Below are 57,671 nucleotides of genomic sequence, written 5' to 3'. Positions count from 1 at the left end.
TCTATTAAATTTCTTCCCTCTATAATATCATCTTTTAAAAGCTCTGCAGCTTCCTTCCATTTCAATAAGTTATCTTCTCTTATTAAAATCTCAACTTCTTCTATTATTTCCTCACTTATACTTTCCATAATATATTCTATTGATTTTTCAAATTCTAAAATATTTATATCCTTTCTTATTTTATATGGGTTTAATAAAAAGGTCTTTATACTATTTTTTATTGAAGTTTCTAATAGTCTCTCTGGACATAGGCTTTTATACTCTCTTCCTCCAAAGTTATAAGCCATTCTTAAAGAAAATTCTTTAAGATTTTTATCATAGCTTCCTCTTACTCTTCTTATAAATTCTCTCTTAACTTTCCTGTTAATTCCTAAAGATAAGATTGCTAATCTTCCATATTTATAAGATGGGTTATACTCATTTATTAAGGAACTTTTTTCTTTTATTTTATTTATTAAAACTTCTTCACTTTGATTTATTATTTTTTCTATCTCCCACTTATTACTTAATACCTTTTTCTCTTCATCACAAGGAAATATTACTCTCTCCATTATTAAATTTAAATAATACTCTTCTCTTCCCCTAATTATTATTGAAGGCTCTTCCTCTCCTAATTCCTCCAATAAATTTTGAAAGTTATCTTTCAAAAAAGAATTAAAAATATTAGGCATATGATATGCCTCTTTTTCATTTAATCCATTCATAAAATTACTTTCACTATTATCAAATTCTGAAGAAAAATAATCCTTATAAATAGGTTTTTCATAAATATATATATTAGTTTTACTTAAATATCCATTTATAATTAAGTATTTTAAAACTTCTAAATTTCTTTCAAAAGCCTCTTCTTCACTATTAAAAAGCCATATTATCTCATCACTACTAGCTAAATTTCTTCTAGTCTCATAACTTAATAATTGATTCCTAAATTCATTAATGTTTCCACTATAATCAGCTAAAATAAAATCCTTCTCTTTATTATGTAAAATTTCTTCTCCCATAAAATTTCCTTCTAATCTTATATCACTAAATATTAAATTGCTGTTATTAGGATTATACTTCTCATTAAAAAGACTCTCTAATATATAGAAAAACTTTGATTTTAATTCTTCTTGAGATTTTTCTTTATAACCTATATGAAAATAAATATAAGCTAGCTCTCCAATATTATCTAAAGAATGCTTATCTAAATCCTTATTACAAATCAAATTCCCCTTAACTAAAAACTCATTATTAAAAACATAACTTTTTCCACTTTTTCTTTCCCTAAACTCAAGCTTATATTGAAAAATATTATCCAAACTATTTATCCTAAATAAAAACTCTTCCAAAATCCTCTTAAGATCTATTTTTTTATTAATAATGCATTGTGAGTATGGAGTTCCGATAAATTTAAACTTATTAGAATCCTGTTTAAAAATCACTTCAAAATTTGGCGCTCCTATATTATAAAAAAACTTATTTACCAATTTATCTTCTTTTGCTTCATTAGTATTTTTATATCCTTCACTAAACTCCCCAATTGATCCTATAAGATTAGAAATTAATTTCTTTCTATATCCATAATCCCCACCTAATAACTGAATTTTCTTTTTAAATTCAAAGTTAAATCTAGACCTAATCTCCTCTTCCGCAAAAACTTCAAAGGATTTATCACCTTTATGGATTAATTCAAATTGTTCTAATTCAAGCAATTTAAAAACATCTTTTAATTCCTCTTCTAACTTCTTATTAATATTATTATGAGAAATTCCAATAAATTTTTCTAAAATACTTTTTTTAGAATCATAATAAAACTCTTCTATAAAATGAGTATTATCAAAAACAATTTTCATAGATTTCTCACTATATTTTTCTAAGCTTTTTAAAAAGCCATAATAATTTTCATAACAATCACTATTATTTATAATACTCTTAATTTCATTAAGAAACTTGTTAGCTGCTTCATAATCCTTTCCTACATCAGCACCTAAACTTTTAGTTATAACTCTTCCATTTCCCTTATAATCCTTTAAAATAGGGTGCTTAAAGTTTACTGTAAGAACCCCCTTATTCTTTGGTTCTAGTAATGAAACTCCCTTTTCTCTTAACTTATTCATAAATTCACCTTCCATAATCCAAATAAAAATAGCTAATATCTTAATCCTTAACTAGAATATAAACAAAATTTAAACTAAAATATAAACTAATTTATATTTAAATTATAATGAATTTATATAGGCATATTGCACTCACAGCTTAATATTAATAATAAATTTAAAGCTTATAGATTTAATTCTCCCATATTTTAAAGCAACATAAATTGTAGATTAAACTATAAAAAACTATTAATAAAAATTATTTCTTTACTCTATTTATAAAAATACTACTTAAAAAGCACTACTTATTTAAAATAAAAAATAGACAATTCTCTTCTAAAAAAAGATATTGCCTATTTTAATAATTCATAAAAATCTTATCCATATTAAGTTTCTCCTATAATTTTTTCCTTTGATCTTTATAGTTAAATCATATTATTCAAAGTTTTTCATTTCTTCTCTAAGCTTTTTTAGTATTCTTTCCTTTCTCCATCTTGCTTTTGAATAGGTTGTAATATGCTTATGCTCTTGGCAATATTTCTGAAAGTTTCCTCTATCTTTGTATACATAAAGTATAAATTCCCTATCGCTTTTTGAAATATTAGCTAAAGCTTTTACGAAAGCTCTCATTTTTTCTCTCTCAACATATTCATCCTCTATGGAAATATCATCCTTAATGGTCTCACCAATAGTAATACCTTCCCCTATAGGACTATCTAAACTTGAAAAATCAAGTCTATTCTCCTTCTTCTTACACATAGTTCCAAGTTTATTTTTAACATTTGTACTAATAAAAAATATAAACTCAGAACCATGATCCCCATCAAATTTACTTATGGATTCAATAATAACACTTCTAGCTATTTGCTTTAAATCATCAACATCATAACCATTAATAAAAAACCTAGTAGAGTATTTATTAATTAACCCTTCATAAATAGAAACAATCTCAGCCATAGCACACTTATCACCCTTTTTACCCATAATAATTAACTCATTTAAAGCTTCCTTATTTCCCTTTTCCCCTAAAAGTCTAATTTCCCTAGCAGTCTTATTAATAAATCTTTGCTTCTTTTCTGCCATACCTAATTATCCCCCTTAAAATGCAGAATTTTAAAATACCTATTAATATACCTAGTTATGTTTTTAATTTCAAATTAAATAGTTTTATTTTTCATAATATATAAAGTTATGTTATTTATTGTAAATTCATCTTATCATTTAAACATTTACATTTCAACAGAATAACAAATGATTTTCTATTTTTTAACAATAAATACATATTAAAACCTCTTCACTATTTAAATATGCTTTAGTAGGAGAAAAAGCTGTATTATTATGTTAAGTTTCTTTAAATATATCTATAATATTCCAAATTCTACTCTTATTAAATAAAAATCCAGTAGAGAATTTAAATTAACTCTCTACTGGACTCTATTAATTGAAATTATACAGTAACAATATCTTTTTCAACTTCTTTTTTGAATAAAGATTCTTTTTCTGATAAATTATTTAGATATTCAATAAATCCTTCTCTAATCTCTGGTCTTCTTAAAGCATATTCAACTGTTGCTTCTAAGAATCCAAGTTTATCTCCAACGTCATATCTTCTTCCCTCAAAGTCATAAGCATACATTGCTTCTTGTCCCATAAGTTCTAGAAGAGCATCTGTTAGTTGGATTTCTCCACCTTTTCCAGGCTTAGTATTTTCTAAAATGTCAAATATTCTTGGAGTTACTATGTATCTTCCTAATATAGCAACATTTGAAGGTGCTTCTTCAACAGATGGTTTTTCAACCAATCCCTTAACCTTATAAACTTTTCCTTCAATATATTTTCCATCTACTATTCCATATTTAGAAACATGACTTTGTGGAACAGTTTGAACTCCTAATACACTAGTTTTATACTCATTATAACAATCAATTAACTGTTTTAAACATGGTTTTTCCTCATTATAAACTACATCATCCCCAAGTAGTATAGCAAAAGGTTCATCCCCTACAAAAGTCTTTGCACAATGTATAGCATGTCCAAGTCCTCTTGGTTCCTTTTGTCTTATATAATGAATATCAACCATATCTGATATATCCCTAACCAAATCTAAAAGTTCATTTTTACCTGATTTCTCAAGCTCCATTTCAAGCTCAACAGACTTATCAAAGTGATCCTCAATACACTTTTTACTTCTTCCTGTAATAATAAGAATCTCTTCAATCCCTGAAGCTATAGCTTCCTCTATTATATATTGAATAGTTGGCTTATCAACTATTGGAAGCATCTCCTTAGGTTGAGCCTTTGTTGCAGGTAAAAATCTAGTACCAAGACCTGCTGCTGGTATTATTGCTTTTCTTATTTTCTTATTCACTTTTTATATCCCCTTTTAATTAATTTATTTTAATATATTCTTATCTGTATTATTATATATAAAAAGCAGTCTATAATTTATATATAGTATTTTTCAAAAAACAACCTAACAAGTTCATAGAAATTCTAATCTAATATATTTTTTCATACTATTTGATAAAAAACTTAACCTAATACTATTTATACATCTTCTCATAATATTTTTGATAATCTCCTGATGTTACATTTTCCATCCATTCTTTATTATCTAAGTACCATTTTATTGTTTTCTTTATTCCAACTTCAAAAGTTGTTTCTGGATACCATCCTAACTCTTCTTTTATCTTTGTTGGATCTATTCCGTATCTTCTATCATGACCTTTTCTATCTTCAACATACTTTATTAAGTTTTCAGTTATTTCTTCATCTACATTATCATGTAAGTATTCTATAACTGTTTTTACTATTTGTATGTTAGTTCTTTCATTATGTCCACCAACATTGTAAACTTCTCCAAGTCTTCCCCCGTTTATTACCATATCGATTGCTTTTGCATGGTCTTCAACGAATAACCAGTCTCTTATATTCATTCCATCTCCGTAAACTGGTAAATCCTTATGATTTAAACAGTTATTTATTAGAAGTGGTATAAGTTTTTCTGGGAATTGGAATGGTCCATAGTTATTTGAACATCTTGTTATGTTTACTGGCATTTTATATGTATCTGCATAAGCCTTAACCATTAAATCTGAACTTGCTTTGCTTGATGAATATGGACTATGTGGATCTAATGGTGTTGTTTCCATGAAATATCCTGTTTCTCCTAATGAACCATAAACTTCATCTGTTGAAACATGCAGGAATTTAACTCCTTCTTTCCATCCTTCTTCTGTTTCCCATGCATTTTTAGCACAGTTAAGTAAATTTACTGTTCCTAATACATTAGTTTTAGCAAATACTTCTGGCTCTCTTATACTTCTATCAACATGTGATTCTGCTGCAAAGTGAGCTACATAGTCTATCTCATATTTTTCAAATAAACTTGAAACTAATTCTTTATCACATATATCTCCTTGAACGAATATATGTCTTTCATCATTTTCTATTGATTTTAAGTTTTCTAAATTTCCTGCATAAGTTAATTTATCTAAGTTTATTATTTTTATATCTTTGTATTTCTTTAACATATATAATACAAAGTTAGATCCTATAAATCCTGCTCCACCTGTAACTAAGTAAGTTTTCATTTAATTCTCTCCTAACTTTAATAACTTTTATTGATTTTGTTGATTTTCAAAAAAGCTTTTTAAAGCTTCCTTCCAATCTCTCATTTCATCACCAATTGTACATCTAAGCATCATATTATCTAATGATGAATATTCTGGTCTTTTAGCTGGTGTTTTATATTCTTCTGAAGTACATGGGTTAACAATGCACTTATTGCCAGCTAACTCCATTATTTCTTTAGCAAAATCATACCAAGTACATTCCCCTTTTCCTGTACAATGGTATATTCCGTATTCTTCTGTTTCTATAAGCTTTAATATATGATATGCTAAATCATTTGCGTGAGTTGGATTTCCTTTTTGATCATTAACTACATTTAATGATTCTTTTTCTTTTCCAAGTCTCATCATTGTGTAAACAAAGTTATGTCCCACATATCCATATAACCAAGCGGTTCTAACTATATAATATTTTGAACAAAACTCTTTAACATAATTTTCACCTAAAAGTTTTGTTTTTCCATAAACACTATAAGGTGCAGTTAAATCAAACTCAGTTAATGGTTTTTCACCAAAACCACTAAATACATAATCTGTTGAAACTTGAACTAATTTAGCTCCAATTTCTTCACAAACCATAGCTAAATTTCTTGCTCCTAAAGAATTAACTTTAAATGCAAAATCTTCATTACTTTCACATCCGTCAACATTTGTTGCCGCTGCACAGTTTATTACTACATCTGGTTTTTCTTCATTAAGTACATTTTTAACATTTTCTAAGCTAGTTATATCTAATTTATCAACATCTAAAGCAATAACTTCTGAGTTTTTTATATTTTCACTAACTGAACCTATTTCTGCTTTTCCACTTTTTATTATTGATTGAAGTTCATTTCCTAATTGTCCATTTGAACCTGTTATTAATATTTTCATAGACTTCCTCCTATTAACCTTCATATATAAAAGGAATATCTAATTCTTTTAAAGTTTTTTGTTTCTTATCTTTTTCTGATAAGATTATTTCTTCTATTCCTTCTAAAGGCCATTCTACATTAACATATTTATCATTCCAAAGAAGTCCACTGTCATATTCTGGAGCATAAAAATCTGTACATTTATAGTTAAATACAGCTTCATCAGATAAAACTACAAATCCATGAGCAAATCCTTCTGGAACGTAGAATTGTCTTTTATTTTCTGCACTTAAATGAACACCTTCCCATTGTCCAAATGTAGGTGATCCTTTTCTTAAATCTACAGCTACATCCCAAACCTCTCCTTGAGTTACTCTAACAAGCTTTCCTTGAGTATGTTTAGTTTGGAAATGTAATCCTCTTAAAACACCTTTTTTAGATTTTGATTCATTATCTTGAACAAATTTCATAGTAAGTCCAGCTTCTTCAAAAGCTTTTTGACTATATGTTTCCATGAAATATCCTCTTTCATCTCCAAAAACTTTTGGTTCTATAATATATAAATCTTTTATTTTTGTTTCTATAAATTTAAAGTTACTCATCTTTTCACCACTTTCAATAAATTGTATATAAAGTTCAAAAAAATTTACATAATATAAGAATTTGTTATATTATGTAAATTTATATAATCGTCTAATATCTCTCTATTATTTTTTTTGTTCTAACTCTTCAATTATATCAACTAAATACTTTCCATAACCAGTTTTCATTAATGGTTTAGCTAAGTTTAATACCTTCTCTGAAGAAATCCATCCTTTTCTATAAGCAATCTCTTCTAAACAAGCTATATATGTACCTTGAGTATTTTGAACAGCCTCAACAAAGTTAGATGCTTGTAACATTGAAGCATGAGTTCCTGTATCTAACCAAGCCATTCCTCTACCAAATAAATTAACTTTTAAAGTTCCTTCTTCCATGTATAATCTATTTAAATCTGTTATTTCTAGTTCTCCTCTTGCAGATGGCTTTAATCCTTTTGCTTTTTCTATTACTGTATTGTCATAGAAATAAAGTCCTGGAACTGCATACTTTGATTTTGGATGTTCTGGCTTTTCTTCTAAAGAAATTACCTTTCCATTCTCATCAAATTCTACTACTCCAAAGGCCTTAGGATCTTGAACATAATATCCAAATACCATAGCACCATTTTCTAAAGCAGCGGCTTCCTTTAAATTACTTGAGAAGTTTTGTCCATAGAATATATTGTCTCCTAGAATCATAGCTACATTGTCATCTCCTATGAATTCTTCTCCAATTATAAATGCTTCTGCAAGTCCATTTGGTGCTTCTTGAACTTTGTATTCTATATTTAAACCTAATTCACTTCCATCTTTAAATAACTCTTTAAAATTAGGTAAATCTCTTTCTGTTGATATTATTAATACCTCTCTTATTCCAGCTAACATTAATACTGACATTGGGTAATATATCATTGGCTTATCATATATTGGTACCATTTGCTTTGACATTGCCTTTGTTACTGGATAAAGTCTTGTACCACTTCCACCGGCTAATATAATTCCTTTCATACCATCCTCTCCTATTCCTTTATAATGTTTTTATAATATTCCTCTATGATTTTTTCATGATTTTTCATTTCAAAAACATATTTATCTTTTATTATATTTTTATTTATCTCTTCAAGAATCTCTCTATTATAAATTAAATTCTTTATAGTTTCTTTCATTAAATCTTTTTTAATTATAATTCCAGTTTTATTATTTTTAATTAAATCTTTAGAACCAACAGTATCAGTTGCAATTATAGGAATTGCATTACTGAGGCCTTCGAGTAAAGTAAATCCAAAAGTTTCTTTCCATAAACTTGGTACAATTAATATATCATTATTTTTCATGATACTAGATAGTTCTTTTTGCATATACCTTCCATTTAAATGAATATTTTCATTTCCAAAATCAATTTGGTAATCATTTCCATATATATTTAATTCCCATAAAGAACTATTTATCTCTTTTAAAACATTTATAAGATATAAACAACCTTTATATTCATCTAATGACCCTAAAAAAAGTATTCTTAATTTTTTATTCTTAAAATCTTTTATTAATCTATTATCTTTAATACTTGAATGTGTTATGGAAATAATATCACCATTTGTTTTACAAAACTTATTATAAACATCTTTTGTTATACTACTATTAAAATGTAATTTATCAAATAGATTTAAAATTTCTATATAATACCCTCTTAATTTTTCATATTCCGAATTTTTTTCTAACACAGAATCTCCATTTAATACTTTATTGCTTTCTTTTTTTAAATCATTTTTCTTTACATTTTTTCTAATATACTTAATTATTGATGATTCTTTAAATGTTCTATAAACACCTGATTGCATTATCTTAATTTTTGTTATACTATATGAATTTTTATTACATTCATAGCACATATTTAAGCAACCATTACATTTTAAAAAATTAACTTTAGGACATAATCCATAATAATCATGAGTAGTAAATATAATTTTTATTTTTAATTCTTTCGCTGCTCTTATAAATTCAATTGGTAAACCCATAAGTGTATGAATATGTATAATATCTGGATTTATAGTATTTAAAAATTTTAAAGATTCTTTCCTACAATTTTCTATAGGTTTTATAAATTCATCAATATTCTCTACACCACCCATTAATGGAACTGGTTTAGGATTTAAAATCTCAAAAACTTTAATATTTCTAAATTTTTTAAATTTTTTTATTTTAAATTTATTATTTATAGTATATCTTCCAGGAAACAACAAATAAATTTCCTTATTTTTTGATTGCTCAATCATTAAATCAGTACTATATTTTGTTAATCCTCCGCTCCTATATGGCGGTAACCCTAAATTATAATGTAATATTTTCATAAAATTCCTTCTTAAACTAAATATATTTTTCAAGTATTTTCAATATTTTCTCAGCTTGTTTCTTTCTTGTAAATTTAATTTTATCTTCAAAATCAAAATTCATTTTCAGTAATTTTTTCATTGAAAGAACTATACTATTTATATTATGTTTTGAACACACCCCATATTTACTATTTATTAAATTTATTAGTGGCAAGTCTTCAGTAACAGCCAATATTGGTTTTTCAGCTCCAATATATTCAAAAACTTTCCCTGGTATAGCATACCCACTCCCTTTTATATGTGTCAAAATAACCGCTATATCAGAATTTATTAAATATTCAACAGCTTTTTCATGAGTAACTGTACCAATTATATTAATTTCTATATTTAAATTATCTATATCTAGTTCCTCTAAATCTTTTTGAGCTATATCATCTAGATAACCTACTATATTAAATACTATATTTTTTGATTCTTCTATTGAAAATTTATTTAACGCTAATATAAAATTCTTTATGTTTCTTCCTTTATAAATAGATCCAATATGGGCCAATGTTAATTTATCTTTTTTTAAATTTATTTTATTTAAATTTTCAAAAAGTTTTTCATTATAACCATTTTTAATTATACTTATTTTAGTTTCATTAAAGTTGTCTTTATAATAATCATATATACCTTCTGATAATACTATTAACTCATCTGATATATTTAACATTATTTTTTCAGCTTTTTTTAAAACAAACTTAGGATTTCCACCTCCTATATTATGATTTAAAATGTCCCTTACTTCTGTAATAATTTTAACATTTGATAGCTCTTTCTTTATGCACTTTGCAATATATATTGGATATAAATCTGGTACCGTTATATAAACTAATGTTATTCTTTCTTCTCTTATATAATTAATAATTTCATTAATTGTATCTGAGTTATCTTTTAAAAATTTTAATTCACTCAATTTATACCCTCTAGCTAACTTAATTAAAAAACTTTTTTTTAAAAGACTTTTTAATTTAAAATACTTTTCTTTATAATTATTTGATTTAAAAATACTTTCTCCAGTATAATATTTAAAGTTTTTTATACAAAGATTACTAGTATTTTCACCAAACTTTTTATCATTAATAACTATTACTTTATATCTTTCTTTATAATATTCCATTAACTCTTTATATCTTACAGAAGCAACAACTGGTGCTCCCTCAATGTAATCTGATATGTAAATAAAATTTTTCTTCATATTAATCCTTTCTTCCAAATAATTCCTCATCTTTTATATTAGATAAAATTATTCCATATATAATCCAATTAGTTGGATTAGAAAAATATCCACCAGCTATCTGATAAGAAAAAATATATATTATTAAAGATAATTTCAAAATTGAATTATTAATTTTAGCAGAAATTAAACACTTTATTAACAAATAAACTAAAAAAACAACTGCTAAAACCCCAAGTTCTGTTATTACATACATAAATGAGTTAGCTATAACTTCTACCAACCCAAAATTACTGTATTCTATAATAAAATTATCGGTGTTTGCATTACTTAAACCAACACCTAGTAAATTTGTATTTTTCAAAGCATTTATCATAATATTCAAACCTATATCAAACCTATAATTAACTGAACCATCTTCTCCTGAAATTATACTCAATCCTCTTTGAACTATATAACTATCACTAATTTTATAAAAATTAAGATATATAATAACTATAGAAATTAATATTATAGAATATGCAATTAAAAGTTTTTTATAACTATTTAACTTAAAACTTTTAAATAGAATAGGAATAAGCGCCAACATTAAACTTATAATAGCTCCATAAGCAGATGTTAATGATAAAATTATACTTAAAAATATAATTATACAAAAATCTTTCTTGTTAATTATTTTTTTTGTATATATTTTAAAAACAAATATAATAATAATAATAGCAACTTGAAATCCTAATTCACTTGGCTCATAATAAAAAAATCTTAATCTAACTTCTTCAAAAGTATTTACATAATCATTAAGTCTCCATAAAATATTATTATTTCTTAATATTAAAGCAAATACTAATATTATAAAAAATATATATGATATATTTTTTATAATTTTATTTATATTTATAAACTTTATTTTTTTAATAATATAAAATAATAAATTAAAATTTAATATCAATTTAAAACTTGATACAAAATATCTAATTAAATCTATTGAAGTATTAAGAAATATAATCTGTATTCCAGTGTAAAATAATATAATATAAATTACATATAATAATTTAATTAGATATTTTTCCTTTTTAATTAAAGATTTTATTAAAAGAATTAAACTTAAAATATAAAATAAGTCTAAATTTGCTGATAACACTTGTTTAAATACATATATTAAAGATACTAGCACTAAAGTTCTCCTTTTTTTAATTTATATTTTCCATATTCAATAGGAATGTTTAAAACTCCATTTTCTTCTTTAATTACTTTTCCTTTAGGTGTTATTATTTTATTATATTTATCTGATTTTATCGATATATTTTTAAATTTATAGTCTTTTAATTCTTTTATATTAAATTCAAATGTATCATTTTCTATAGTTAGTTTCAAGTTATCTCTATAATATACATAACTAGCCAATTCTGAACATGTACAAAACCATACATTTTTATCATGCAAATAACTAAATATTTTAATTAAACTTAGCTTATCATCATATATATTTGGTGTTTGTCTTCTTCCATCATCTCTAGCTGGTGAAATATGTTCTTGTATTGAAATAACTAAATTATTTTGTAATAATTTATCTATTAATTTCAACTTTCTTTTTATAAGTAAATTTGGAAAGATTTTTTTAATACTTTTCTTAAGAAAATTTCCATTTAAATTATATATTCCAGTTAATAATCCACCATTAACTGTTGTCGGTATATCAATCACTTTATTTTTCCCAAAATATTTAACATCATTATTTGTAATAAAATTTTTATCACCTCCATTAAAATTAATTTTCATACTATTCTTTTTAATATCATCATATACATCTAAGTTACAAAACCTACACCACCAAATAAATCCAGATTCATCTATACTTTCATCTGAAAACTCATTGCTTATATATCCACAATATTTACCCCCTAAAGGTAATTGCCCAACTGCGTCATTAAATATACTTACTCCTAATGATATTTTATCTAGTGCTTCATTTAAATCTTTAAATAGTGCCCACTCTTGTATAAAATCAGTATTTTTAATTCCAACTCTCCCATGATTTGTGCCATGATAAGCTAATTCATATTTTTTACAGTTATGCAATTCTCTAAAGAATTCTTTAGATTTTTCATCAAAATTTATTGCTCTAGATATAGACTTTATTTTAGAATTCTTTATCATTCCTACTCGTTCTCCAACTGGTACAAAAAAAGTTGTTTTTACATTCTCAAACTTTTCTAAAATATCATTTTCTAAATATGTAATTGATGATTTTTCATGTCTTTTAAAAAATCCCCAATCTTCACCAATATCTAAACTATCATTGTTATTTGAATCAACCCATACATTAGCCAAATCATCTATCATAAATATAACAGGAGATATTGCATTTTTATACCATTTACATATTTTCATTCTTTAGCACCTTCTTCTTTATTAAATAAATTATTTTATAATAAACTTTTTTATCTATTATTTTTAAATAATTAGTTATAATTGCCCAAATTAAAATTATAAAAATACATAATAATAATTCCATTAATAAATTAGTATTGTTATATGTTAATATAAAATAACTTAAATATAATATAATGCTTATTACATAAAACTTTACTATATTTTTATTAAGATTATATCTAAATTCACAACATCTTTTAGAGACTATTTTAAATAAAATATTAGATAAATAATATGATATTATTGTTGCTATAGTTGCCCCATACATTCCTGCAAATGGTATTAAAATAAAATTTAAAATTATATTAATAATTCCTGATAAAATCATTATATAACAATCAAATCTAGTTTTATTGCTTATGTAAATTCCTAAACTATAAAATTCACTTTTTCCATAAATAAAATATGAAATAAGTATTAACGGTATTATTTTATAAGCATTTATAAATTCTACTGGTGAAGTTATAATTATTATTAATTTTCCTAATATAGAAATCATGAACACAACTGCTATTCCAATAATATTATATTTATAATACCATTCATTTAATTTTTCATTAGCATCATTATCTCTATATATTTCAAATTTAAAAGGAGTAAATACCTTTTTAAATGGTAATATAAATAAAGGATCTATAAGTGTCCCAAATTTATACCCTAACGAATATATTCCTGTTATAGATAAACCTGAAAAAAATTCTAAAATATATCTATCAGCTAAATTTAATACAATTGCGGAAATTCCTGAAGGTATTAATTGTATACTATACTTCAACATATTCTTTAACATTTTAAAATCAATTTCTAATTTAAATTTATTAATATTCTTAAATATTAAAAATGCTAATATAATACAATTACTTATTACATATCCTTTATACATTCCTAAAATACCTTGATTAACTATTGCTACAAAGTATACTATTAATGTTAAGTTCAGTATTAGCTTAAAACATTCTAACTTAACAACAATTTTAGCTTCATAATTCATTGAGTATTCTAATATCATTAAATATATAATTTGTTCTGTAGCACATCTTATCAAAAGCAAGAAAAAAATTAAGTTTAAATTTTCCAAAGAAAGTATTTTATTTATATAAAATTGTGATATAATCATGTTTACTATTATAAAAACAATTGAAAATATAATTGAAAAAGTTAATGTAGTATTCATCAATCTTTTTTTTTCTAATTCATTATATGTTTTATAGAATCTTATATATCCAGAATTTATTCCTAAAATAATAAATACACTTATTAAACTAAAAAGCATATCTATTAAAGCTAATTGACCATATCCATAAGTTCCTAATTTGTTTGTATAGAGTGGTATAAATATAAAATTTATAGATTTTGATAAAATTTGTCCGAAAGCATATATAAATGCTGCATTTTTAACCTTTTTCCCCATACTACACCTTCTTAAGTAAATTATTGTATAATTCTAAAATATCTTTAGAACTATCTTGTATTTTTATATTATCTAAACTATTTTTATAATAATCATAATTATTCTTTACATTATATATAATATTAGCTAATTCTTCATTATCATGATATAAAATAGTTCCATTTGGTCTAATACAAACATCAGTGGCAATAGCAGGTGTTTTCATATATATTGATTCTGCTAAAGAAATACCAAATCCATCTACAATAGTTGGTCTGACAAATAAATTAACTTTTCCAAATAAATCAAATATTTCTTCATTTATTGGTTCATAAAAAAATATATAATTTTGTAGTTCATTATCTAAAACTTGTTTTTTTATAAATTTATAATATTCTTTTTCCTCAATAGATTGATTATTTGATTCCATAATAATCATTAGCACTTTTATATTTTCACCTTTTTCTTTAAGCTTTTTAGTTGCATTAATCATAGATTTAAATCCATATAATTCCTTACCTTCAAAAAACCTTATATTCCCACTCATTAGTATTTTAAAATCATTGTTATTAAAAAAACTTTTTAAATTTGGTCTTTCAATATTATTCTCAGAAATACATGGAAAAATAAATGGATTTATATATTTAAGTTTATCTCTATTTTTTACAATTTTATCAAAGAAATTCAAATTATTTTTATCAACAAATATTGTTGCATCTATATCATTTAATGTTTTTATTAACATTTTTCTTATGAAAATATTTGAATTTTTGTATTGATTAACCATACTTTGTCCATGAATAGTTAAAACAATTTTTTTCTTAAAAATTATCTTAATTAACCATAATAAGGATCTTATATACTTATTTATTGTATGAAAATGAATTAATTCACTATTATCTTTTCTTAATAATTTAAATAAATTTTTATATCCATTTAAAGGAATTATATTTTCAGATATATTAATATATGTTTCCTCATTTAAAACTTTAACTTTTAATCCATTATTGTATAAGAATCTTTTTAATCTTTTAATATGTATAGATATACCCCCTATTGGTGGTGGATATGGTCCTATAATAGTAATTTTCATATTAACTCTCTCCAATTTAAAATATAATTAAATACACTGAATAAAGAAATTAATCTTTCCTCTACTGGTTTTTCTTAGCTCTTTTACTATCCTTACATCAACATCAAATCTATCTTTATATTTAGATTTAAATGCTAAAATTATAGAATTTTTATCATTATCCTCAAATTTTTCATTAACAATAACATCAACATACAAATGTCCTATGTTTTCTTGAATTATTTGTCCAGCTAAAATCTTATTTATTACACAATCTAGTATTTTATATGATCCTGTAAAAACTATTTTATTACCTAGTTTATCAATAATATACTCTTTTTTTCTACCTTCTATCTTATTAACCTCTAATTTTCCATCTATAAAATTAAAATCTTTAACTAAATCTCCGGTTTTATATCTAATGAAAGGCATAACATAATTGTTATAGCCAGAGCAAACTATCTCAAAACTCCCATCATCATTTTCTTCTAATTCAACGTATCCATAATTCGGTATAAAAGTGTATTTATTTTTATTGTTTAACTCTGCTAAGCAACAATGTTCCGTATGACCATAAAAATCAAATATTTTAGCATTACAAAAAACTTTTTTAAAGATATCTATTTGCATACAACTTAAATTTTCTGATGCACAAATTATCAATTCTACATCCTTATTTTTTAAATTCATGCTAATCATCTTATTAGCTAATAATTCTAAAGCACTTGGATAGGCCTTTATGCACTTCGCCTTGTATTTAATTAATTTTTTTATGTAGAAAATACAACTTACATCATTAAGCATATAAGTAGACATAATAAGATCATTTGTTCCTCTTTTTTTTCTCCAATATATATTTTTAGCTTTTTTTTTATCTATATTTCTTACTTTATCTCCTCTTAAAATTATTGTTCTCATATCTTTTTTATATCCATTCTTGCTAAATATATAATCTATAAATGCATTTTCTCTAGCTTCATTATAATATTTAAGACTTAAAAATTCTAAAGGCTTGCCTGTACTTCCACCAGTGGATAATTTAATTAATTTTGATTTATTATTCTTAAATTCATTTGATATAAGATTATTATAATTTTCGTTTATTATTCTTTTATCTAATAAAGGTATTTTTTTTATTTCAGATATATTTTTCATATAATTAGGATTAAAGTTTATTGAATTAAATAAATTATTGTAATATGGTACATTTTCAAAAGCATATATTAATAATTTTTTTAATTTTTTAAATGAAAATTCTTCTATTTCACTTGAATTCATTATCTCAAATCTTTTTATTTCATTAATAGTATTCTTATATATTTTTTTATATTTTCTACTTTTTATTAATTTCTTAAAAATTTTATTATTAAGAAATTCTAATGGAGCAAAAAATATTTCTGGTATTTTATCTACAAAACTTTTATACATAATACTCCTTTCAATCAATCAATTTTAATTTTAAGCTACAAAAATTTTCTTTTGTCGTAAAAGTAATTCTCTTTGTATCTTCTAAAACACCATATCTCGCAGAAAATTTACCAACATCAACACAATATTCCATATCAGTTACTATTTTCACTTTAGAGTCAATTATAATTTCATTATTTATAATTTCAACACAACAATTTTTAGCTAAATTAAAATTGATAGTTTTCTTATACTTTTTATTATCATAAAATATATCATTTAATAGTAATATATTATTTTGTATTTCTATATTCCTCTTGTGAACAATTCCTTTAGATTTAAAATATCCATAATGCTCTCCACTAAAAAAAGTTTCATTGAAAACTAATTTTTTAGAAAAAGTTCTTTCCTTTAAAGCAAATAAATTATCAAAATCAATTAAATTCTGCTCCTCATTTTCTATCTGAACTGTATTATGCATACATGTACTTCTAAACTTATTTCTCATTTCATAGTTAGAATTATACACATAAGTACCAGGATCTATAAATATTTCCTTTCCATCAATACTCAATATAAAACTTAATTGATCATTATGACTATGAGCACCTTGCCCTCTAAATGATAGTTCCCCACATCTTATTAATAATTTAAATCTATTATTCTTTAAAATATAATATCCACCATAATAATATTGAGTTATATTATTAAAAAATTTCTTTTCTAATTTATCATTTTCCTCAAATACAAATTTACTATCATAATATTTAATTTTTTCATTTCTTATAAAATTATAATTTTTACTACTATAACCATTAAATAAGTCTATAATATAATCTATACAATACTTTTCTTTTGAGTAATAATTACTAAGTATTATAAATCTACCATCATCATTATCACCTAATAATGGAATTGTATTATCTTGATTTGATATATTATATAAAAACTCTACCATTAATTTTAATTTATTATCAAACTCTTTACTAAATCTATATCCATTTTTTTTTGCAAATATAGCTGTAAATAAAAATAGTTCGGTTACTAACTTATGATAAGAAGTTGACCCCTCATAGCTACTTCCATCATTATTCACTTCATTCTTCATTTCATTCTCTATTTCTTTAAAAGAAAATTCTAACCATTTTTTCGTTTCATTGTTAAACCCTTTAAAATATATTGCTATCCAAAATAGCCCACATATGTCTGAAAGATAATGGTTAGACTTAATTCCATCAACAATTTCTAAATTTTCAAATATAAACTCTCCATGCTTATATAGTATACCATTTATATTAGGAATTTCTTTTTTTAAACTTTTACTTTCTTCAAAAAATTCTAAAGAAGTAATTATATTTACTGCCCTTATTGCTACCTCCATAGCACATGTCCAATTTACTGACATTTTATATGGGTTATTTTTTTTCCAATCATTTATTATTGAAACAAATTTATTAACAAATTTTTCATTATTAGATAATATATATGCTTCTCCAATAAAAACCAAATGATGTAATCTAGATATTTCCCAAGGTATCTTTACATCTGCCTTAAAATTTTTATCAGTTAATTGTATATTTTTATAATATTTATTTTTCCAATAAAAATTGTTTAAATAATCTTTATTCCACTCTATTTTATTATCTGTTTCACATATTTTTATCCCTAAAAACTCTAATTTATTATCTAATACTTTATTAGCTATATTAATTATCTCAGTTTTATAGCAAATATTTTTTCTTAAAATATTATTATCTAATAGTAATCTTTTTTTACTGCTAACAAACTCTAATTTATTATATAACTTTTCCTTAGTAATAAGGTATTTTAAATATTTAAATTTTTCATATAGTTTTTTCTTTATTTTTATATATAATATATTAAAACCATCTTGTTTCAGTATTTTTATAATTTTAAAAAACATATTTTCACCCAAAATTTATTTACTCCAATTATATCCTTCTTTAAATACTCCATTTATAAACAAACCATTTTTTTTAATTTTACTATTCACCAAAGAATTTGCTGATATTACTGTGTTTTCTCCAATAAAACTTCCTTTTAAAATAGTAGAATTACATCCTATCCATACATGATTATCTATATATATATTTTTTTCTTTAACATTTTTAATACCTTTTTTTATCAAATAATGATAATCTGTATCTAATATATTTACTCCCCATGAAATAGCACATTTTTTTCCTATGTGAATATTTTTTAAACATACAATTTTAGAACACTCATTTATATAAGAGTCATTATTTATTTCCAATTTAGCTCTATTTGCAATGACAACTTTACATCCTTTACCTATAGAAACATTTCCATCAATATTAAGAATACCACTCTCATTTATCTCCAAAATTGTATGTACTAAAGTATTATGTTCTATTCCTATCCTTAGAACTCCATTTTTAACAATTATTTTTGACCCTTTTTTTAAATATATTTTGCATCTCTTTCCAACTAATATTTTAGATTTAAATTTTATTGAATACCAAATAGTTTTTAAAATAGACAATTTAAAAATTTTCATAATACCTTCCTATTTTAATAATTAAATAAACTTTCATATAAATTAATTATACTATTCCACTGATAACTTGATATAATTCTTGCTTTTGCTTTTGAAGATAAACTCTTAATATCTTCTTCACTTAAATAATCAACAGAATCTATAAGCTCAGCTAAATTTTTATTTTCCTTCGAAAAATATAAAGCTCCATCTTCTCCAACCTCTTTATTAAAACCAACTTCTAATAATAAATTCAAATCAGTGCTTGCTAAAGCCTCTAATAAAGATGGGTTAGTTCCTCCCACTTCATGTCCATGAATATAACCATATGCGTCTTCTCTTATCTTTTTTAATATCTCTTGATCATAAACCGTTCCTACAAACTTTATTCTTTTATCTAAATTAAATTTAGTTTTTTCTAAAAGCTCATTATAAAATTTATTTTTTTCTACATTTGTAACTATAACTAAGTCTTTATTAGTATTTGATTTCATAAATTCTGTTATTACAACCTCATAGTTATTTTCAGGAACAAATCTTCCTACTATCAAATAATATTTTTTCGGTAATACATTTTGTTTTTTATACCAATCTAAAAGTTTATTATCATTATCTTTAATAATAGATTTTTTACATTCAGCACCATATGCTATAAATGTTGTATTAGGATTATATTTTTTATAATCTTCTTTTATATACTTTTCTATATTTTTTGAATCACATATTAATAAATCAGCATTTTTCACCATTAGTTTTTCAGAAATTTTCCAATACTTTCTTATTAGATAATTCCATTTAGCTCTCTTCCATTCATGGCCATCTGGATTAACATAAATCTTTACACCTAATTTACTAGCTCTTTTTTTATACTTAGATAAAAACGGTCCTATTCTGCAAGCTAATATATATATTAAAGCATTTTTTATTTTTGTCTATGTAATCTAAACACATCTTTAATGCTCTTATATCATAAAGTACTGCTTTTCCAGCACCTAAGTTAGGAACTTTTACATTAAAACATCTTGCCTCATTATATGTAAATTCATCAAAATTATTACTTAGACATGAAACATGATATTTTATATTAGTACTTTTTTTATTACTTGTTAATTTGTCTACAAAAGTTTCAAACCCTCCATAATTAGCAGGTATACCTTTAGATCCAATTATAAAAATATTTTTCATTTATTTTTCCTTTCTATAACTTATATATTCCATTTAAATTTCTCAATATATTTTTAGTATCAAAAATTAACTTTCCCTCAAGCATGTCTTTAAATTCTTTTATATGATCATGTGCTACAAGAACTACTACCAATTCAATATTATCTAAAAACTCATTAAAATTATTATATTGATTTTCAAATATTTTTTCTTCTATCCAAGGATCATATAGTTTTATTCCTTTTACAAAATATCGTTCTAATTTTTCTAATATTTGAAGTGTTGGACTTTCTCTTAAGTCATCAACATTTTCTTTATATGTAAGCCCATATAAACCAACTTTTGATATATCAGTTATTCCATTTTCATTCATGATATCCCTTATTCTATCTATAACAAAATCCGGTTGTGAATCATTAACCTCTCTAGCAGCCTTAATTATATTTACTATTTCAGGATAATCCCCCACTAAAAACCACGGATCTACTGATATACAATGTCCTCCAACTCCTGGACCTGGAGTAAGTATATTAACTCTAGGATGTTTATTAGCTATATTTATTAATTCATAAACATCCATATTCTCTTTTCTACATATTCTTGAAAGCTCATTTGCAAAAGCTATATTTATATCTCTAAATGTATTTTCAACAACTTTTGAAAGTTCAGCTGTTTTAATATCTGTAACAACTATCTCACCCTTACAGAAAGTTTCATACCATCTTTTAACTTCATAACCTATTTCAATATTATCAGAACCTATAGTTCTTGAGTTATTTTTCAACTCATTAACCATATTTCCTGGTATTATCCTTTCTGGAGCATGTACTAAATGTATATCCTCTCCAATTACAAACCCTCTATTTTCAACTATTGGCCTTACAAACTTATCCATAGTACCTGGAGAAACTGTTGATTCTATTACAAGAATTGTCCCTTTATCACAAACTTCTAATACACTTTCTACTGCAGAAATAACATACCTAGCATCTAATTTTTTGCTTTCTTTTATATATGGTGTAGGTACAGTTATTATGTATTTGTTAGTTTTAGCATACTCAGTTGAAAACTCTATTCCTTTATTTAAAGCCTTCTTGTATAAGTTATACAGCCCATCTTCTTTAAAAGTAACTCGTCCATTATTTAATGTATTAACTATTTCTTTGTTATAATCTGTTCCTATGACTTCAATTCCTGCACTTGCAAATGATAATGCTGTTGGCAAACCTATATATCCTAATCCAATAATATTTAATTTTTTCATTTTTCTTATCCCCCTAGTTTAAATTTTCTAATATTATATCTATAATTCTTGAACAAGCTTTTCCACCTCCGTAAGGATTATCAGCCTGTGCCATTTTTTTATATAAATTTTCATTATTTATTAATTCATTTGTTATATTAAATATCTTATCTTTATCTATTCCTTCTAATTTAACAGTTCCATCTTTTACCGCTTCTGGTCTTTCTGTATCTGTTCTTAAAACTATAACTGGTTTACCTAAAGCTGATACTTCTTCTTGAATTACACCTGAATCAGTCATTATTAAATAAACTTTATTCATTAAATTTGTAAAATCTACAATCCTAATTGCTCTATCAAATGAATTCTTTCTTTATAGCTATCAAAATACATATGTGCTAATTCTTTTATGCTAGAATTATTATGCATTGGAAATATAACTTAAACACTGTTATTTCCCTTTGTTAATTTAGTTATAGCCTCAAAAATATTCTCCATTAGTTTTCCCTAATTTTCTCTTCTATGAGTAGTTAATAAAACAATCTTTTTATTTTTAAAATCTATTTTATTTAACACATCTTGTTAAAATTTACATCTATCATCAATAATACTTAAAAGCACATCTATAACAGTATTCCATGTAACATAAATTTTTTCTTCACTAACACCTTCTCTTAATAAATTCTCTTTATTAGTATCTATATGTGAAAAATGCAAATTAGTTATAACTCCCGTTAATTTTCTGTTAGCTTCTTCAGGAAAAGCTGATTATAATTCATAACTTCTAAGCCCTGCTTCCACATTCCCAATAGTCACTTTATTATAAAATTCAGCTAAAGCTCCATTATATCTAAATCATACCGGGGCTTTATACTAGAAATTTCCAACACAGAATCTAACATTTCTCTATGTTATGCTGTTACACAAACTATAGATTCAAATCTATTATCTTTTTCTAAAAATTTAACAAGTGGAGCCATTTTTATAGCTTCTTGTCTAGAAGAGAATACACTAATTACTCTTATTTTATTCATAATCATCATTCCCTTTAACTCGCACTTTCATCTCCAAAAAGCACAAAAAACGTTTTAAAAATTAACTTTATATCTAGCCAAAAATTTCTATCATGGACATACTTTATATCCAGCTTCATCCAATCTTCAAAATCTATATCATTTCTCCCCATAACTTGCCAATAACATGTTAATCCCGGCTTCACTTCTAGCCTTTCTAACATCCAGGGTTCAAATTTAGCTACTTCCTTTGGAAGGCTTGGTCTAGGACCAACTAAGCTCATTTCACCCTTAAGAATATTTATAAGCTGAGGAAGTTCATCTATACTAGTCTTTCTTATAAACTTTCCAACCTTAGTTATTCTAGGATCATGTTTCATTTTAAACATAGGTCCTGACATTTCGTTTTTTTCCATAAGCTTAGCTTTAAGCTCTTCTGCATTACTAACCATGGATCTAAATTTGTACATATTAAATTCTTTACCATACTGTCCAACTCTTTTTTGTGAAAATAGTACGCTACCCTTGCTATCTTCAATTTTTATAGCTATTGCTACAATTAAAAATACTGGACTTAATATGATTAATCCAAAGCTAGCTCCAAGGATATCTATTAATCTCTTAAAAAACAAGTATATTCTATTTCCTTGGTCTGCTTTTATATATTCTTTTTCTTCTTGAACCTTCTCCATAGATTCATACATCAAGCTTTCCTCCTAACCAATAATTTTGATATTAATCTCTATATAACTTATCTAATAAATTTTGCATCTAATATTAATAAAATAACAATTAACATAAACACTATAACTCTTAAATATTATTACTTTTTTTCAGTTTTTTTACATCAAAATTGACAACTTACACTTCTAAATTAGAGGTGTTAAGTTGTTTTATTTAAATATTAATCTTTTTTATAATAATGATAGTATTTTCCCCTTTGATTTTCCTCTCCATTAAATACTGTTCCTATTATATTAGCATTAACTGCCCTTAAGCCCTTTACAGCTTCAATTACAGCATCCTTTTTTGTATATCCATACTTTACAACTAGTATTGTTCCATCTACCTTTGTTGAAAGTATTTTTGAATCTGTTACTGCATTAACTGGAGGAGTATCTAATATTATGTAATCATATTTTTCCTCTAATTGAGTTAAAAGATGTTCCATAGCTCTTGAAGCTAACATCTCAGCAGGGTTTGGAGGAACTAATCCTGAAGGTAGTACATGAAGTCCTGATTCATGTTTGTAAACCACCTTAGAAAATTCAACATTTCCAATTAAAAATTCTGATAATCCTCTAGAATTACTAATTTGAAATTCTTTATGTACAACTGGTTTTCTTAAATCACAATCTATAAGAATTACCTTTTTTCCATCTTGCGCAAAGGAAAGAGCTAAGTTAGCACTTGTTGTTGACTTTCCTTCTCCTGGCTCAGAACTAGTAATAACAATAGATTTTACTGGATTATCAAAGGAAGAGTATTGTATGTTTGTTCTTAAGGTTCTATAACTTTCAGCTGCCACTGATTTTGGATTATTTTCTAATATTAACATCTACTTTCCCCCTTATTTTTCTATACTATCGTAATCTGGAATAGCTCCTATTATAGGTAAATCTAAAGTTTTTTCCAGTTCTTCTCTTGATTTAAAAGTATTATCTAAGTATTCTATTAAAAGTACTACTCCTACTCCTAACATAAGTCCTAAAACAAAAGCAATAAGTATATTAAGCTTCTTATTTGGACTTACTGGATGTTCTGGAAGTTGTGGTTTTTGTATAACTTGTACATTTCCATTTGGAATAAGTTCCTTAGATTCCGAAATAAATTCATTTGTTATGGCCTCTGATACCTTTAAAACTTCCTTAGGATTGCCTCCCTTAAAGCTTAAATCTAATATTTGAGTATCCGCACTTGGAGTAACATTAAGATTATTTAAAATCCCTCTTATTTGATTTTGATTATAATCTAAGTTAGCACTTTTAACTGCCTTAGTAACTAAGTCTGAAGTCTTTACAAGTTCTGCATAAGTCTTCATAAGTTTTTGATACATCATAACATCATTATTATTATAAGATGCATTTTCTTGAGTAGTCTCTTGCTTACCAATGAAAAGCTTAGTTTTTGCCTCATATTGTGGTTTTATAACAAAAAAACTTAATATTGCTGAAACTAAGGTAGCAGCTATAGTTATTAGTGCAATTAGTTTCCATCTCTTCTTTAAAGCATAAGCAATTTCTTGTAAGCTTATAGTATTTTCTTCCATGAATCCTCCTATTACTTTATTTAGTTTTTTATTTTAACAAATTAATCTCACTTAACTATAATATACTAAAATCCTTCTTTCATAAAGCCCCCTGTAATTTCTATTTTTTCTTTTTTTCTTATTTTAATGAATTATTTTTTAATAAATACCCTTTGTATTTTTAAAAATAATTAAAATATCCCTCAAAAAAATGTTTAAATTTGTATATACTTTATTTGTAAATTAGTTATATTGAAAAATATAGCTTATTCCCTCTTAAAAATAACATTTTTTTCAAAATAAAAAGTTTTCATTCCCAAATAATTCTACTTATTTCTTATAAAATCACATTTTGACAAATAATACATTTGACTTTTTTCAACAAATACTCATAATTATGAATTTTTTGTTAACTTTATTTTCTTATAATTTTTAAAGTATTTTATTATATTCATTTATTTATATATTATTAGTTTCAATTCATATAAATAAAATCATTAATTATATACAACTTTTATTGTTATACATCCTAAATCCTCTTTTACTGTCTTTGAAAGCTTAACATTTAAGTTTCCCCAATTAAACTTTTTGTTTTTCCACTTGCTATTTTCTAAAGAAATTCCTAAATTGTTAGAAATCCAATGTTCATATCTCTCAAATTGATATTTTTCTAAGTTATCAATGCTTCTAAGATCTATTTCCTTTGGTCTAATTCCCTTAAACTCCACATCAACAAAAAAATCTAACCCCTCTACATTAACAGGCTCTAAAAGTTCAAATTTATTTCTGTCCTTAAACTCTGAAACTGTAAACTCATAGTTCTTTTTTAAATATCTCTTAAAAAAATACTTATTAGTTCCCCTTTTAAGATTTTTTTTCCCAATTTTAACTGTTCCTTTACATAAACTCATAATTCCACCTACTATCAATATTATTTTATTGAAAACATCTTGCTTTCTAATAAATCTTTCCTTTAAATACACTTAATTTTATTTTTATTTCATATATTTTATTCCCTATTGAAATATATTTTCATATTATCAAATCATAATATTTAGGTAAATTTAATTCGTTTTACAATTTACAACATGTTTATTCTTAAATTTAATTTTTTCATTTTATTTTTTAAATTACACTAGACTTTTTAAATAAAGTTTATATTTAGTTTAAATCTTTAATACTGTAGAAATTTTTTATTTATAAATTATATAAAAAATATTATAACTTCCTTTAAATTCAACCTTTTCATTTAAGTATATCTCTAAAACTTTTTTAAAGTTCTATTATTATTATTTAAAGCCTTATTTAAATCTTATATATATTATTAAAAATCTAATAAAAAATGGCTTGTACCAAAACTCACTATAAAACTTATAAACCTCTTCCTTAAACTAATTAATATAAAATCTTCTATATTATTTTTAAATATAAAAAGTGATATATTATCGCTCTTTAGGAATCTATAAATTTTATTAAGGAGTAACTTTGGTACAAGCCTCTTAATAATTTAATATATATTTTTAATTATTATGGATATTTAGCTTAAGCATATTTAATATACTTTTCTTAAAAGCTAATTTTATATACTTTAATCAATACAATATACTTCTTCTAAAGTTAAGCTTTATACTCTTTAATTATATCTATAAAGCTCTAATTCTAACATAGTATATTTACTCTAAAATTCATCATTTACTTTATCTATATCTTTAATAGTTTCATCTAATTCTTCATTGCTTTCCTCTAATTTTAGTCTTCCATAGATAACTTTATTTACTACTAAAGCTATACCTATTCCCATTACTATAAAAGCTATTCTCATAGGTACTGAAACTCCTGGTTGGAATAAAATCATTGCAGCCCCTAAAGAACTCATGGTTATGAATATCATCTTTATCTTATATTCCTTGATGAATGTGTAAATATAACTTAGGATAAGTAAAACTATACTACTAAACTGTTGTGGTACAATATAAACAAATATTAATACAAATATTGCTGATCCTATTAAAGTACCAAAAAATCTTTCCTTAACCCTAGTCTTAGTATCATCAAAATGTGGTTGAGTTATTGACATTGCAGTAATGCTTATCCACATTGATTTTTGAAAACCAAGTATGCTTCCAAGTAACATAGCTATGGATACAGCCAGTGCCATTCTTAGTGAAAAGTTAAATTGAAGGGTGTTTTTATTCATAGTTTTTATCATTTCACTTATATTCATATGATCAGAGTCATCTTTTTTTCTATGACTGAAGTAATAAACTAAAGCTATTAATGCTCCTCCAACAAATAATGCTATAAGTCTTCTTGGCAATTCACTCCATGTAATAGGAGTTCCTTCTATAAATACATAACAAAGTATAAAAGGTAAATATGCCTTTGTTTCCATAGCGTTAGTAACTAAATATGAAACTACAAATATGCTTATGAAATTTACTACAAAGCCTAAAAATGGATTTATTGAAGCTATTTGACTTGAAACTCCCATAAGAACGAAAGATAACACTGTAGTTATAATAGCCTCATTTAATTTTAAACTTAAATGAACATCTACAAACATAAGCATTGCAGTTATGGCGCATACCCCTACAAGACTATTAGCACTTCCAAAGACAGCTCCATATAAAGTAACAAAGATAACTATACCAATTATCAAGATTAAATTACTTATAAGAATCTTAGGTTTTAAATTCTTTTTTATACTTTTTATCATTCTCTCTATTCCTCTTTTCCATCTAGTCATTTCTTCTGTCGAGCATTATACCACATTTATAAATTTTAGTGAAATAAGTTTTTTAGGTAAAAAATTATAGTTCAAAGCATTTTTTTATTACTTTGAACCCTTATTCATTACTTTATTAATATCTCTAGTGTCTTTAAAAAACTTTTTTTACAACTTACACCAAACTATTATATAAAAATAGATTACTTTAGAGGGTTAGAAGCAACTCATAATTTAGATAAAAATTCAAATTTTAATTAATAAAAATAAGACCAAAAATATTTTTAGTCTTATTTTTTCACCCATTTATGTTTAAAATTTGACCAGTTTTGCATCTGATATTTAACTTTTTTTATTTAATTTTTATACTTTACTTGTATATATAATGGAATTTTGGAGGGAATAAAAGAAAAACTATGAAAAACATATTTATATTTATTTTATTTATAGCAATAGATTATTTTCTTTCTATTGGATTATTTATATCTTTAAACTTTATATTTTTTAAAATTAATAGTATTAAATTCAATCAAGATTATAAAAAATATAATTTTTACTTTTATTTTTTATCAAAGCTTATTCCTGTTTTTTTAATTTCTATATTTATTATTAAAAGTGCTAAATTTATTGGATTAGTTTATTTATTATTTTCAGTTATTTATAAAATTATAGATTTTATAAAATTTTTGAATTATTTTGATAAAAAAGATTTCAAATAAAATCAATTTGAAGAGTAACAAAAGGTGTAACAAAATGAAATTAAAAAGTTATTTTGTTACACCTAAAATTTTATATTTTACATGAAATTTTAGATTAAACAAAACAGGGAACAATGAAAAATTAAAATTAATCAAAGCCCCCTGTAAAAATCCCCTATGAAATTAATTAAATATGTGTAACTCTTTAAATTACTTTTTCTTAAAGCTTATTATGGCTTTGAATAAATCACCATCTACTTCTATATGAAATTTTCCACCTTGAAGTTCAACAAAGCTCTTAACTATTGCAAGCCCTAATCCTGAACCCTCTGTGTTACGAGATTTATCTCCTCTTACAAATCTATCTGAAATTTCATTAATATTAAAGGTTATTTCATCTGCTGAAATATTTTTTATGATAACATCAACATTTTCTCTTCCCTCTTTAATATCTATATACACCCTTGAATTAGGAAGAGCATATTTAACTACGTTGATTATTAAATTTTCAAATACCCTGTAAGTTCTTTGTCCATCTAGTGGTAAGATTACTTTTTCCTCTGGCAATGAAAGTCTCATATCTAAACCTGCTTCATTTATTTTATCATCTAATTCTAAAACTACTTGTTTCATAAGATATGAAATGTCCACATCCATTATATTTAAATTTATATTTCCAGTAGTAGCTTTACTTACTTCAAATAAATCTTCTATTAAGTGTTTTAACCTTTGTGATTTTCTCTCTAAAGTTTCTAAGTAAGCTTTCCTTTTTTCCTCATCTTCTTCTCCTTTTAATAGATCAACATAAGCAATTATTGATGTTAATGGAGTTTTTAAATCATGAGAAACATTTGATATAAGCTCTGTTTTCATTCTTTGACTCTTAACTTCTTCATCAACTGCTGCCTTGAATCCTTTTTGGATATTATTTAATTCATCTCTCATTGGATTAAAGAAGCCACAATCCTCATCATCCTTAGAGTCTAAGTTTCCATTTGATATTTCCTTGGTCTTTTCTAAAATTTTGTTATAGTCCTTTTTCCACTTATCTATATATTTTCTACCAAAGTAGAATAAAATTCCTGAATATATTACTACTCCAAATATTCCAAAGAACCAAACTGAACAAAGGATTGATACAATGACAAAGTTTATTCCTAAAATTATTAAAAGAACCTTATCACTATTCTTATTTAAATCTATTCCTTTAATATAGTTTATGAATTTTCTTAAGATAAAAAATATAAAGTCTTTTACTTTATAAACTAATAAATGCTTTCTTATATAATTTTTAAATCCAATATTAAATATATATTTTACATAGATTACTTCAAAGAATACAAAGCCATATATGACCATCCAATAAAGCACATTAATTATATTAGTAACTATATCTAAATGTGGTAAGCTAGTCATTTTTAGAGCTTCACTTAATCCTCCTTGAAGTGTTGGAATTATTATAAGTCTTCCACTTTCAATTGTGAATGCTAGCATAATTGAAGCTATTATAAAGTTAATCTCAAAAGGAATCTTTAAAAACTTATTAAAACCTAAAACCTCTCTTGTATATTTAAATGGAATAAGTAAGGCAAGTAAACAAGTGACTATTATTCCAATCATGATAAAAGGAGCACTAGCACTCCCAAGTGCCATAATCTTATGATTCATTTCACTATAATATAAGTTATCTTGATATTCTAAAGTTTTTGGTACTGCATACACATAAGTCATATTTTCTATGGGTTTTGCTTCATACTCATTGTGATATGCAAAATACTGTGAATCCATATCTAATAATAGATTGCTTACCCTTGGGCTATCCTCCCCATAAATTTTTTCTAAAGAAACCTTGCCTCTATTGTTATACTTAAGTACCATATAAAATCTATAATAATTTTCTAAATCACCATTTTCAATATATGAACCCTTTGCTAAGGCTTCAAGCAACCAATTTTGATCTCCTTTGGTTTCATATACTGTATTCCCCTCTTCATCCATAGCATATACTCTTAAGTTTCCTAAAGAATGTACTTTATTTATAAGTTCTTTAATATAGGAATTTAACTCTCTCTTATCTTCATTTAAGTTATATTCTGGACTCTCTTCACTATTAGATATATTTTCCCTTTTTAAAGTGAATAAATCCTCTATAGGATTTAGTTCTTTATCATTTTCCTCAGCTTTTTTCTCTAAATAATCATAGTAAATTCCATAGTTTGTATTTATTATTTTTTCTCTAAAATTATAATTATCAAGTAAACTATAACTTGTAATATAGTTTGGAGCATTTTTCTTTATTATAGGATATGATAATAATAAACATATAGATATAATTCCTATTAATATTAAGGTTATTATTGTAAAAAACCACTTTGTTTTATTAGTTCTATTTTCCTTATTAACTTGTAAGTTTTCCTTATTGCTTTTCGATTTTATAGCCAACTCCCCACACCACCTTTAAATATTTTGGATTTTTTGGATCTATCTCTATTTTTTCTCTTATATTTCTTACATGGACCATTACAGTGTCTGTGTTTACTGCATTTTCATTCCATACTCTTTCATATATTTCCTCTGCTGAAAAAACTCTTCCTGGACTCTTAATAAGTAATTGAAGTATTTTAAATTCTATAGGAGTTACTTTTACTACATCTCCATCTAATATTACTTCTTTTCTATCACTATTAACTTCTAATCCACCTATGGCATAAGAATTTGTTTTCTTCTCATCCTTTTTTACCATGTTTAAGTATTTAGAATATCTTCTTAATTGAGAATTAACTCTTGCAAGAAGCTCTAGTGGATTAAATGGTTTTGTTACATAATCATCTGCTCCAATATTAAGTCCTAAAATTTTATCCATATCTTCTGATTTTGCTGATAACATTATTATAGGAAAGTCATAACTTTCTCTAATTTTCATTACCATTGTTGCTCCATCCATTTTAGGCATCATTATGTCAACAACAGCTAGATGAATCTCTTCTTTTTCAACTATTTCTAATCCTTCTAAGCCATTACTTCCTTTAAATACATTGTATCCTTGATTTTTTAGATATATTTCAATAGCCTCTGCTATTTCCTTTTCGTCTTCAACAACTAAAACATTATACTTTTCCATCTCTTTATTACTCCCTTTTTTATTACTATATTTTTATTAGATACCATATAAAACTTAGCTTAATTTTATTTTTAAATTTAGCTATAATTTAATTAGTGTTGATTTTAAATCTCTCTTAAAGACTATCTAATCTTATAAGCTTAAACTAAAATATTTCTCTAATTCTTTAAATTTTATCCAATAATTTCAATATAATAATATCATAGAAAGCTTTTTCACTGTTAGAAACATAGCCTTTCCTTAACTATTTCCTTATATTCTTTAAAGTTTGTTAATACCTCATTGTCTATATTTCCAAAAACATCTGCTGAAAACTGTATTTTTGTAAAAGGAAGTGGTATGCCATAGTTGTCACTTTTATTTTTTAATTTTAACCTCTTTGAATGCCGAACCTTTATTCCAACAAAAGGTTTATTTGAATCTTTTGCTAAGGAAAAGGCTATTTTCTTTGGCTCATGTAATGGACCTATGGGACCATCTAAAGCTAAAGCAACTAAGGAGTCCTCCTTGCTTTTTTCCCTTAATTCCTTAATAAATTCTTTCTTATGAACATCATCTGGCATTTTAAGAGCATTAGCTCCATAAGAATTAAGAATATATTCTATATACTCCCCTCTAGAGTCATCTGTAACAACTACATTTACATCTAACTCTTGATTTTTTTTAACTTTATAATATCTATTTAATTTTTTTAATAGAAGATTCATAGAATAACTATTTTCCTTCCAAAAGCCTAAAATACAATTATCCATAATCTCATCATCTATCTCATAAAAATTTTCAAAACTTACTGTACTTGTCTTTAGTACAAAGTTTAAATATCCATTGTAAACACGCTTAACTACCGCCTTCAATTTAATTATCCCCCTAGCCTTTATTCTATTTATAGATTTTCAAAAACACCTCCAATTTCTATCCTAAAAATTTTAATAATTCCTCTCCCAAGAAATATCCTGATGATATTAAAACTGTATTCCATATAAAAATGCCTAAAGTTGCATAAACACTATACTTAAGAAAATTTAATTTCAAAACTCCTGCTGGTATTGATATTACTGTCCTAGCCATTGGAATTAGTTTGCTTATTAAAATTCCTGTATAACCCTTTTCTCTTAAATAATCAATTTTGCTATTTACAAAGCTTTCGTGACTTGGAAATTTATTTAGATATTTTTTAAGAATTAATTCTCCTCCAAATCTTCCTATGCAATAAAGTATCCAACTTCCTATTAGACCTGCTATTACAGATACCAAAAGTGCTGTTATAAGACTCATTTCACTTTTAGAAACTAAAACTCCAACTGCGGGCATTATTATTCCTGCAGGAAGCCCCGGTAAATTCATATATTCTAAAAGAATAATCACAAATAAAAATAAAAGCCCGTACTCTGAAAAATAGTTTGTTATAGTTCCAAAATCCATACCCCTTACCTTTCAATTTTAAAATTTTATTTAATCTATATTTTTATTAATTTTTGATTTTAACTTCCCCTCCTAATCTAACTTAATTTTCAAGGGAATTTCTATTATCTAAATTGTTAATTGCTTTCTTCTCATTTGCTACACTCTTATAATAAACTTTAAAAATAAAGAAACTCCTCAGATAAATCTAAAGATTTTCTAAAGAGTTTCTTAATATTTTTTGATTTTAGTTAGTAATCTTAAAAGGACTTATTTTTAACTTCTAAAATTTTAGGTAAACTGATTTTTATATACTTTTTTATTCTTAATAAATCTCCCTTAGTTCTTCCTCTATTTTATTGAAAATTACATTTAATAAATTTTTATCTACATTAATGTGTTTTGATGAAATTCCCCAATTTGAGTAATTTATAAATAATATAAGACATCTTATCTTGCTTAAAATTATGCTCTGTTTATACACTAAATCTTTAAGCTCTAAATTTTCAGCAATTAATTTATTTTCCATTAACTTACACTCAATAAGGTTACAATCTAATAGAAGTTTAATTGTATTTTCATTATATTTCTCTTCATATAATATGCTTTTTAACTCATAAAGAAGTTTACTTGTTAATTCTAAATACCTTTCCTTTAAATCATATATAGAATTTTTTATGCTCTGTGGGAAAATAATCTTGTTAATTCCTAAAGCTATTACTATTCCTATTATTACAAATAAAAATCTATAAAAGGCTAAGTATCCAACTGTACTTCTAGATAATCCAAAGCTTAGAGTCATAAGTGCTGTGCATACAACCTTTTTCTCATAATCCTTTTGGACAAAGTAAAGAAACATTAATATTAATAGAAGTAATTCTAAAGGAATAATATGCGGGAAAAATGTAAATATAGAAATGTAAATTATCACTCCTATTATTGTCCCTTTGAATCTTTTTATTGCTTTTGTTAAGGTTTCTTCTTCATAGGGCTGTATAACCACATAAACGCTGGTAACAATCCATCTTCCCTGAGGTATTTTAAATAAATCTACTATAAACATTATTAGAGAAACTGCTATTGCTAGTTTTAAAGAATAAGCTACCCTTAAATGTTTCATTTTTAAAGAACTATTTCCTATTAGTAGCTCCTTAAGATTAAATTTTACTTTAATTCTCTTCCTTGATTTCTTCCTATTATATTCATATAAATTATTTATATTTTTCTCTAAAAGTCTTATAAGTTCAGTGCATTCCCCTAAAAAAGCATATTCTTTCTCAGTCCAATTATTTATGGTAGAATCCTTATTTAAATCATCCTTCTCCTCATTAATACAATCCACTTTTCTTTCTAAAAATAAAGTTATGTTTTCTAAATCATGATTTAAACTATTTAAATAGTCTATTACGTCTTTAGATTTATTATTAATTTTGCCAACTTTATTGATTATTGAATTTATTCTTTCTAATATAAGTACAATATTAAAATAAATATCATCCTTATGATTTTCTATAAATTTATTATTATTTCTTCCTTCAATCAAAATTAATAATTTTCTTAATTCGCTATCTATATAGATATTTTCCTTTTCCCTATAGCTTTCATTTATTATATGACAGATTTCCTTCTGAATATTTCTTATAGATCTTATGATTATATTATTTGAATTCTTTTTGAAATTTCTTCTATTAAATAATATGTGAATTCCAATAATAATGAAAACACCTACCCCCATAGCCACTAACCTTCTTGGCAATTCATCCAAACTAATAGAATATTCCCACATATACACATATAATAATAGAAAGATATAGGAAATAACATTTTTAAATTCCGTTGTATATATAAATGATACTGTAAAAAGTATTAAAAAGTTTATTATTAATCCAACAAATGGATTTATGGCGGATATATAGGCACTTATGGCCAAAAATAAATTTAATATGAGAAATATCATAGACTTATAAATTGGATATGAAGTTAAATCTAATCTTAGAAAAGCATAGGACGCCATTGCTATTATTAATCCTATAATAGTGTTTTCCACTCCAAATATTGTTTTGTATAATCCCATTAATACTACAGATAAAACTGCAAATATTAAAGGTAGTTTAAATATTTTTATATTCATTTGTTTAATTGTCATTGTAATTTTCACTCTTCTTATCTTTAATTAATAAAATTTATAATAATAAGTATTATAAAGTCTAGTATAATACTAGAGTAAAGTCTTTTTTAGAAAGTGAGCGATTATTTTAATGAATAAATATTTTTCAATTGGTGAAGTTTCAAAAATTACTGGTTTGTCCATAGATAGACTAAGAAACTATGACAAAATAGGATTATTAAAACCTTCTTATATTGATCCTAATAGTGGATATAGATATTATTCAGAAAATAAATTTAGAAAATTAAGGATTATAAAATATCTTAGAAAAATTGGTACTCCCTTAAAAGAAATTGATTTAATACTAAATAAAAATATAGATTCTCAGGAATTTGTGAAATTTCTTGAACTTAAAATAAGGGATATTGAAAAGGAAATTGAAAGTTTAAATATGATAAAAGAAGATATAAGTGAAATTAAGCATACCTTTGAATGTAACTTTAAACTAAGCAACATAAATTATATTCATAAAAAGTATATTAATGAAAGATATGTAGTAAAGAAAAGCCTAAATAGAAATATAAATTTTGTTGTTTCCCATAGAGAGCAAGTATTTTCAAAGTTTAAATCAGAGATAAATACTTTAGAACCTCCTCGTTCTCTAGAAAAAGGGCTATATTTACATAGCTTAGAAGACCTAGAAAATAATAATACAGAGGTTTATATGCTTCTAAAAGATTATGAAAATATACATAATTTCATTATACCTAGTGGTAACTATTTATGCCTTTCATATAAAGAAAATGAACGTGATAAAGCTATTTTTAAATTAAAATCCTATATTGAAGAAAATAATATTAAAGTTAAAGGTCCAATTTTAAATTTAGTCCTAACAACACTTCCAAAAGAAGAATTCCAATTTCAAATTTTAATTTAAAAGAGAATTTAAAATGTAGAAGATATACTAAGCTCGTAAAATACTTTCTTTTCATACAAACTTTTATATAAGATTTACAAACTTCGCTATGAGATTTTAAAACTTCTATATAATATTTGCAAATTTCTCTAAAATTTAATAACTAAAAAAATAGGGAGTTTTGTTTTTACACAAAACTCCCTTAATTAAATTTAACTTTAATTATTTTTTTTAACTAAATCTACTATAGCTCTATCTACATCATCTCTTGTATCTTGAACTAATTTTACAGTTAATTTTTCTTTTTGTCTAACTATTCTTCCAGCTTTTTCTATGGCAGCATTTAATACTTTTAATGAATCTCTTGTGTAAACAGTAATTTTCTCAGATAATCTTTCACCATAAGCTATATCTTTTAATAAAAATCTATATTCTTCACTTTTTAGAATCTCTTCTATTTCTTCTTCTCTAGATTTCTTCTCTTTAACTACTTCTTTAGCTTTAACTGGCTCCTCTTTCTTAATCTCTTTATTTTCCTTCACTTCTGGAACTATTACTTCAACCTTAGCTGGTTGTTCTTTAACTTCTTCTTTTTTCTCAGTATTAGACTCTTTCTTAGCTTCCACCTTAGCTTTTGATTTAACTGGCTTCTTAACATCACTTAGCTTAACTAAATCTACTATAGCTCTTTCTAAATCATCTCTTGTATCTTGAACTAACTTCATAGTTAAATTATCTTTATCTTGGAATACTTTTTTAGCTTTTGCTAATTCAGTTCTTAAAATCTTTAATGAGTCTTTTGTGTATACATCATTTCTATCAACTAATCTTTCACCGTAAGATATACTCATTCTTAAGAACTTATACTCTTCACTTTTTAAAAGCTCATCCATTTCTTTAGCCTTAGGATCTTGAACTTCCTCTTTCTTAGCCTCTACTTTTTCTTCTACCTTAACAGGCTCTTCTTTAACTTCTACTTTTTCTTCTGAAGCTTCAACAGGTTTAACTTCTTCTTTTTTCTCAGTATTAGACTCTTTCTTCACTTCCACCTTAGCTTTTGATTTAACTGGCTTCTTAACATCACTTAACTTAACTAAATCTACTATAGCTCTTTCTAAATCATCCCTTGTATCTTGAACTAACTTCATAGTTAAATTATCTTTATCTTGGAATACTTTTTTAGCTTTTGCTAATTCAGTTCTTAAAATCTTTAATGAGTCTTTTGTGTATACATCATTTCTATCAACTAATCTTTCACCGTAAGATATACTCATTCTTAAGAATTTATACTCTTCACTTTTTAAAAGTTCATCCATTTCTTTAGCCTTAGAATCTTGAACTTCCTCTTGCTTAGGTTCTTGTTTTTCCTCTACTTTAGCTTCTTCAACTTTAACCTCTTTATTCATTTCAGGCTTAGATTCTACCTCAGTATTAACCTCAGGCTTTATTTCTTCTGAAATTCCCTCTTTTTTAGCTTCTGGATTCACATTTAAATTTTCTTTAGAAATCATCTCAGTTTTTTCTTCAGATTTAATCTCTGGTCTTACTTGAAGATTAGTTTCTGGATTTTTCTCTGATTTTACTGCTTGTACAATTTCAGAAGTTACTACTTGGTTTGTTTCAGCCTTTGTAACTGAATTCATTTCAGTTTTAACTTCATTCTTTGCCTCTTTTTTAACTTCTGATTTCACTTCAACCTTATTATTAGATTTTGTTTCTTTGTTTATTGCTGGTTTTACTTCTGAAGTCATATTAGCTTTAGCTTCTTCTCTTTGCTTTTGTGCTACTTTAGCCTTAGCCCCTGAAACAACCTCTTTTTTAGCTTCTTTTTTAACTGAAGATTTTTTCTCTTTCTTATATTCAGATTTAACTTCTGATTTTTTGTTTGCTATAGTCTTTGAACTATTCTCTTTCATAGTTCCTTCATTTAAGAACATGCCATAAACATATCCTTTTTGTCCGTTTAACTCAATCTTATACCAAGAACCTTGTTTTCCAAGTATGTTAACCTTAGTATTATTAAGTAATCTATTTATTATTTCAGCACCTATTCTAGGCTCTTTTCTTAAATTTAATACTGTTGAAACATTAGTAACATGTCCCTCTATATTTTTCTCAATTAATTTATCATTAACAGCAGATTCTACTAAAGTGAATTCATTAGCATCTACATACCCTCTTAAGCCACTTTGAGTAATTACTTCTACTGTTTTTCCATTCATATTTAATATTTGTAACATAGTAAATGGATTTGCATAGCCTAAAATTTCTCCATTAACTTTTTTCACTGAAATTTTATTATTAGCTACAGCTTTTTGCTCTGATAAATTTACATTGTAATTATATCCTTTAGTCTCTTTGACCTCATCAGCTTTCGCTGTCATTCCATATGATACTGAACTTGTTACTATCGCTGCTGATAGTATAAAAATACTTAATTTTTTTCTTTTCATCTTTTAATTTAACTCCTTAAATATAAATTTATAATTAGTTCATCTATATTTATGCTCTTTAGAGAGGTCCTACAATTCATTACCTTACTAAAAATTATATAGAAATATAAATTTCAAATAATTTTTTAGTACAAAAATTTTATATTTAGTTAAATGAATTGCTCTGGTAGATTAGATTATCTCATAATAGAAAATGATTTTCAAATATTTTTTAATAAAAAAATAAAGAATTATTAATATAAATCTTATTATTTAAATAAATTTAATAATTTTAACAAAAAAATCACATGTAACTTTTAGTTACATGTGATTTCATATAATTCAATAGGCAAATCATCTGGATCACTAAAGAAAGTAAATTTACGTCCTGTAAATTCATCTATTCTTATTTCTTCCACTTTAATACCTTTTTCCTTAAGCTCTCTAACCTGCTTCTCAATATTTTCAACCTCAAAGGCAAGATGTCTAAGTCCACAGGCCTCTGGATAGCTTGGTCTTTTAGGCGGATTTTTGAATGAAAATAATTCTATTTGTGAATCCCCTATTTCCAAATCAAGCTTATAGGAATCCCTTTCCTCTCTATAAACTTCTCTTATAATTTTTAAACCTAATAAGTTTACATAAAAATCTTTTGATTTTTTATAATCTGAAGCAATAATTGCCACATGATGTATCTTCTTTAAATTCATTTATTTTCCCCCTAAATTCCATGAATAATTAAACTATTTTTTCATAATACCCTAACAAATTCTTCTCCAAGCTAAAATCTAAAATAAGGCTAATTTAACTTAGAATCACAATATTAATGAGTTCCGTGAACTATTTTAAAGCCTTCTTTTTCTAAAATTCTCTCATGTTTTTTTAAATCATCACATTTAGATTCTATGCAGTGAGATATATGTATTGTTTCTACGCCATTCTTTTTTAATTGCTTTACTTTATGTGTCCAATTTTCTCCTTCAACTAGGGTATCTTTGCAACCAGCGCAATAAAAGAAACTAGCTAAATCTTCTTTATTTTCTCCATAAATACTAAAAGCAGCTGTTGAATTATTATATGCCTTAAAGCATCCTGATGCAGCACATTTTCCTATTACTTTTCTGCATGCCATTATTGCTATACTCATTAAAACCATTCCTTCCATCTATTTATACAAAAGAAATTATATCATAAATTATATATAAAGACTTAAAAAAGCAACAAAGCCTAAGCCTTGTTGCCCATATATTATGAAATTTAAAGTGGTCAATGTAATTATATTTATTTTAAATTAAATATATCTGATTTTTTAAAACTCTTTTTTATTTCCTAATAACTACATTGCTTTTTTGAATATAGCTATTACTTCTTCTAAGTTTCCTTTTCTTGGATTTGTTAATGAACAAGCATCATTTAAAGCATTAGTAGCTAAAGTTTCAAAATCACTTTCTTTTACTCCTAATACTCCAAGTCCCTCTGGAATTCCTATAGTTTGTGATAATGATTTTATCATATCTATGCAAAGATCTGCTCCTTGCTCATCAGTTAATCCTTCTATGTTTCCACCCATTATTTTAGCAATTTTAGCTAATCTTGAAGCACTTGTAGATTTGTTATATTCTTGAACATGAGGTAATAATATTGCATTACATACCCCATGAGGTAAGTTGTAGAATCCACCTAATTGGTGAGCCATAGCGTGAACATATCCTAAACTAGCATTGTTAAATGCCATTCCTGCTAAGTATTCAGCATAAGCCATCATATCTCTAGCTTCCACATCTTGTCCATTTTCAACAGCATTCACTAAATAATTACTTATAAGTTCTATAGCTTTCTCTGCACAAGCATCTGTTATTGGTGTAGCAGCAGTTGAAACATAAGCCTCTATAGCGTGTGTTAAGGCATCCATACCAGTAGCCGCTGTTAATGATTTTGGCATAGCAAGCATTAAAATAGGATCATTAACCGCTATTATTGGTGTTAAATGCTTATCTACTAAAGCCATTTTTATATGTCTTTCTTCATCAGTTATAATAGCGAATAAAGTCATTTCACTACCAGTACCAGCAGTTGTATTTATACCTACCATTGGTAATTGAGGTTTTTTAGATTTATCTACTCCCTCATAATCTTTTATTTCTCCGCCATTAGTAGCTAATAAAGCTATTCCTTTAGCACAGTCATGAGCTGAGCCTCCACCTAATGAAATAACAAAATCACATTCTTTTTCTTTTAATAATGCTAAACCATCATTAACATTTTTAACTGTTGGGTTTGGTTTAGTTTCATCATATATTGCATATTCTATATTCTTATTATCTAAAACATCTGTTACTTTTTTAACTATTCCTATTTGACCTAAAACTTTATCTGTTACTATTAAAGCTTTTTTAAATCCTAATTCTCCAACTTGATCACCAGCGTCTTTTAAGCAATCTGCTCCCATTAAACTTATTGCTGGCATAAAAAATTTATAACTCATATATTTTTCCTCCAAGTCTTTCTATTAAGTATATTCTCAATATTTACTTTCACTTTATAATTTAATTTTAATTTATCGTTAAAAATTTAACTAATCCATTTTTTTAAAAAATATCTCATTTTTAAATCGACAGAAATTGACAATACTATAATAAGCTTTTATATTATTTATTATGAGGTGAGAATTTTATGGATAGATTTGATAGACAACTTGAATTGGCAGATGGTATAGAAACTGAATATTTAAGAATTCTATATTACACCTTTGAGAAGAATTACAAAGATACATATAAGTCTTATGAATATAAAAGACTATGCACTATAGTTGATGGAGAAAAAAATGTAAGAATTAATAATGGTGAGAATATCATATATGATTCATCTAAATATATGCTTCTTCCACCAAACTCAAGTGTGGAAATGAAAATTGAAAAACCTACTAAAGCCTTAGTTTTAGAATTAAATGAAGATTTAATAAATACAGTTTCAGAAAAACTATCTTATGAATTAGATGTAGATTTAAATAAATCTATATTAGAAAAACCATTTTTTAATGAAAATAATGAATTAATAGAATTGACTACTAAAAGAATTGTAGAGACTGCTACTAAAGATACAAATAATAAAGAATTTTTACTTGATTTATATGCACAAGAAATAACTTATAGCCTATTAAATACTAAGGGAGCTAAAGATATTATTTCTAGTGATTTTAATAATCCAATAAATCGTTCTATTCAGATAATGAAAGGAAATCTTAAAAATAATATAACAGTTTCAGAAATTGCTTATGACCTAAATATGTCTCTTCCAAGCTTTTCTTCAAAGTTTAAAAAAGCTATGGGAATGACTCCTAATGATTACCTTACAAGCTTAAAACTTAATGAGGCTGCAAGACTTCTTAAGTTTTCATCAGTTACAGAGGTGGCTTATGATTTAGGATATGAAAATATTTCTCACTTTATAAAATTATTTAAAAAGAAGTTTGGGTTAACACCTAAGCAATATTCCTTAAAGTATTCTGGAGAAGTCATACAAATTCAGTAGAAAATAAAGGGCTTTATAAAAATATAAAAACAAAACTCACAAACCTATTCTTAGAATTACTAATACTCTTTTCATAATGTTTGTAAGTTTCTATAAAATTATTTTTATATCTGCCCTTATTTTTATAGAATCATAACTAAAGTTTAATTACCTCTACTTTATAGCCATCTGGATCTGTTACAAAATAATATGTTGCAGCTCCATCTGAAAGACCTTTCATAGGTGTAACCTCATATCCTAAAGAAATATGTCTTTCTCTTTCAGCTTCTATATCTTCTACCCCGACAGCTATATGACTAAAGCCATTCCCTAAATCATATGGCTTTTCTTGATCATAGTTATAAGTTAATTCTACTTCATATCCATCTTCTTTATCTGAAAGATACACTAAAGAAAATTTATATTCTGGATAATCCATTCTTCTTGTTTCAATAAGTCCTAAAGCTTCCTTATAAAACTTTAAAGATTTATCTAAATCTTTTACCCTTATGCATGTGTGTAACATTTTGCTTGCCATTTCATAACCTCCATATTTCAAATAATACTTTTTGTTTTTTATTATATATTATCATATGTATATTTACATATCTCTATATAATTTCAAATAACACTATATTCTTATAAAACAAGTATTATAATTCTTTTCTTATAAATTTATTTAAGGAAAACTTGTAAAAAACAATTAATATAAATATTGATATTACTGCTAATATAAGTACCACAAGAGGTAATGAATTTAAAATATTTGAAACATCATAATTTATATTTTTCATAAATTTTTCTACTAAAGCAAGACCGATTATTAATATAAATAATGGAACGCTTCTTAAATAAGATACTACACTGCTCTCTGGGTATATAATTGCCATACTAAATGTTATTGATGCATATATATAGAAAATTATAAATGTTAAAAGTAAATTAAATGGATTTACAATGATTTTTTCTCCTAACATAAAACTTACACCCATACCTACTAATATATTTGGTAAAGAAAATATTAAAAAAATTAATATAGGTAATATAAAAGATGTGCCTACTACACTTCTTGCATCAATTGGCAGTGATCTTAATAATTTATTTGTCATTGCTCCTTTATTAGTATTTTTTGCAATTATAAAATTAACACTAATCATTGAAGCTAACAAGGTAAAATAAATGAAAACACTATTTATTAAAAAATCATATCTATCTTTCGGTAAGTCTATAAAAAAAGGAGAATATCCAAAAGTCATTGTAAGGATATAAAATATAAATATTACTCTTATATTTTTTAAGTCTTTAATAATTAAATTTTTCATATTAACTCACCTCACTTTTTTTATAAATATTTAGAGACACTATTAATGATATTATTAGAGCCAGTATTCCAAATGCTAAACCATAAACTCCATTAGTAATATTAAATAATACTTGTAAATTTTCATTTTCAAGAGAATTAAATAATATTGAACTAATCATCATTATTAAAATAGTAAATATTATATTAACCACTCTATAAAATTTATGACTTATAATCATATATACTGGTAAAGTCAGTGATACATAAAATAGTTGAACTATTATATTTGGAAGAATTGCTCTTAATGTTAATGTAAAATCACTTCCTGAAATTACTCCTAAAATAGTACAGAATAAATATAAAAATAAATTAACTACTATAATATAAATTAATGTTGATAGATATTTGCTATAAATATAATTTGATTTTTTATTTGGTAAAGAATTTAAGTAAATATTAAATTTACTTTTTCTTTCAACTTCAATTGGTATTATCGTCAGATAAAATACAATAAAAGTTCCCATAGTATATAAATAATTCATTCCTTGAGTTAACGCAAAAGTAATGCCTAAAAAAAGAAACACAATAATTGAACTCTTGATATATTTCTTTTGTATAAAAAAATCTAACTTAAGTAATTCTTTCATACTACTTCACATCCTTTTTAGAATAATAAACAACTATATCATCTAAAGTAGCCTTTTCAAAAATAATTTTTTCACCGAAAAGTTCTTTTAATTTTCTCATATTGTTAGTTAGTCCTTCAAAGTTATATCTTGTTTTTCTTAATCCTATTAATTCTTTTTCTAAATCCTTATTTAAAATATCTAAAGGCCCTTTAACTAAAAAGTATTCTTCTAATAACAAGTCTTTTTCTAAGGAAAATTCAACTTTTCCTTTGTTTAAAAAGGTTATATAATCAGCTAATTTTTCAAGATCCGTTGTTATGTGAGTTGAATAAAGTATTGATACTTCTTCCTCACCTATTATTTCAAATAAAATATCTAAAAGTTCACTTCTAAAAACAGGATCTAAGCCTGATGTTGGCTCATCTAATATTAAAAATTCTGCCTTATGAGATAAAGCTAATGCCAATGAAAACCTCATTTTTTGTCCCTTTGATAATTGTTTTAGCTTTTTATTTTCATTTAACTCAAATTTTTCAAGATAATACTTAAATTTTTCTTCATCCCATTTTGAATAAAATTTAGATATTATTTTTTTATTTTCTTTTATTGTAAAATCTTCAAAAGCACAACAATCATCATAAACAAATCCAATTCTATCTTTTATTGATATTTCATTTTTCTTTATGTCTTCACCAAAAATATATATTTCTCCACTATCTAAATTTATTAAATTCATTATGGCTTTTATTGTTGTAGTCTTTCCTGCTCCATTTGGCCCTATTAATCCCATTACAAAACCTTTAGGAATATTAAAGCTTACATCTTTCAAAGAAAATCCTTTATAATTTTTACTTATATTTTTTATTTCAAGTACATTTTCCATATAAACCTTCCTCCTTAAACCTATACCTTATCTTTATAATTCCTTTAAAGTTTTAAGCATTCCAACTAAATCATTAAAATTTAGTCCTATGCTATTTGCAATATCAATTGCTTCTCCTAATTTTTCTTCTATTTCTCTAAGCTTTTCTTCCATTAAAAGTTCTTTATTTTGCTCTGCAACATAAGATCCCTTACCAGGTAAAGTGTATATAAAACCATCTCTTTCAAGTTCTTCATAAGCTCTCTTGGTTGTGATTACACTTACTCTAAGCTCAGAAGCTAAGCTTCTTATTGACGGCAATGCTGAATTTTCCTTTAAATCTCCAGATAAAATCTCATTTTTTATAGCTTTAGCTATTTGTTCATATATGGGTACCCCTGAAGTGTTTGAAACTACTATATTCAAAAACTCACCTCTTTCTGTGTATATACTGTATATATTCTATATATACAGTATATACACTATTTTCATATGGTGTCAATATATTTTCATTGTTTAATTTTTTATTTTTCAAAGTATCTTTACTTAAAACCTTATAAAATAAAAGCTACGTATAAAAAATCTTTTTAATACATAGCTAAAATTAATTTAAAGTTTTTACTATTAAGATATTAGAATAAGAGACAAAAAAAGAGGTGCACATAAATGTGCACCTCTTAGGTTTATATAATTATTTATTTTCTTCTATTAATTCTTCGATTTTACATTTGCATCTAGCACCACAACAAGCACCAGTTCCTGCTCCTGTTTTTTCTCCTACTTCTTCAAAAGAAAGAGCTCCGTTCTTTACTGCCTCAACTATTTTTTCTTCTGAAACACCTTTACATAAACAAACATTTGACATAATAAAATTCTCCTCTCGTTTTACCTGAATATTATATATTACTTATCTCTAAATTCATCATTACTATTAATTAATAATCTTTATTGTTTAAATAGATAATAACAGATAAAAACTCTTCTTGCACATGCTAAATTCTTTTATTTTTCATCTTTAAAAGCTATTATATCAAATTAAATCTATATTCCTTTATTATACTAAGGTTTTCTCTTTAAACACTTCAATTCCTATTCTATCAATAAAATCTCCTAATTTTTCTCCAGCCTCAGCTTCCCCTTTATAAACCTCAAAGATTTTATCAACTATTCTTAAAGCTTCCTTTTCATCTACATCCTTTATAAGTATGTCTGCCATTCTTGGATTATGACCTGCTGACCCTCCTGCCGTTACTAAAAATCCTGTTTTATCAGCTATAACTCCAACATCTTTTGAATAAACACTTCCACAGGCATTTCTACAGCCTGCTACTCCGATTTTAGTTCTACATGGCATATCCATATGCTTATATTTATTTAATAATTTCATACCTGTACCTATGGTATTAAATTTTGATCTCTTACAAAAACCAGCTGGACACATTTCCACATTTTTTACTGAGTTTTGTTTTTTAACAGCAGGCTCCATTCCTAATTCATCCCATATTTTAGGCAAATCTTCTCCCTTAAGATTTGTTATTAAAAGTCTTTGACCTGATGTAATTTTAATTACCCCATTATACTTTTTAGTTACCTTTGCAATCTTTTCTAATTGCTCTGGATTAATAAATCCTCCTGGAATATGAGGAGTTATTCCAAAAGTTCTTTTTCCCCCTCTAACCTTTTGTAAGTTCCCATAATGAGTTCCACTAACCATCTTAGGTATTCCTATTCCTATACCATCCATTCTTAAAAATTCCTCCTATATATTAAATGTAAAAATTTCAATTTATAAATTAATTTTAGTATACACTAAAAAATATTTTTCAGAAGTAACTTAGGTTACTAACCTAATAATATCAATTAAAAACTAAAGTTTTCCAAAATATATTTAACTATATTAGATAGTCCCTTACTAACCTAATATTAATTTAAAAATAAAAGGTATGAATGAAAATAAATTTTAATAAAACTTATTTTTAATTCACACCTTTTATTTTTCACCAATCTCTTCATATATACTATTTTAATTTATAAAACTAACACCTTAACTCATTAATTGAAGCAGCTTTTATTATTTTTCCTTCTTTTAACTCTATAAATTTATTTGCTAAAGCCTTTGCATCACTTCTATCATGAGTTACAAATATAGATGTAATTCCAGCTTTTATAAGAATCTCTTTTATTTCCCCTCTTATTTTTTCTTGAAGATCTGCATCTAAGTTTGAAAAAGGTTCATCTAATAAAAGTACTGATGGCTTGGGTGCTATAGCTCTCGCTATGGCTACCCTTTGCTGCTGTCCTCCACTTAATTCATATGGATATTTATCTTTATGTTCCACTAAATTAACAAGTTTAAGCATATCCATAGCTATTTTTTCTTTTTCTTCCTTATTTTTGCCCTTTAGTCCAAACTGAATGTTTTTTTTCACAGTCATATGAGGAAATAAAGCATAGTCTTGAAAGACCATTCCAACTCCTCTTTTTTCAGGCTCAACAAAATTATTATCTGAAAAAACTATTTTCCCACCAATTTTTATTTCTCCTTTATATGACTCTTCTAAACCAGCAATTATTCTAAGTATTGTACTTTTTCCGCTTCCACTTTCACCTAGAATAGATAATATCTCTCCCTTTTCTAAGCTCATATTAAAATTATCTATAATATCATTCTTAGACTTAGGATATTTAAAATATAATTCTTTTATTTCAATAAACATTACTAATCCTCCTTGTCAGCAACTTTATATAAGAAATATATAGCCACAAAACTAACAAAAACTATTATTAGAGATGGTATTGCTGACTCAGGTATCATCTCATCATTGGCATACTCAAATACCTTTGTTGATAAAGTATAAAAGTTAAATGGTCTTAAAGTTAAAACTAAAGGTAATTCCTTTATAATATCAACAAAAGTTAAAGCAAAAGCTCCTAAAATAGCAGGTTTTAACATATGTATATCCACTTTAAAGAATGTTTTAGTAACCCCATATCCTAAAGTTCTTGAAGCTTCAGTAAATTTATTACCTATCTTTTCAAAGCCACCCTCTATATTTTGATATCCTATTGCTAAAAATCTTATTACATAAGCAAATACCAACATTATTATACTTGTGCTTAAGGCTAATCCTTTTATTTTATTATCAATATCTACAAAAAATAAGATCATAGTTATGGCAACTACAGCCCCAGGAATGGAATATCCTATTAAAGTTACTTTTGCATATATTTTTGATAATAATCCACTTCTAGTTCTTACATAGTTTGCTACTATTAAAGCCATTATAACTATAAGTAAACTACATCCAGAGGCAAGTATTACTGAATTAAATATCATACTTAAAAATTGACTATAATAGATATTTTTATAGCTAGCAATTGCCCAAGCTATCATTTGAAGTACTGGTATAAGAAATCCTAGTGAGAATATTATTAAAACATATAATGTAACTATAAATTTATTAAAACCTTTAAGATTTTTTCTCTTTATTGGTCTAACCTTTGTATTAGTAAAACTATATTTTTTTCTTCCTCTTAAGGCCTTTTCTGACGAAATAATTATAAATACTACTACCATAAGTATTCCTGCTAATCTTATGGCTGAATCCACATCCCCTAAGGATATCCAACTTTTAAATATAGCTGTACTAAATGTTTGTACACCTAAATATGATACAACTCCATAATCACTTAAAACTTCTAAGGCTATTAAGGTTGAGCCTGCTACTATAGCTCCCCTACTTACAGGTATGATAACTCTAAAGAATATTCCTATTGCACTGCTTCCTAAAAGTCTTGCACTTTCTATTAATCCTGCCGATTGTTTTTCTAAAAATGTCATTGTAACCATATAAACATATGGGAATAAAAACAATGTAAATATAAAAATAGCTCCCTCAATAGACATAATATCAAAGTATTTTTGATTTAATTCTACCCCTAAAATATTTCTAAAAAATCTCTGTATAACGCCAGTATAGCTAACCATTCCTGAATATGTATATGCCCCTATATATGGTGGTATAGCTAATGGAAGTATTAAAGCCCATCTAAAAAATTTCCTAAATGGAAAATCATAGGCAGATATAAGCCAAGCTAAAGTTACCCCTATTATTATGCTTAATAAAACAGTAAAAAAGACTACTATTATAGATGTAACTATATAATCCTTTAATAAATATTCTTTTATGTGATACCATGTTTTGTTTGGTTTTTGAAATAAATGAATAATTATATCTATATTAGGAAGTACAATCATCAAACTGATGATTGTACTTAAAAGTGCCCACCCATTAAATTTAATTTTTTTCATTATTTCCATCCTACTTGATCAAAAATTAATGTAGCCTCTTGTTTTGATTCTCCTAAAATTTCATAGTTTAAATTTTGAACTGTAAATTCTCCCCATGATTTTTGTAATTCACTCTTACCAACTTTAGTATTTAAAGCAAACTCTCCATTTTCGTCAACATATGCTTTTTGTGCTTTTTCTTCAGTTAAATATTCTAATAATGCTACTGCATTTTCTTCATTTTTAGCATTCTTTGTAACTGCTCCAAAACTTAAATTTAAATGAGTATTTTCTGGGAATAAAACTCCTATTTCCTTACCAACTTTAGCTTCTTCTGCATCTGATGAAGATATCATCTTTGCAATATAGTATGAGTTCATTATTCCAACATCACCTATTCCAGCCATAATAGCTTTAGCCTGATCTCTATCATTTCCTTCTGGTGTCCTAGCAAAATTATTAACAATACCTTGAGCCCATTCTTTTGCCTTTTCAGCCCCATCTAATTGAATGAAAGATGAAAGTAAAGCATTGTTATATGATGAACTTGAACTTCTTGTTAATACCTTTCCTTTAAATTCATCCTTAGTTAAATCATTATATGTTTTTATTGTTTCTGGATTTACCTTTTCCTTATTATAAACAATGATTCTTGCTCTTGAAGTTAATCCAACCCAGTTTTTCCCTCTATATTCTGAAGGTATATTTTCATTTATTTTTTCTGATGATATATCCTTTATTAAATCTTTCTCATTAAGTTGAGCTATATTTTCTGCTCCAACAGTTAAAAATACATCAGCAGATGTATTATCTCCTTCTCTTGCCATTCTCTCAATTAGCTCATCACTTTTTCCATCAACTAAATTTACTTTTATCCCTGTATCAGATTCAAAATCTTTAAATAATTGCTTATCTATATCATAATGTCTTGATGAATAAACATTGACAACTTTCTCTCCTGATCCAGTTTCTTCTGCCTTAGCTTCCTGATTTTTTTGTCCACACCCAGCTAAAACTCCCATAGATACTAAAGCAGTTAATGTTAAGGCTAATAATTTTTTTCTTTTTAACATTTTCTTTTCCCCCTTAAATTTACAAATAATTAAGTTATTTTTTATAACAACTTAAAAAATTCACTTTATCTGTATGTATATTTAATAAATTTAAAAACCTCAAGATAATGATATCGGTTATCATTTTTAAAGTCAATGATTTTTAGTATTATTAAATAATTATTTTCATTTAATATATATTATCACCTCTTTTCGTTAACATTATATCCTTTCTAAATTTAATAAACTTAAAGGGCAATGAACTTATTAGCTCATTGCCCTATTATTTATAATTTTAATTGTTTAATATAACATCTGAATTGAAACTAGTTGAATTATTTAAATAAATTTTTAGTTTTTCAATTCTCTTCTTATTTGTTTTACAAACTTGGAAAGAAAGATTGTCATATTCAACCATTTGATTTTCACTTTGCGGAATATTTCCTATTAAGTTAACAACAAAACCACCAATAGTCTCTATATTTTGACTTTCAAGATTTAGGTTTAAATAATCATTTAACTTATCTAATGTTAATAAACCATCAACTACATAGGTATTATTATCTATTTTATCTATATAGTTTTCTGAATCGTCATACTCATCTAATATATCACCCATAACTTCTTCAATTAAGTCTTCTATAGTAACAATTCCAGAAAAACCACCATATTCATCTATTATTACAGCCATATGTTGCTTACTATCTTGAAGCTCTTTAAATAAATCATCTATAGCTTTATTTTCAAGAACAAAGTAAGCTGGACGTATTAATTGATCTAATTTAATGTTATCTACTCCAACCTTTACAACGGCTTCAAAGAAGTCTTTTAAATAAAGTATTCCTACTATATTATCCCTAGTTTCATTATAAACAGGAACTCTTGAAAATTGCTCACTTATAAGTTTCTTAGCAATTGTTTCATTTGGAGTTGTTGATTTTATAGCAAAGACTTCTCCCCTAGGAGTCATAACTTCTTTAACAACTTTATGATCAAATTCAAATATATTATCTAACATATCCTTTTCAGTTTTATCGATTACACCACTCTCTTGTCCAATACTTATCATGGATTTTATTTCATCCTTAGATACAGTTTCTTTATCTTCAGACTTATTTAAACCTAATATTTTTATAAATAAGTTTGTTGAAGCTGAAAGAATCTTTACAAATGGTGTTGATATTTTAGAAATAACATTGATTGGTCTTATAGCCATTAAAGCAATTTCTTCTGGCTTTTGTAATGCAATTCTCTTTGGAAGTAATTCTCCAAAAACTAAAGTTATATAAGACAAAAGCACAGTTATAAGTATAACTGATATCTCATTACCATAAGGAATATTTAGCTTGTACATGAATTGCGCTAGAGTTTCTGAAATGCTAGTGGCTGCTGATGCACTGGCAAAAAATCCTGCAAATGTTATTCCTATTTGAATAGTAGATAAAAAGTTGCCAGGTGATTTTAAAACCTTTTTTAATAAAAGGGCTTTTTTGTTCCCTTTCTCTGCAAGCATCTTTATCTTAGATTTATTTACAGATACCATTGCCATCTCTGCAGCTGCAAAGAACGCATTAATTAAGATAAGAACTAATATTAGAATAATTTTTGGTAAAATACTGGGACTCGGGTCCATTCTTTAACTCCTCCTCTAAAAAAATGAATTTTCTTCTTTATCTTATAGATTAATTTGAAATAAAATGTCATATAAGATAACCAATTTTAGACCATAATACCACACTGGTACCTTTTATTCAATTATATAATATGCACAATTTAGCCTAAATTATACTAAATAAATAATTTAAGTCACTTATCTTATTTATTACATATATTTGAAAAATAATACTATAATATTTAACTTTTAAGACCTTTTCTACATATGATAAAGAAGGCAAATTTAAGCTTTAATATTAAGTAAGGTGATTTATTGTGAAAGAAAATTTGAATCTTTTTAAATTTCTTTTTGGAACAACGATTCTTTTATGTTGTTGCAGTAAAGATATAATCTTAAATTCCATAAGATACACAAAAACAACTTTTAAAGCTAAAATTCACAAAAATAAATAAAATAAGTTTCTGTAAGATAAATATATTAACTAATAATTATTATTGATTTTTTTATACTATATAGTATAATTTAATTAAAAGATATGAATAATTTATTGGGAGGTATGGATTATGAGTTTAGCAAAATTAATAGACGAAAAAAGAAAAGCTAAAGCTAGAGCTGAAAGAAATAAAAAAGCTAAAGTTGCTGTAACTGGAGCTGCCGTTGGTACATTAGCAGGAGTATTAGGTGGTTTACTATTTGCTCCTAAATCTGGAAAAGAAACAAGAAATGATATAAAAGAGGGTTCAAAAAAGGCTGCTCAAAAATTAAATGATAAAAGTGTTGAGTTAAAAGAAAATTTAAATACACAAGTTGCAAAAGGAAAAGAAAATATTTCTGATGCAAAAAGTAAAATAAAAGAATATCTTAATAGTAAGAAATGTAAAAACATTGAAGAGGCTGTAGAAGAAAACTTAAATGTTCCTGTTGAGGTTGCAGATGAAGCTACTTCTTTAGAAACTGAAGAAGTTAAAGAATCTAACTAATAATTATGTATATAGATTTAAATTTTATTTACCTATTATTAGCTTTATTAGGTTGTGTGGCTATTGTTTATTTGATACTAACATTAAACAAAGTTTTAAAGTTAGTATCAAATATAAATAGTCTTTTAGATCAAAATAAGGACAACCTTACTAAGACTATTAACGATTTACCTACAATAGCTAATAATGTGAATGATGCTTGTCAGAACATTAAGGATATATCTGATGTTGCAACTGAAACTACAGCTGACTTAATTGTTGCTAAAGAGAATATAGAATCTAATGTTGAAACAGTTAAAGAAATTGCTAAGATAATTAATCAAGTTTTCTTTAAAAAATAAAAAAACTCATTCCAATCTAAATCTTTTAAGATTTTTTTGGAATGAGTTTTTTTAATTATCATGATCTTTCAAACCCTAAATTCTCAAAAAGAACTATAGATTTATCATTATAAGCTTCTAAATTAATTCTAGTAGCTCCTTCTACATCATCAACCATTTTATATGCCTTTGATATAAGAAGTTTGCCTAAACCCTGCTCTTGATATTTAGGAAGAAGTGCTAAATATTTAATTTCTTGAACTCCCGCTTCCTCTGAAAGGCTTGGAACAATCATTATGGTTCCAATTCTCTCTCCATTTTCATTTTCAAGAAATACGCAACGATTTTTAAAATTTCCTTTTAAGCTATTTTCCTCTTTAAAAATCATTCTAATTGCTAATTGATAATCTTTAAAAACACCTGCTGAATACTGAATATATGCCCAGTTGTTCTCATCACCAATTCTAAAATCAGTAAATCTATATCCATCAGGCAGGGAAGTACTATAAATTTTTTCTAGTTTATTCTTTGCTTCTGAAGACTTTTTACTATTTTCTTTACTCTCCATTTTCAATCCTCCCTATAAAGCTTTATATTAAGGTTTTAGCATATTCCTATTTCTCTTATAATTTTACCCAATAATTTCATTTTATTAGTTACAACAATATTATTTTATATAACTACTTATACTAAATTATAGAATTCTTTTTGTAATATTTCCAGTAACTTATTCTTCATTTCTCCCCATTAATGCTTATATTAGATATATATATCCAATATATCCACTAATAATATATTAGATAAAAAATAAGCCATATTAAAACCCTTAAATAAAAGTTTTAATATGACTTTTAATATTTTTCTATGTCTTAAAGTATTTTCGAAATTACTCTAGATCTACATTTAACTAAAAATAAAAATTCTCCTAGAACATAGACCAATATTTAATATAATGTTTTTCCTGTTGAATCAATATATGAATATGTTCCGTCCTTATCTACTAAAATAACATCCTTTGATATAACTCTTATATCATTATACTCTTCTTCTAAAATTACACTTCCGTCCTCTTTAAGTAAACCTTTTTTCCCCTCTTGATTCACAGAAACTATTAATCCACTTGGATAAACCTCTAAGGCTGAGTAATCTTTCTTTTCAAGATTTTTAATTTCTTCACCCTTAGTATTTATAACAGACATATATTTTGATTCTCCATCTAATATATCAACTACTGCTAAGCCACTATCACTAAATCCATTTATAGATACTTTATTCTCAAAGTTTATCTTAGTTTCTACTTCTTTCCCATCTTTATCAATTATTATATGCTTATTATCTTTTCTAGCAAAAGCAACCCCATTATTCATTGCTGTTACTCCATCAAAGTCTGGCATTATTGCCCAAGATCCCTCTTTATTTAAAAATCCTATCCCAGACTCATCTAATCTTGCTGGAGCTACCCCCTCATTCATAGATCCAACATAGAAATATTCTATTGGCACTATAATTTCTCCTTTTTCATTAAGTGCTCCACAAAGATTACCCTTTGATACAGGAATGAATCCTTCATTTATTTCTCCTATTGATGTGTATTCACAAGGGATTATTTCATTTCCCTCAGCATTTAAAAGACCATACATTTTATTCTTTTTAACTAATATATATCCCTCTCCAATATCCTTTATAATTTCATCATATCTTCCTGGTTCTACAATAACTTCACCCTTAGTATTTAGTATTCCAGTAGTTTTTAAAGTTTTACCAGATTGAGCTAAGCTTTCAATTGCTTCTGTAGTATTTTCATTAGTTAAAATCTCATTAGCTAACTTTTCATATCTTATAAGATTATTGTTTAAAGGTGATAATACCCCATCTTCTTTTTCTACCAAGGTTTTACCCTTCTTGTTTATTATCTTGTAAGTATTTCCCTCCTTAACTCCAGCCATTCCATAAGAAAACTCACTACCTTTATCAAATTTAAAACCTATAGATTTTTTTCCCTTTTTATCTATATAAGCAACTTTTCCTTCATATCCTTTTTCCATAAATATTTCTCCATCTTCAGTGACTCCAAACATACCTGGTTTAGAATTGCTTAAAGATATTGAAGATTTATCTTCTGTTATAATATAAAGTTCATTATCTGAATCTTCCTTTGCACTACTTGTACCACATCCTGTTAATACTGAGGTGCATAATATGGTAGCCATAGCCATGAAGCAAATATTTTTTAGTCTCATACTAAAATCCCCCTTTAAATATCTACTTATTATTAATTAAACACTCTCTTTAATTTTCCTTCCAAAATATCACAGAATATATTTTATGTAAAGTTATACTTATAAACATATTTTCTTCTTTCTTTTGCCCCAAACATATATCCGTGATTATTTATTAAAAAGTTTAATGTAAGATGATTAAAAGTTTTAAAGGAATCAATATTGCATATATGTCCACAATTTTTTATTACAACAATATCTTCTTCTGGTACAAACTTTTTTATAGTAGGAAGAAAAACATGGTCTTGATCTCCCATAATAAAGATTTTCTTTACATTATTCTTTACATACTTATAATTCTCTAAATGTTCCCTCATAAGCTCAACCCATCTAAAACATTCATTTTTATCTAACTTTTCAGCAGCCTTTAAAAATATATTTCTTGAAAGCTTATGATTTTTACATGGCATTGACATATAAGCTACAATTTTATAAAATATTTCCCTTGGAATAATATTCTTTGTAACTAAGGCTAAATTCAAGAAAAATTTAGACTTTAAGTTCATACCTACAATTCCTCCCCCTAATATCATAGAAGAAACTCTATTAGGGAAATATTTTTCAAATTGCATTCCAACTATAGTACCAAGGGATATACCTAATACGTTTACTTTTTCTATATTTAACTTATCTAATATCTCTACAATATCTTCACAAATATATTTAAAAGATATTTCACCTTTAGTTTTTTTCATGTTTTTCAAAGTGTGATTTTGTGAATTTCCATGGCCATGAAGGTCTACTAAAAGTAAGTTATAATTTTCTGACAGTACATCTATTTGCTTTTTAAATATATTTAAATTTCCACCTATTCCATGAAGCATCAGAATCCATTCTTTATCTTTATGGAGATATTTATTATTTACTACTTTATAATATAGCATTTATATTGCACTCCTTAATATTCTGATTTAAAAACTTTCACATTCATCTTATGAGTTAATAGCTTACTCTCTTTAGCAGAAAAATTTTAAGTCATATATTTTTAGGGGTATCAAAATAAATTTTTATTTATTATTTTGATACAGTCCCTTTTAAAGCTATTTTAAATTACGTCTAATTATGTTTCTTAAATTCTATCACCTTTTCACGCCCTATATTCTACTGTCTATGGATATTTGAATAAAATTTTACACAGCATTAACATTGTTTAAACCTAAGCAATATTACCTTATTGTAATCAAGGTTATTTCAGGTCTATTCATAATTCTCATTTTTAAAAAATCATTTCCAAGCCCTCTACTTAAAATCATAGATGAATCTTTTTCTATGAAAATCCCCTTTTTTCTCTCCATTAAGTTATTAAATATATATCTATTTATGGCTCTAGTATATCCTGAAAAAGTAATGTCACTTCCCCACTTTACATAGGCCTCAAAATTTATTACATCATTTGCTAGCACAATATTAAATTCACTTCTATTAGGACTTCCTAATTTATTTACTACATCTTCTTTTGAAAATATCTTTTCCTTCTTAAATCCTTCTTTAAGAGAAAAAGACTTTATTTCATCCTCTATGTAAATTCCATAAATATTTAACTTATCTTCCTTTTTTATAAGTGAAACCTTACTATTATTTAAAAGTATCACCCCTATATCCACTAACCCCTTTAAATAATCTCTATATTTTTCATACTTTTTCCCAATTAAATTTTTGCATCCTTCTATAGAATAATAAATTGGATAAAAGCTCCTTAAATTTTTGCATAGTTCTAAAAAAACAAAATCCTTATCTAAGGATGAAGTTAACATATTCCCAGTTGTAACAATAATATCTGGTTTTAAAGAATTTATTTTTTCTATAAGCCTATAATTTTCACTTCCAAAGGTTTTTCCATATAAATTATTTAAATGTAAAATCTTAAATCCTCTAAAGGAATTAGGAGTTTTTCTAGTAAATAATTCATATTCATTTATAAAAATACTATTATTTTCATAGACTAAATAAGTGGTAGCAGCAATTCCTAAAATTGAAGTTATCTTTGCCAAATCTGAAATCTCATTCATATGAATACTAATCCTTTAAATTTTTGCTCTTATATTTTATATATGAATATAAAAATATAATTAAAACCCCTCAATTTATTTACTTTTATTTCTTTTATTTCCAAATATTGGTTTTTATGGTATGATTATCTTAAGATAGGAGGTGTCCTTGTTGCAAATTTAGTTAAATTTAATGAAATATAGTACCTAAGGCAACATAATATATTTATGAATTTATTATCTGAAAGCAATATATCTAC

51 protein-coding genes and 2 pseudogenes (2 of these 53 cut by a window edge) are annotated in these 57,671 nt (G+C 25.3%); 5 read left to right on the top strand and 48 right to left on the bottom strand.

Features of this window, described 5'->3' with window-relative positions; all coding sequences use genetic code 11:
* The 29 genes and pseudogenes from CPF_RS02430 to CPF_RS02285 form a co-directional block, all read right to left on the bottom strand.
* Positions 1 to 2,099: the 5' portion of a hypothetical protein gene (locus tag CPF_RS02430; protein WP_011590220.1), read on the bottom strand. The gene continues 130 nt to the left of window position 1, outside the view; only the first 2,099 of its 2,229 coding nucleotides appear in the window; its start codon is at positions 2,097 to 2,099; its stop codon lies beyond the left edge, outside the window.
* A 414-nt stretch (positions 2,100 to 2,513) separates the two neighbouring features.
* Complete coding sequence (locus CPF_RS02425; RefSeq protein ID WP_011590219.1) at positions 2,514 to 3,161, bottom strand: sigma-70 family RNA polymerase sigma factor; 648 nt, start codon at positions 3,159 to 3,161, stop codon at positions 2,514 to 2,516.
* Between the two features lie 364 nt (positions 3,162 to 3,525).
* Positions 3,526 to 4,446, bottom strand: coding sequence for a UTP--glucose-1-phosphate uridylyltransferase GalU (galU, locus tag CPF_RS02420; protein WP_011590218.1), 921 nt, complete (start codon positions 4,444 to 4,446; stop codon positions 3,526 to 3,528).
* Between the two features lie 175 nt (positions 4,447 to 4,621).
* Positions 4,622 to 5,671, bottom strand: coding sequence for a dTDP-glucose 4,6-dehydratase (gene rfbB, locus CPF_RS02415; protein ID WP_011590217.1), 1,050 nt, complete (start codon positions 5,669 to 5,671; stop codon positions 4,622 to 4,624).
* A gap of 27 nt (positions 5,672 to 5,698) precedes the next feature.
* Positions 5,699 to 6,583 (bottom strand): dTDP-4-dehydrorhamnose reductase, encoded by an 885-nt coding sequence (rfbD, locus tag CPF_RS02410; protein ID WP_011009934.1) that lies wholly within the window; start codon positions 6,581 to 6,583, stop codon positions 5,699 to 5,701.
* A 13-nt stretch (positions 6,584 to 6,596) separates the two neighbouring features.
* Complete coding sequence (rfbC, locus tag CPF_RS02405; RefSeq protein WP_003460494.1) at positions 6,597 to 7,166, bottom strand: dTDP-4-dehydrorhamnose 3,5-epimerase; 570 nt, start codon at positions 7,164 to 7,166, stop codon at positions 6,597 to 6,599.
* Between the two features lie 105 nt (positions 7,167 to 7,271).
* Positions 7,272 to 8,153: a glucose-1-phosphate thymidylyltransferase RfbA gene (gene rfbA, locus CPF_RS02400; protein WP_011590216.1), complete on the bottom strand. Its 882-nt coding sequence runs from the start codon at positions 8,151 to 8,153 to the stop codon at positions 7,272 to 7,274.
* A gap of 11 nt (positions 8,154 to 8,164) precedes the next feature.
* A complete protein-coding gene (locus CPF_RS02395; RefSeq protein ID WP_011590215.1) occupies positions 8,165 to 9,493 on the bottom strand; it encodes a glycosyltransferase in 1,329 nt (442 codons plus the stop codon).
* Between the two features lie 16 nt (positions 9,494 to 9,509).
* Positions 9,510 to 10,733, bottom strand: a complete 1,224-nt coding sequence (locus CPF_RS02390) for a glycosyltransferase (protein ID WP_041702594.1) — start codon at positions 10,731 to 10,733, stop codon at positions 9,510 to 9,512.
* On the bottom strand, positions 10,717 to 11,133 hold the full coding sequence (locus tag CPF_RS14820; protein WP_148194389.1) for a hypothetical protein: 417 nt from the start codon (positions 11,131 to 11,133) through the stop codon (positions 10,717 to 10,719). Before CPF_RS14820 ends, CPF_RS02390 begins: the two co-directional genes overlap by 17 nt.
* Before the next feature lie 734 nt (positions 11,134 to 11,867).
* Entirely contained in the window at positions 11,868 to 13,085 is a 1,218-nt protein-coding gene (locus CPF_RS02380) for a hypothetical protein (protein WP_011590212.1), read from the bottom strand.
* Positions 13,072 to 14,538, bottom strand: a complete 1,467-nt coding sequence (locus CPF_RS02375) for a lipopolysaccharide biosynthesis protein (protein ID WP_011590211.1) — start codon at positions 14,536 to 14,538, stop codon at positions 13,072 to 13,074. Before CPF_RS02375 ends, CPF_RS02380 begins: the two co-directional genes overlap by 14 nt.
* A gap of 1 nt (position 14,539) precedes the next feature.
* The gene (locus CPF_RS02370; protein WP_011590210.1) at positions 14,540 to 15,610 is read right to left on the bottom strand and encodes a glycosyltransferase family 4 protein; all 1,071 of its coding nucleotides are present in this window, start codon (positions 15,608 to 15,610) and stop codon (positions 14,540 to 14,542) included.
* A 27-nt stretch (positions 15,611 to 15,637) separates the two neighbouring features.
* Positions 15,638 to 17,017, bottom strand: coding sequence for a phenylacetate--CoA ligase family protein (locus CPF_RS02365; RefSeq protein ID WP_011590209.1), 1,380 nt, complete (start codon positions 17,015 to 17,017; stop codon positions 15,638 to 15,640).
* Positions 17,018 to 17,027: 10 nt separating this feature from the next.
* Positions 17,028 to 18,920 (bottom strand): alginate lyase family protein, encoded by a 1,893-nt coding sequence (locus tag CPF_RS02360; protein WP_011590208.1) that lies wholly within the window; start codon positions 18,918 to 18,920, stop codon positions 17,028 to 17,030.
* Between the two features lie 15 nt (positions 18,921 to 18,935).
* The gene (locus CPF_RS02355) at positions 18,936 to 19,535 is read right to left on the bottom strand and encodes an acyltransferase (RefSeq protein WP_011590207.1); all 600 of its coding nucleotides are present in this window, start codon (positions 19,533 to 19,535) and stop codon (positions 18,936 to 18,938) included.
* Positions 19,536 to 19,549: 14 nt separating this feature from the next.
* A pseudogene (gene cps2T / locus CPF_RS02350) lies at positions 19,550 to 20,699 on the bottom strand (beta 1-4 rhamnosyltransferase Cps2T).
* A 13-nt stretch (positions 20,700 to 20,712) separates the two neighbouring features.
* Entirely contained in the window at positions 20,713 to 21,942 is a 1,230-nt protein-coding gene (locus tag CPF_RS02345; protein ID WP_011590206.1) for a nucleotide sugar dehydrogenase, read from the bottom strand.
* A 13-nt stretch (positions 21,943 to 21,955) separates the two neighbouring features.
* Positions 21,956 to 22,955, bottom strand: a pseudogene (wecB, locus tag CPF_RS02340) (non-hydrolyzing UDP-N-acetylglucosamine 2-epimerase).
* A gap of 14 nt (positions 22,956 to 22,969) precedes the next feature.
* Positions 22,970 to 23,638, bottom strand: coding sequence for a sugar transferase (locus CPF_RS02335; RefSeq protein ID WP_011590205.1), 669 nt, complete (start codon positions 23,636 to 23,638; stop codon positions 22,970 to 22,972).
* 200 nt (positions 23,639 to 23,838) lie between these two features.
* Positions 23,839 to 24,492, bottom strand: a complete 654-nt coding sequence (locus tag CPF_RS02330) for a CpsD/CapB family tyrosine-protein kinase (RefSeq protein WP_003471542.1) — start codon at positions 24,490 to 24,492, stop codon at positions 23,839 to 23,841.
* 12 nt (positions 24,493 to 24,504) lie between these two features.
* Positions 24,505 to 25,203 carry a YveK family protein gene (locus tag CPF_RS02325; RefSeq protein WP_011590204.1) on the bottom strand — a complete coding sequence of 233 codons (699 nt, stop codon included), beginning with the start codon at positions 25,201 to 25,203 and terminating at the stop codon, positions 24,505 to 24,507.
* 476 nt (positions 25,204 to 25,679) lie between these two features.
* Positions 25,680 to 26,093, bottom strand: a complete 414-nt coding sequence (locus tag CPF_RS02320; protein ID WP_011590203.1) for a hypothetical protein — start codon at positions 26,091 to 26,093, stop codon at positions 25,680 to 25,682.
* Positions 26,094 to 26,860: 767 nt separating this feature from the next.
* Positions 26,861 to 27,898: an FUSC family protein gene (locus CPF_RS02315; RefSeq protein WP_011590202.1), complete on the bottom strand. Its 1,038-nt coding sequence runs from the start codon at positions 27,896 to 27,898 to the stop codon at positions 26,861 to 26,863.
* 917 nt (positions 27,899 to 28,815) lie between these two features.
* Positions 28,816 to 31,047: a sensor histidine kinase gene (locus tag CPF_RS02305; protein ID WP_011590200.1), complete on the bottom strand. Its 2,232-nt coding sequence runs from the start codon at positions 31,045 to 31,047 to the stop codon at positions 28,816 to 28,818.
* Positions 31,022 to 31,726 (bottom strand): response regulator transcription factor, encoded by a 705-nt coding sequence (locus CPF_RS02300; RefSeq protein WP_003471479.1) that lies wholly within the window; start codon positions 31,724 to 31,726, stop codon positions 31,022 to 31,024. Before CPF_RS02300 ends, CPF_RS02305 begins: the two co-directional genes overlap by 26 nt.
* A gap of 221 nt (positions 31,727 to 31,947) precedes the next feature.
* On the bottom strand, positions 31,948 to 32,580 hold the full coding sequence (locus tag CPF_RS02295) for a hypothetical protein (protein ID WP_003455619.1): 633 nt from the start codon (positions 32,578 to 32,580) through the stop codon (positions 31,948 to 31,950).
* A 58-nt stretch (positions 32,581 to 32,638) separates the two neighbouring features.
* The gene (locus CPF_RS02290) at positions 32,639 to 33,148 is read right to left on the bottom strand and encodes a DedA family protein (RefSeq protein WP_003455400.1); all 510 of its coding nucleotides are present in this window, start codon (positions 33,146 to 33,148) and stop codon (positions 32,639 to 32,641) included.
* Between the two features lie 304 nt (positions 33,149 to 33,452).
* A complete protein-coding gene (locus CPF_RS02285) occupies positions 33,453 to 35,273 on the bottom strand; it encodes an FUSC family protein (protein ID WP_011590199.1) in 1,821 nt (606 codons plus the stop codon).
* A 112-nt stretch (positions 35,274 to 35,385) separates the two neighbouring features.
* Here CPF_RS02285 and CPF_RS02280 point away from each other — a divergent pair, with 112 nt between their 5' ends.
* Entirely contained in the window at positions 35,386 to 36,171 is a 786-nt protein-coding gene (locus CPF_RS02280) for a MerR family transcriptional regulator (RefSeq protein ID WP_003455350.1), read from the top strand.
* A gap of 197 nt (positions 36,172 to 36,368) precedes the next feature.
* Here the strand turns inward: CPF_RS02280 and CPF_RS02275 are convergent, their stop codons facing one another.
* The 4 genes from CPF_RS02275 to yiaY form a co-directional block, all read right to left on the bottom strand.
* On the bottom strand, positions 36,369 to 38,603 hold the full coding sequence (locus CPF_RS02275; RefSeq protein WP_011590198.1) for an SH3 domain-containing protein: 2,235 nt from the start codon (positions 38,601 to 38,603) through the stop codon (positions 36,369 to 36,371).
* Between the two features lie 296 nt (positions 38,604 to 38,899).
* Positions 38,900 to 39,292, bottom strand: a complete 393-nt coding sequence (locus CPF_RS02270) for an SMU1112c/YaeR family gloxylase I-like metalloprotein (protein ID WP_003455372.1) — start codon at positions 39,290 to 39,292, stop codon at positions 38,900 to 38,902.
* Positions 39,293 to 39,405: 113 nt separating this feature from the next.
* Entirely contained in the window at positions 39,406 to 39,729 is a 324-nt protein-coding gene (locus CPF_RS02265; RefSeq protein ID WP_003455301.1) for a CGGC domain-containing protein, read from the bottom strand.
* A 189-nt stretch (positions 39,730 to 39,918) separates the two neighbouring features.
* Positions 39,919 to 41,067 carry an L-threonine dehydrogenase gene (yiaY, locus tag CPF_RS02260; RefSeq protein WP_011590197.1) on the bottom strand — a complete coding sequence of 383 codons (1,149 nt, stop codon included), beginning with the start codon at positions 41,065 to 41,067 and terminating at the stop codon, positions 39,919 to 39,921.
* A 188-nt stretch (positions 41,068 to 41,255) separates the two neighbouring features.
* On the opposite strand from yiaY, the gene CPF_RS02255 reads away from it, so the two are divergent.
* Positions 41,256 to 42,113, top strand: coding sequence for an AraC family transcriptional regulator (locus tag CPF_RS02255; RefSeq protein WP_003450023.1), 858 nt, complete (start codon positions 41,256 to 41,258; stop codon positions 42,111 to 42,113).
* Positions 42,114 to 42,249: 136 nt separating this feature from the next.
* On the opposite strand, the gene CPF_RS02250 is transcribed toward CPF_RS02255, so the two are convergent.
* The 11 genes from CPF_RS02250 to CPF_RS02200 form a co-directional block, all read right to left on the bottom strand.
* Positions 42,250 to 42,630 carry a lactoylglutathione lyase gene (locus tag CPF_RS02250; RefSeq protein WP_003455401.1) on the bottom strand — a complete coding sequence of 127 codons (381 nt, stop codon included), beginning with the start codon at positions 42,628 to 42,630 and terminating at the stop codon, positions 42,250 to 42,252.
* Positions 42,631 to 42,745: 115 nt separating this feature from the next.
* The gene (locus CPF_RS02245; protein ID WP_003455536.1) at positions 42,746 to 43,414 is read right to left on the bottom strand and encodes an ABC-2 transporter permease; all 669 of its coding nucleotides are present in this window, start codon (positions 43,412 to 43,414) and stop codon (positions 42,746 to 42,748) included.
* Between the two features lies 1 nt (position 43,415).
* Entirely contained in the window at positions 43,416 to 44,042 is a 627-nt protein-coding gene (locus CPF_RS02240; RefSeq protein ID WP_003455605.1) for an ABC-2 transporter permease, read from the bottom strand.
* 1 nt (position 44,043) lies between these two features.
* Positions 44,044 to 44,907, bottom strand: coding sequence for an ABC transporter ATP-binding protein (locus tag CPF_RS02235; RefSeq protein WP_011590196.1), 864 nt, complete (start codon positions 44,905 to 44,907; stop codon positions 44,044 to 44,046).
* 33 nt (positions 44,908 to 44,940) lie between these two features.
* Positions 44,941 to 45,312 (bottom strand): GntR family transcriptional regulator, encoded by a 372-nt coding sequence (locus tag CPF_RS02230; RefSeq protein ID WP_003455483.1) that lies wholly within the window; start codon positions 45,310 to 45,312, stop codon positions 44,941 to 44,943.
* A gap of 265 nt (positions 45,313 to 45,577) precedes the next feature.
* The gene (locus CPF_RS02225; protein ID WP_003449944.1) at positions 45,578 to 45,751 is read right to left on the bottom strand and encodes a (2Fe-2S)-binding protein; all 174 of its coding nucleotides are present in this window, start codon (positions 45,749 to 45,751) and stop codon (positions 45,578 to 45,580) included.
* Positions 45,752 to 45,940: 189 nt separating this feature from the next.
* Entirely contained in the window at positions 45,941 to 46,630 is a 690-nt protein-coding gene (locus CPF_RS02220) for a nitrite reductase (protein ID WP_041702592.1), read from the bottom strand.
* Positions 46,631 to 46,922: 292 nt separating this feature from the next.
* A complete protein-coding gene (locus tag CPF_RS02215) occupies positions 46,923 to 47,603 on the bottom strand; it encodes an ABC transporter ATP-binding protein (RefSeq protein ID WP_003471458.1) in 681 nt (226 codons plus the stop codon).
* Between the two features lie 2 nt (positions 47,604 to 47,605).
* The gene (locus tag CPF_RS02210) at positions 47,606 to 49,198 is read right to left on the bottom strand and encodes an ABC transporter permease (protein ID WP_041702739.1); all 1,593 of its coding nucleotides are present in this window, start codon (positions 49,196 to 49,198) and stop codon (positions 47,606 to 47,608) included.
* On the bottom strand, positions 49,198 to 50,250 hold the full coding sequence (locus CPF_RS02205) for a Fe(3+) ABC transporter substrate-binding protein (RefSeq protein ID WP_011590193.1): 1,053 nt from the start codon (positions 50,248 to 50,250) through the stop codon (positions 49,198 to 49,200). Before CPF_RS02205 ends, CPF_RS02210 begins: the two co-directional genes overlap by 1 nt.
* A gap of 274 nt (positions 50,251 to 50,524) precedes the next feature.
* Positions 50,525 to 51,862: a hemolysin family protein gene (locus tag CPF_RS02200; RefSeq protein ID WP_003455347.1), complete on the bottom strand. Its 1,338-nt coding sequence runs from the start codon at positions 51,860 to 51,862 to the stop codon at positions 50,525 to 50,527.
* 545 nt (positions 51,863 to 52,407) lie between these two features.
* Here CPF_RS02200 and CPF_RS02195 point away from each other — a divergent pair.
* Positions 52,408 to 52,824, top strand: coding sequence for a YtxH domain-containing protein (locus CPF_RS02195; protein ID WP_003449994.1), 417 nt, complete (start codon positions 52,408 to 52,410; stop codon positions 52,822 to 52,824).
* A gap of 71 nt (positions 52,825 to 52,895) precedes the next feature.
* The gene (locus CPF_RS02190; RefSeq protein ID WP_003455310.1) at positions 52,896 to 53,165 is read left to right on the top strand and encodes a hypothetical protein; all 270 of its coding nucleotides are present in this window, start codon (positions 52,896 to 52,898) and stop codon (positions 53,163 to 53,165) included.
* Between the two features lie 58 nt (positions 53,166 to 53,223).
* On the opposite strand, the gene CPF_RS02185 is transcribed toward CPF_RS02190, so the two are convergent.
* The 4 genes from CPF_RS02185 to CPF_RS02170 form a co-directional block, all read right to left on the bottom strand.
* Positions 53,224 to 53,712, bottom strand: a complete 489-nt coding sequence (locus tag CPF_RS02185; protein ID WP_003455413.1) for a GNAT family N-acetyltransferase — start codon at positions 53,710 to 53,712, stop codon at positions 53,224 to 53,226.
* Between the two features lie 376 nt (positions 53,713 to 54,088).
* Complete coding sequence (locus CPF_RS02180) at positions 54,089 to 55,384, bottom strand: WG repeat-containing protein (protein ID WP_003455362.1); 1,296 nt, start codon at positions 55,382 to 55,384, stop codon at positions 54,089 to 54,091.
* Between the two features lie 83 nt (positions 55,385 to 55,467).
* The gene (locus tag CPF_RS02175; RefSeq protein ID WP_003455658.1) at positions 55,468 to 56,307 is read right to left on the bottom strand and encodes an alpha/beta fold hydrolase; all 840 of its coding nucleotides are present in this window, start codon (positions 56,305 to 56,307) and stop codon (positions 55,468 to 55,470) included.
* Between the two features lie 282 nt (positions 56,308 to 56,589).
* A complete protein-coding gene (locus CPF_RS02170; RefSeq protein ID WP_011590192.1) occupies positions 56,590 to 57,432 on the bottom strand; it encodes a metallophosphoesterase in 843 nt (280 codons plus the stop codon).
* A gap of 207 nt (positions 57,433 to 57,639) precedes the next feature.
* On the opposite strand from CPF_RS02170, the gene lepB reads away from it, so the two are divergent.
* A protein-coding gene (gene lepB / locus CPF_RS02165) for a signal peptidase I (protein WP_011009806.1) crosses the window boundary here: on the top strand, positions 57,640 to 57,671 show its 5' end (the start). 511 nt of this gene lie beyond the right edge of the window; only the first 32 of its 543 coding nucleotides appear in the window; the start codon lies at positions 57,640 to 57,642; its stop codon lies off the right edge, out of view.

It is taken from the genome of Clostridium perfringens ATCC 13124, assembly GCF_000013285.1.
GTDB lineage: Bacteria > Bacillota > Clostridia > Clostridiales > Clostridiaceae > Sarcina > Sarcina perfringens.
The sequence above is the reverse complement of the archived record's forward strand: the minus strand, read 5'-3'. Positions and strand labels throughout refer to the sequence as shown.

What these genes read in the sequence shown, in the direction of transcription:
- CPF_RS02425 (WP_011590219.1), bottom strand. Translation starts at nt 3,161, where the DNA reads ATGGCAGAAAAGAAGCAAAGATTTATTAATAAGACTGCTAGGGAAATT.
- rfbB (WP_011590217.1), bottom strand. Translation starts at nt 5,671, where the DNA reads ATGAAAACTTACTTAGTTACAGGTGGAGCAGGATTTATAGGATCTAAC.
- rfbD (WP_011009934.1), bottom strand. Translation starts at nt 6,583, where the DNA reads ATGAAAATATTAATAACAGGTTCAAATGGACAATTAGGAAATGAACTT.
- rfbC (WP_003460494.1), bottom strand. Translation starts at nt 7,166, where the DNA reads ATGAGTAACTTTAAATTTATAGAAACAAAAATAAAAGATTTATATATT.
- rfbA (WP_011590216.1), bottom strand. Translation starts at nt 8,153, where the DNA reads ATGAAAGGAATTATATTAGCCGGTGGAAGTGGTACAAGACTTTATCCA.
- CPF_RS02395 (WP_011590215.1), bottom strand. Translation starts at nt 9,493, where the DNA reads ATGAAAATATTACATTATAATTTAGGGTTACCGCCATATAGGAGCGGA.
- CPF_RS02380 (WP_011590212.1), bottom strand. Translation starts at nt 13,085, where the DNA reads ATGAAAATATGTAAATGGTATAAAAATGCAATATCTCCTGTTATATTT.
- CPF_RS02375 (WP_011590211.1), bottom strand. Translation starts at nt 14,538, where the DNA reads ATGGGGAAAAAGGTTAAAAATGCAGCATTTATATATGCTTTCGGACAA.
- CPF_RS02370 (WP_011590210.1), bottom strand. Translation starts at nt 15,610, where the DNA reads ATGAAAATTACTATTATAGGACCATATCCACCACCAATAGGGGGTATA.
- CPF_RS02365 (WP_011590209.1), bottom strand. Translation starts at nt 17,017, where the DNA reads ATGTATAAAAGTTTTGTAGATAAAATACCAGAAATATTTTTTGCTCCA.
- CPF_RS02360 (WP_011590208.1), bottom strand. Translation starts at nt 18,920, where the DNA reads ATGTTTTTTAAAATTATAAAAATACTGAAACAAGATGGTTTTAATATA.
- CPF_RS02355 (WP_011590207.1), bottom strand. Translation starts at nt 19,535, where the DNA reads ATGAAAATTTTTAAATTGTCTATTTTAAAAACTATTTGGTATTCAATA.
- CPF_RS02345 (WP_011590206.1), bottom strand. Translation starts at nt 21,942, where the DNA reads ATGAAAAAATTAAATATTATTGGATTAGGATATATAGGTTTGCCAACA.
- CPF_RS02335 (WP_011590205.1), bottom strand. Translation starts at nt 23,638, where the DNA reads ATGTATGAATCTATGGAGAAGGTTCAAGAAGAAAAAGAATATATAAAA.
- CPF_RS02330 (WP_003471542.1), bottom strand. Translation starts at nt 24,492, where the DNA reads ATGTTAATATTAGAAAATAATCCAAAATCAGTGGCAGCTGAAAGTTAT.
- CPF_RS02325 (WP_011590204.1), bottom strand. Translation starts at nt 25,203, where the DNA reads ATGGAAGAAAATACTATAAGCTTACAAGAAATTGCTTATGCTTTAAAG.
- CPF_RS02320 (WP_011590203.1), bottom strand. Translation starts at nt 26,093, where the DNA reads ATGAGTTTATGTAAAGGAACAGTTAAAATTGGGAAAAAAAATCTTAAA.
- CPF_RS02315 (WP_011590202.1), bottom strand. Translation starts at nt 27,898, where the DNA reads ATGATAAAAAGTATAAAAAAGAATTTAAAACCTAAGATTCTTATAAGT.
- CPF_RS02300 (WP_003471479.1), bottom strand. Translation starts at nt 31,726, where the DNA reads ATGGAAAAGTATAATGTTTTAGTTGTTGAAGACGAAAAGGAAATAGCA.
- CPF_RS02290 (WP_003455400.1), bottom strand. Translation starts at nt 33,148, where the DNA reads ATGGATTTTGGAACTATAACAAACTATTTTTCAGAGTACGGGCTTTTA.
- CPF_RS02285 (WP_011590199.1), bottom strand. Translation starts at nt 35,273, where the DNA reads ATGACAATTAAACAAATGAATATAAAAATATTTAAACTACCTTTAATA.
- CPF_RS02280 (WP_003455350.1), top strand. Translation starts at nt 35,386, where the DNA reads ATGAATAAATATTTTTCAATTGGTGAAGTTTCAAAAATTACTGGTTTG.
- CPF_RS02275 (WP_011590198.1), bottom strand. Translation starts at nt 38,603, where the DNA reads ATGAAAAGAAAAAAATTAAGTATTTTTATACTATCAGCAGCGATAGTA.
- CPF_RS02270 (WP_003455372.1), bottom strand. Translation starts at nt 39,292, where the DNA reads ATGAATTTAAAGAAGATACATCATGTGGCAATTATTGCTTCAGATTAT.
- CPF_RS02265 (WP_003455301.1), bottom strand. Translation starts at nt 39,729, where the DNA reads ATGAGTATAGCAATAATGGCATGCAGAAAAGTAATAGGAAAATGTGCT.
- yiaY (WP_011590197.1), bottom strand. Translation starts at nt 41,067, where the DNA reads ATGAGTTATAAATTTTTTATGCCAGCAATAAGTTTAATGGGAGCAGAT.
- CPF_RS02255 (WP_003450023.1), top strand. Translation starts at nt 41,256, where the DNA reads ATGGATAGATTTGATAGACAACTTGAATTGGCAGATGGTATAGAAACT.
- CPF_RS02250 (WP_003455401.1), bottom strand. Translation starts at nt 42,630, where the DNA reads ATGGCAAGCAAAATGTTACACACATGCATAAGGGTAAAAGATTTAGAT.
- CPF_RS02245 (WP_003455536.1), bottom strand. Translation starts at nt 43,414, where the DNA reads ATGAAAAATTTAATTATTAAAGACTTAAAAAATATAAGAGTAATATTT.
- CPF_RS02240 (WP_003455605.1), bottom strand. Translation starts at nt 44,042, where the DNA reads ATGAAAGAATTACTTAAGTTAGATTTTTTTATACAAAAGAAATATATC.
- CPF_RS02235 (WP_011590196.1), bottom strand. Translation starts at nt 44,907, where the DNA reads ATGGAAAATGTACTTGAAATAAAAAATATAAGTAAAAATTATAAAGGA.
- CPF_RS02225 (WP_003449944.1), bottom strand. Translation starts at nt 45,751, where the DNA reads ATGTCAAATGTTTGTTTATGTAAAGGTGTTTCAGAAGAAAAAATAGTT.
- CPF_RS02220 (WP_041702592.1), bottom strand. Translation starts at nt 46,630, where the DNA reads ATGGATGGTATAGGAATAGGAATACCTAAGATGGTTAGTGGAACTCAT.
- CPF_RS02215 (WP_003471458.1), bottom strand. Translation starts at nt 47,603, where the DNA reads ATGTTTATTGAAATAAAAGAATTATATTTTAAATATCCTAAGTCTAAG.
- CPF_RS02210 (WP_041702739.1), bottom strand. Translation starts at nt 49,198, where the DNA reads ATGAAAAAAATTAAATTTAATGGGTGGGCACTTTTAAGTACAATCATC.
- CPF_RS02205 (WP_011590193.1), bottom strand. Translation starts at nt 50,250, where the DNA reads ATGTTAAAAAGAAAAAAATTATTAGCCTTAACATTAACTGCTTTAGTA.
- CPF_RS02200 (WP_003455347.1), bottom strand. Translation starts at nt 51,862, where the DNA reads ATGGACCCGAGTCCCAGTATTTTACCAAAAATTATTCTAATATTAGTT.
- CPF_RS02195 (WP_003449994.1), top strand. Translation starts at nt 52,408, where the DNA reads ATGAGTTTAGCAAAATTAATAGACGAAAAAAGAAAAGCTAAAGCTAGA.
- CPF_RS02185 (WP_003455413.1), bottom strand. Translation starts at nt 53,712, where the DNA reads ATGGAGAGTAAAGAAAATAGTAAAAAGTCTTCAGAAGCAAAGAATAAA.
- CPF_RS02180 (WP_003455362.1), bottom strand. Translation starts at nt 55,384, where the DNA reads ATGAGACTAAAAAATATTTGCTTCATGGCTATGGCTACCATATTATGC.
- CPF_RS02175 (WP_003455658.1), bottom strand. Translation starts at nt 56,307, where the DNA reads ATGCTATATTATAAAGTAGTAAATAATAAATATCTCCATAAAGATAAA.
- CPF_RS02170 (WP_011590192.1), bottom strand. Translation starts at nt 57,432, where the DNA reads ATGAATGAGATTTCAGATTTGGCAAAGATAACTTCAATTTTAGGAATT.